Here is a 56551-nt window from a genome sequence, read left to right as displayed (position 1 = left end):
GCCTGCGGCGAATGTCAGAGCGTTGTCGGCGGCATACGACAGGACGCCGCCGTGCACGAAGCCGTTCTGTTGCCGGAGTTCGTCCCGGACGGGGATCTCGAGGGTGGCGCCGCCCTCCCCGAACTGCGTCATGCGGGCGCCGACCAGCATGCTGAACCGCTGGGCCGCCAGCACGGCCTGCGCGGTGTCGGCGGTGAGGGCGACGTCCACTGTCATGCCTCTACTCCTGGATCCGTAGCGAGTTCCACGCGGCGCGCGCCAGTTCGGGCGCCACCGCGGTGGGGTCGGTGGTCATGGCGCCCGCGAGCCACTGGCGGGAGTACTCCTGAGCCGGGCCCAGCCACAACGCGTAGAGCACGTCGAAGTCGAACCGGCGGACCGTTCCGTAGTGTTCGTGGACCCGCCACCAGTGGGTGACGTCGCGGAAGAACGCCGCGTTGGTGGAATCGGCCCGCTCGTCGATGCCCGGGGGCCGGGGCGCGGCGAGGATGGTGGCCCGCTGCGGGTTGCCGGACACCCACTGCAGGTGGCGGACCACGACGCCTTCCACCCCGGACCGGGCGTCGGCGCATTCCGAGAGTGCGCCCCGGAATCCGTCCTGATAGTCGGCGAGCGCGCGTAACCAGACCTGGAGATACAGCACTTCCTTGTTCGGGAAGTGGTGGTAGACGGCTCCCACACTGACACCGGCCTCGTGCCGGATGTCGGCGAGCCGAGTCGCGAGGACGCCGCGGCGGGCGAAATGTCCCTCCGCCGCGTCCAGCAACAGACTTTGAATCGGCACATACCGAATATAGTTCGGTCATGGCAACGGGGGAAGGCGAGTTCGCAGGATTACGGCGATGGGCGACGTCGTTCCTGGGACGATGAGGACGTGCGCATCCCGCGACAGCCCCGACGGATCACGCCCCGAACGGGTCGCCTGGTGTCCCCGCCGCCTCGCCCGCTCCGCCGCCCGGGTCCGGCACCCACGCAACTCCACGAGTTCGAGGCCGCCGGCCTCCTCGACGGACTCAGCGGATCGGATCGCTCTGCGCGCATGGGGGTGCTGAACACCCTGATCGAGGACGGGGTGTCGATCGACGAACTCCGCGTCGCGTCGCGGGACAATCGCCTCGCGCACCTGCTGCTCGAGCACGCGCTGGCGCCGAAGGGCCGGTACGGCATCGACGAGATCTCCCGGAAGACCGGCGTCACCGTGGAGGACACCCGGCGGTGGTTCCGGGCGATCGGCCGGGGTGCGTCGGAGGACGGGACGTTCTACGACGACGGCGACCTCGACCTCGCGCGCGGACTCAAGCAGTACCGGGACCTGGGGCTCGACGAGAGCGGAATCTTCGCGGCCGCGCGGGTCCTCGGCCGCAACCTCTGGACGGTCGCCGACGCCGCGGACGCGCTCCTGCAGGAGCGACTCGAGGCGACGCGCGATCACCCCGAGGTGGCCCTGCGGTACGCGGTGGAGGTGCGTCGCATCGCGGATTTCGAGGCGCAGATCCTGGCTCACCTCATCGCCACCACTCTGCGCCACCAGTTGCGGTCCGATGCGGTGGGCATCGCCAGGGACTCGAACATGCAGGTTCGCGGTGCGCAGGAGATCGGCGTCTGTTTCGCCGACCTCGTCGGATTCACGCTGCTCGGTGAGCAGGTGGCGCCCGCCGATCTGGGGCGGGTGGCCGAGCGGCTCGACGGGCTGGCCACCGATCTGGCGCTCGCGCCGGTGCGTCTGGTGAAGACGATCGGGGACGCCGTCATGTTGGTCTCGCCCGATCCCAACGCGCTGGCGTACTCCGCGCTCGACCTCGTGCAGGCCGCGCGCACCGAGGGGCTTCCGCCGTTGCGGGCCGGGATCGCCTGGGGCACGGCGGTGCCCAGTGCGGGCGACTGGTTCGGCAGGCCCGTCAACATGGCCAGTCGCGTCGTCGCGGTCGCACCGTCCCACGAGGTGGTCGTAACCGGTGAGTTCTACGACGAACTCGACACCGACGAGTTCTGGGGCGAACCGGCGGGCAGTCACCGGCTCAAGGGAATCGATGCGCCCCAGGAGCTCTTCGGGATCGGCCGCCGGTACGTCGCCTGAGCGGCGCGGCTTCGAAAACGTGTCGTACCCTCGCGATACCGTGATGGCACAGCTCACAGAAGTAGATCGAGTGAGGCGCATCATGACCGGCGATTCGGGTGCAGACTGGCATTTCTACGCGGTGGTCGAAACCGCGGTGGACGGTGGTCACACGCTCGCCGCGTTCGGGCCGCGACCGACGGCGCTCGACGCCCTCCGGCTGGCCGTGCATTCGGTCAACCACACCGCGTATTCGGTTCTGGAACAGGGGATCGCGGGCGATCCGCGTGCCGAGGCGAGTGTCGTCGAGCGGTTGCCGATCACGTCGTTCACCATCAGGCGGCACCGCCGCAGCACGAGCGAGCTCGATGCCCGCTGGATGCTGAACGGCGGCAGGCATCACCGGTAGGGCTACCGCGGTTCTGTCGTGAGGTAGTACTCGAGCACGGGCCCGACCCAGCGCATCAGCTGTTCGTGTGTCATGTCCGCCACGGGCGGGACCCGGAGTATGTAGCGGGAGAAGGCGAGTCCGAGGACCTGCGACCCGACGAGGGCCGCACGTTCGTCCGCGCGATCCGCCGCGACCACGGCGAGCGCGGGCGCCACCTGGCGGGCGAAGACCTGCAACATCGCCTCGGCGGCCCGCGGGCTGGTCGCCGCCGCGCGGAGGAGGGGGAGGAACGCACCGTCGTTCTCCCACACCGCGAAGAAGCGCGGCATCAGCACGGTCGCGAGGTCCTCGACGGGAATGTTGTGGAGGTCGGGCAGGTGCAGATCGAATTCGGCGGCCTCGGCGAACAGCGATTCCTTGGTGCTGAAGTACCGGACCACCAGTGCGGGGTCGACGCCCACATCCGACGCGACGGCGCGCATCGTCGTGCGTTCGTAGCCGTCGGTGCCGAACCGGGCGCGGGCGGCGTCGAGTATCGCGGCGCGGGTGGCGACGGCGGAGCGGGCGCGACGTTCGGGCATTCCACAAGTGTAAGTCAACAGCTGTTGACCTGGCGTGGGGATGCGCCTACCGTGGAAGTCAACAGATGTTGACTTGATGGACCATCTTTCGATCGGAGGCAGCGTCATGAAGCACATCGACGTGGTGGTGATCGGCGCGGGACCCACGGGATGCATGCTCGCGGGCGAGTTGGCGACGGCGGGCCGATCGGTGACGGTGCTGGACAAGCGCGCCGCGCCGTCCACCCTCAGTCGCGCATTCGGCGTCCACGCCCGCACCCTCGAACTGCTCGACGCCCGCGGCCTCGCCGACCGCCTCGTGGCCACCGGCGCCGCCTCACCCGGTCTGAAGTTGTGGCGCGGTGCGGCGCTGAATCTCGGGCGTCTGCGGTCCCGGTTCCCGTTCGTCCTCGTCACCCCGCAACGGAACGTCGATGCCCTTCTGGAGGAGCACGCTCGGGACTGCGGCGCCGACATCATCCGTGGGTTCACCGTGACCGGGGTGGAGCAGGACGGAAACGGCGTCCGCGTTCACGGCCGCGACGTTTCAGGACGCGAGAGTACGTTCCACGCGACATATGCGGTCGGTGCGGACGGCGCGCACAGCGCGGTCCGGACGATGATCGGGCAACCGTTCCCCGGCAAGGCCGTGCTGCGGTCGATCATGCTCGCCGACGTCGAACTCGAGAACCCACCGGACAATCTCGTGACCGTCAATGCCGTCCGAGACGGATTCGCGTTCATCGCGCCGTACGGCGACAACCTGTTTCGGGTGATCGCCTGGAACCGGCGCCATCAGGTGGACGACACCGCGCCCGTGGACCGGGAGGAACTGCGCAGCACCATCGAAGTCGCGATGGGCACGGACTACGGTCTCGGCGACGTGCGCTGGCAGTCGCGATTCCACAGCGACGAACGGCAGGTCCCGCAGTATCGGACGGGCCGGGTGTTTCTCGCCGGCGATGCAGCCCACGTGCATTCGCCCGCAGGTGGGCAGGGCATGAACACCGGAATCCAGGACGCCGTCAATCTCGGCTGGAAACTCGCGGCCGTCCTGGACGGCGCGGACGACGCGGTGCTCGCCACCTACCACGCCGAGCGGCACCCGGTCGGCCGGCTGGTTCTGCGGTCGAGCGGTGCCACGATGCGCATGATGATCATCCGGCCGTGGATCCTGCGGAAGCTCCGGAACGGGGCAGTGGCGGCGCTTCTCTCCTTCCCGCCGATCGGCGACGCGGTCGCCCGGATGTTCTCGGGCATCGGAATCGGGTACGGCCACGACGCCGGCGAGAGCACCCTGGTCGGCCGACGCGCCGAAGACCTGCCCACCGACGCCGGGCGGCTGTACGAGGTGATGCGCTCGGGCGGTTTCGTCCTGGTCACCGAGCCCGGGGCTCCTGTCCCCGGCGATGTCCACGCGGTGCCCCGGACCGACGGCGGACCCGCACTGCTCGTACGCCCCGACGGCTACATCGCCTGGGCGGGCGACAGTAGGTCCGGCCTGTGGCGGGGCGTCCTGGAACGGTGGACGGCCCGCACGTCGACCGGTGCCCGGCCGGTCAGCCGGTGACGTCCGAACGGCTGTTGAACGCCTGCGCTCGCAGATCCCGGGCGAGATGATCCCGTTGCTCGAGCACCAGCCGTCGTAGCGCGGCGGGCGCGTCGGCGTTGGTGGCGAGCCATCCGTCCGCCGCGTCGAGTGTCGTCTCGGACGGGAACAGCCCGACCACGATCCGCCGCGCGATTTCGATACTGCGCTCCTCCCACACCGGGCGGATCGAGGCGAAGTAGCCGGCGGCGTACCCCTCGACGAGGTCGTGCCGGGCGCCTGCGCGGAACCCGGCGATGACCGCGCCGAGATGTTCGTTGGACAGGGTGCGGTCGTGGAAGATCGATTCCCAGGCCTTCGCCTTCACGTCCGGGTCCGGTCGCGAGAACTTCGCTCGCAGGTACGCGGTGCGGCCGGAACCGGTGTCGTCGCGGCGCAGCTCACCGTCGAGGTCGGCGTCGTCGGCGTGTCCGGTGGCGGCGAGCGCGCCCCAGAACCCCCAGCGCAGATCCGGGTCGAGCGCCAGCCCGGTCGGCACCGGCCCGCCGGCCTCGAGGATCGACCGGATGTCGGCCGCGCGACTGCCGTCCATCGCAGCGGCGCCGGCAACCGCACGTGCCCAGGCGAGTTGGCTTCCCGAAGCCGGCGGGGCGTTCCACAACGCACGCCAGGTGTGCTCGAGCCAGTCGAGGCGAGCGGTGTCGCGCGAGGGCTCGGGGAGGAAGTGCTCGATCGCGTACGGGGCGTTGGCCAGCACGGAGGTGAGGAGGGTCAGGTGTGACTCCGCCGGTGAGAACCTCCGGGCCATCGACAGATAGCGCATGGCGCCCAGATCGCTGTCGCGGGTCGCATTCCACAGCGACGACCAGATCAGGCCCCGCGCCAGCGGGTCCCGCAGCCGGTCGAGCGAGGTCTCGACGGTGGTCAGCGATCGGTCGTCCAGCCGCACCTTCGCGTACGTCAGGTCGGCGTCGTTGAGCAACACGAGCGGCGCGTCGGCGAGATCGATCGGGGTGCGGGCGTCGGCGAGGTCGACCTCGACCCGCTGCACGCACACGAGGTCGCCGGTCCCGTCGAAGTCGTAGCGCCCGACGCCGAGCCGGTGCGGACGCGGATCGGTCTGCACGATCGCGGCACGCCCGTCGGCGTCCCGCTGCAGGCTCAGTGCGGACACGCCGGTGGTCTGCAACCAGGCGCGCGCCCAGCTCGTCAGGTCCCGGCCCGACGTGGCCGACAGTTCCGTCAGCAGATCCTTCAGGGTGGTGTTTCCGAAGGCGTGGGCGCGGAAGTAGCGGCGCGCCCCCTCGAAGAACGCGTCACGCCCGGCGTACGCGACGAGTTGCTTGAGGACGCTGGCGCCCTTCGCGTACGTGATGCCGTCGAAGTTCAGTTTCGCGGCCTCGAGGTCGACGATGTCCGCGACGATCGGATGCGTCGTCGGCAACTGGTCCTGCAGGTACGCCCACGCCTTGCGGCGGTTGGCGAACGCCACCCAGGCGTCGGTCCACCGGGTGGCCTCCGCGTTGGCCAGTGCGCCCATGTAGTCGGCGAACGATTCCTTGAGCCACAGGTCGTCCCACCACACCATCGTGACGAGGTCGCCGAACCACATGTGGGCCATCTCGTGCAGGATCGTGTTCGCCCGGCCCTCGTACTGGGAGTCGGTGGCGGCGCCGCGGAACACGTACGCCTCGGTGAACGTCACGCAGCCGGGGTTCTCCATGGCGCCGAGGTTGTACTCGGGGACGAACACCTGGTCGTACTTGCCGAACGGGTAGGGGTAGTCGAAACCGTCCGTGAAGAATCCCAGCCCCTGCCGGGTGATCTCGAAGATCGTGTCGGCGTCGAGGTATTGCGCGAGCGAGGCCCGGCAGAGGACGCCCAGCGGGATCGTGAGGTCGCCGCCGCACCACTCCGAGTCGGCCCGGTGGTAGGGCCCGGCCACGACCGCGGTGATGTAGGTGGAGATCGGCAGTGTCGGCGCGAACGTGACCACCTGGCCGCCGGTGGTGTCTTCCCGTTCGGCGATCTGCTGGTTGGAGACCACCTCCCACTGCCGCGGCGCGGTGACGACGAACGTGAACGGCGCCTTCAGGTCCGGCTGTTCGAAGCACGCGAACACCCGCCGCGCGTCCGCCGGTTCGTACTGCGTGTAGAGGTACGTCTGCCCGTCCGCCGGGTCGAGGAACCGGTGCAGACCCTCGCCGGAACGGCTGTACTCGCCCCGGGCGGCGACGATCACGACGTTGGATTCACGCAGCCCGGTCAACGCGATGCGGGCGCCGTCGTAGTCGACGGGGACGTCGTCGCCGTTGACCGTCACCGACTCCACATCGGCGCCGAGGAAGTCGAGCCAGGTCGTGGACGTGCGGGCGGTGAACTCGACGGTCGTGGTGGTCGCGAACGTCGCGACCTCCGGGTCGACGGCGCCGAGTACGTCCAGTTCCACCCGATAGCCGAGAACGTCGATCACACGGGAACGTTCGGCGGTTTCGGCTCGGGTCAGGTTGGCGGTGCTCACGCGTCGATCCTGCCAGCCCGGCCCACCGGCCGTGCCGCTACCGGTTGCTCAGGACGGAGCCGACTCCGGCCGCGACGACGAGCGCGATCGCGGCCAGCGACTGCAGTCCGAGGACCTGCCCGAGCACGATCACCCCGGCAAGGGTCGCGGCCGCCGGTTCCAGCGCGATGAGCACGGCGAACACCTTCTTGCTCATCACCTGCAGCGCCCGTAGCTCGAGCGAGTACGGAATCACCGAGGACAGCAGGGCCACCGCCGCACCGACGGCAAGGATTCGGGGGTCGAACAGTGCGGTGCCGCCGGACACCGCGCCGAGCGGAAGCGTCAGGGCCGCCGCGACGATGCTCGCCCCGGCGAGGCCGTCCGCGCTGGGAACCGTGGCCGCGAGGTTCGAGCCGGCGACGATGTAACCGGCCCATGCCGCACCTGCGGTGAGCGCGAAACAGACCCCCACGAGGTCGAGGGACGCGGTGCCCGAGTTCTCGCGCAGGCCGAGCATGACCACGCCGGTCAGCGCCGCCAGTACCCACACACCGTCCCGCAGTCTTCGCGACAGCACGGCGGCGAGGGTGAGCGGACCCAGGAATTCGATGGTGACGGCGGTGCCGAGGGGCAGCCGCGCGAGGGCCTCGTAGAACGCCGAATTCATCACGGCGAGCGCCACTCCGAGTGCGAGGATGCCCTCGCGCTGCGTTCGTGTCCACCGTCGCCACCGCGGCCGCACGATCACCCCGAGGATGATCGCCGCGATCGTCAGTCGCAGCGACACCGCGCCACTGGCGCCCACCTCCTCGAACAGGGTGCTCGCGAAGGCGGCGCCGAACTGGACGGACAGCACCGATCCGAGGACCGAGACGACGGGAAGAAGCTGACTGCGCGGCTCCGCTGTCACCGGTGTGCGATGCCCGGGTTCACTGGCCGGTGAAGTTCGGGCTGCGGCGATCGAGCATCGCACCGACCGCCTCGTGATGGTCCGCGGTGTGATGGGCGAGCGACTGCATGGCGGCCGACAGTTCGAGGAGGCTCTCGAGGCTCTGGTGACGGCCTTCGCGGAGCAGCTTCTTGGTCATCCGCAGCACCTGCGGCGGGTTGACCGCCACCCGGTCGGCGAGCGCCCGTGCCGCGCCGAGGAGTTCCTCGGGTTCGGTGATCTGCGAGACGAGTCCCCACTCCAGGGCTTTCGCGGCGTCGATCGCGTCGCCGGTGAACGCCATCTCGCTGGCCCGCGCCATCCCGACGGCCTGCGGCAGGAACCAGGCGCCGCCGTCGCCGGGGACGAGTCCGACCTTGACGAAGCTCTCCGCGAACACGGCGGCCGTGGACGCGATCCGCATGTCGCACATCAGCGACAGGTCGCATCCGGCGCCGATCGCGGGTCCGTTGACGGCGGCGATGGTCGGCACCTCGCAGTGGTAGAGGGCGAGCGGGATGCGCTGGATGCCGTGCCGGTAACCCTGCCGCAGGTCGGCGGGGGAGCCGCCGAACATTCCGGCGCGGTCGCGCATGTGCTTGACGTTGCCGCCGGAGGAGAACGCCGAACCCGCACCCGTGACGATCGCGACGCGCACACTGGGATCACCGTTGACCTGGGCCACCGCATTCTCGAGCGCCTCGATCACGTCCGGCTCGGAGATCGGGTTGCGCGCCTCCGGACGGTTGAGCGTCCAGGTGACGATGTCGCCTTCGCGGGTGGTGAGCACGGCGTCGGTCATGGACGACTCCCTTGGGTGTGAGCGCGGATTCGAGACCGTCCCAGTCTGTCATTGCGCTCAGATGCCGGTGCGCCGTACCAGTGCGTCGGTGGCGGACGGCGCGAACGTGCCGAGCACCCGGAACAGTTCGGCGTAACTGGGGAGCAGTTCGATCGGGCGGGTACGCACGGCGGTCACGAACCATTCCGCCGCCTGCTCGGGCGTCAGGGCCGCCATCGCGTCGTAGTCCGTGGTGGGCGCGATCATCGGCGTCCGGACCAAGGGAAAGTCCAGGGTGGTCACGGAGATTCCGCGGTCGCGCACTTCGGCGCCGAGGCTTCGGCCGAACGCGCCGACGGCCGCCTTGGACGCGTGGTAGGCGGAGAACTTGGGCATGACGCCGGCGGGCACGCCCCACGTCGCGACGTTGATGATGTGGCCCTTGCGACGCTCGATCATCGACGGGAGCAACGCGAGGGTCAGTCGCGTCGAGCCGAAGTAGTTGACGGCCATGGTGCGTTCGAAGTCGTGGAAGCGGTCCAGCGAGTCCTCGACCGTCCGCCGGATCGACCGTCCGGCGTTGTTGACGAGAACGTCGACGGGGCCGATCTCCCCGAGCACCTGCGCGACGAGGGCGTCGACGGACTCCGGGTCCGTGAGGTCGCAGGGTACGGCGTGCGCGTCGCAACCGGACCGCAGGATGTCGTCGCGCACGGACTCGAGGGCGTCGGAGCCGCGGGCCACGAGGACGACCTCCGCGCCGAGGTCGGCGAGCCGGCGTGCGGCCGCTTCACCGACCCCCGAGGAACCGCCGGTGACGAGGATCCGCTTCCCGGCGATGCGGTGGCCGGTTCCCGGTACGACTCGGGCGGCCACTGCGCGCGGGGAGGGCAGTGGGTTGAGCGCGGCACGGGTGAGCAACTGTCGTATCACCTGACCAGCGTGGCAGCTCGCCGGACGATCCGCAGGCAAATAACAATCAATCGTGCTTGCTTTTTTATTGGGTCGGTGTGATGCTGGTCGCATGGCTGAACTGCAGAGGTTCATCGATGACTTGTGCGCCGAGAGCGATTCGCTGGATGCCCTGGTCGCCGACCTCCCCGACTCCCGCTGGGCCGATCCGACACCGGCCGAGGGCTGGACCATCGCCCACCAGATCGGACATCTGCTGTGGACCGACGAGGCCGCCCTCCTGGCGATCACCGACCCCGACGGCTTCACCGAGCAACTGACGGTGGCCGCCTCGAACCCCGCCGGCTTCGTCGACGCCGGCGCCGAGGAGCACGCCCGCAGGGAACCGACGGAACTGCTCGCCGCCTGGCGCTCGGCCCGGGCTCGACTCGCGGAGGCCCTCCTGGCGGTGCCGCCGGGACAGAAGATCCTCTGGTACGGCCCGCCGATGAAGGCGGCCTCGATGGCCACCGCCCGATTGATGGAGACGTGGGCGCACGGCCAGGACGTCGCCGACGCGCTCTCGGTGCCGCGCACACCCACCGAGCGGTTGAAGAGCATCGCCCACCTCGGTGTCCGCACCCGCGACTTCGCCTACGCCGTCAACGAACTCGCCCCACCCGCGGAGGAGTTCCGCGTCGAACTGAGCGCCCCCGACGGAGTGTCCCTCTGGACGTGGGGCCCCGAGGACGCCGCGCAGAAGGTCACCGGACCCGCCGAGGACTTCTGCCTCCTCGTCACCCAGCGCGCGAACCGAGCCGATCTCGCCCTCGAGGCTACCGGCGCGGATGCGGACGCGTGGCTGAACATCGCTCAGGCCTTCGCCGGCCCCGCGGGCGGCGGCCGTGAGGCGGGAACCCGATGACCGTGCGGATCGGCAACTGCTCCGGCTTCTACGGCGACCGGCTGTCGGCGATGCGCGAGATGCTCGAGGGCGGCGAACTCGACTATCTGACCGGCGACTACCTCGCCGAACTCACCATGCTGATCCTCGGCCGCGACCGCATGAAGGACCCGAACCGCGGCTACGCGAAGACGTTCCTCCGTCAGGCGGAGGACTGCCTCGGGCTGGCCCTGGACAAGGGTGTCCGCATCGTCGCCAACGCCGGCGGGCTCAACCCGGCCGGTCTCGCGGACGCGTTGCGGGAGGTGAACGACAAGCTGGGGCTGCAGGCGACGGTCGCCCACGTCGAAGGCGACGACCTGATCGGCCGGGCCGCAGAACTGGGGCTGGGCAGCCCGCTGACCGCCAACGCCTACCTCGGCGCGTGGGGCATCGTCGACTGCCTGAACGCCGGCGCCGACGTCGTCGTCACCGGGCGTGTCACCGACGCGTCCGTGATCGTGGGCCCGGCGGCCGCACACTTCGGCTGGCGGCGAGACGCTTTCGACCAGCTCGCCGGCGCCGTGGTGGCCGGGCACGTCATCGAGTGCGGCACCCAGGCGACGGGCGGCAACTACGCGTTCTTCACCGAGATCGGCGACCTCGACCGTCCCGGATTCCCGATCGCCGAGATCGACTCGGACGGATCGTCCGTCATCACCAAGCACCCCGGGACCGGTGGCGCCGTGAACGTCGGCACCGTCACCGCGCAGTTGCTGTACGAGATCACCGGTGGCCGCTACGCCGGTCCCGACGTGACCGCGCGAATCGATTCCGCCGCACTGTCGCAGGACGGCCCCGACCGGGTGCGCATCAGTGGCGTCGTCGGCGAGGCGCCGCCGCCGCAGCTCAAGGTGTCGCTGAACACGCTCGCGGGTTTCCGCAACGAGGCCGTGTTCGTCCTCACCGGCCTCGACATCGAGGCCAAGGCGGCCCTGGTGAAGCGGCAGCTCGAGGGGTGGCTTCCCACCCGGCCGGCCGAACTCGACTGGTCACTCGCCCGCACCGATCACCCGGACGCCGACACCGAGGAGGCCGCGAGCGCGCTGCTGCGCTGCGTGGTCCGGGATTCGGACGCCAACGCAGTCGGGCGCGCATTCTCCTCCGTCGCAGTCGAAATGGCACTGGCGAGCTACCCCGGCTTCACGCTGACGGCGCCACCCGGGCAGGGTCAGCCCTACGGCGTGTTCACCCCGGGATACGTGTACGCCAAGGAGGTGCCGCACGTCGCGGTGCTGCCGGACGGAACGCGCGTCGACATCGAACCCGCCACCGACGTCCGGGAACTCGAGGACGTCGCCGAGCCCGCGCTCCCGGAGCCGCGGGGCACCGAACCCACGGTGCGGGTGGCGCTCGGGACCATCGCCGGAGCGCGCAGCGGTGACAAGGGCGGCAACGCGAACGTCGGTGTGTGGGTGCGCACCGACGAGCAGTGGCGGTGGCTGGCCCACGCGCTGACCGTCGACGAAGTGAAGCGCCTTCTCCCGGAGGCCGCCGACCTCACCGTCACGAGATATGTGCTGCCGAAACTGCGCGCCGTCAACTTCGTGATCGAGGGAATCCTCGGGCAGGGCGTCGCGTCCCAGGCCCGGTTCGACCCGCAGGCCAAGGGTCTCGGCGAATGGCTGAGATCCCGGCACGTCGACATACCGGAAGCACTCCTTCCCGAAGGGACAACGTTGTGAGCGTGTGGGATTCACCCGAGCGGCAGGAACTGCGCAAGACGGTGCGCAGCTTCGTCGAACGACAGATACTGCCGCACCTGGACGAGTGGGAACGCGACGGCGAACTGCCCCGCGCGCTGCACCGGGAGGCCGCCGAGCTGGGTCTGCTCGGCGCCGGCTTCCCCGAATCCGTCGGGGGCGAGGGCGGAGACCTCGTCGACGCGGTGCTGATCTGCGAGGAATTCCACCAGGCAGGTGCATCGGGTGGCGCGTTCGCTTCCCTGTTCACGTCGGGAATCGCGCTGCCGCACCTCGCGGCGGCCGGTGACCCGGAGCAGATCGAGAAGTGGGTCCGCCCCACCCTGCGCGGCGAGCTCATCGGCTCGCTCGCCATCACCGAACCCGGCGGCGGTTCCGACGTCGGGCATCTGCGGACCACGGCGGTCCGCGACGGCGACCACTTCGTCGTCAACGGGTCCAAGACGTTCATCACGTCCGCTGTCCGGGCCGACTTCGTGGTCACCGCAGTCCGCACCGGCGGTCCCGGCGCGTCCGGGGTCTCCCTGCTCGTGATCGAGAAGGGCACATCGGGATTCGAGGTGGCCCGCAAACTCGACAAGATGGGCTGGCGTGCGTCGGACACGGCCGAGTTGTCGTTCGTCGACGCCCGGGTGCCCGCCGCCAATCTTGTCGGCGAGGAGAACAGCGGGTTCGCGCAGATCGCCCAGGCGTTTCTCACCGAGCGCATCGCCCTCGCCGCGCAGGCCTATTCGAGCGCGCAACGGTGCCTCGACCTCACGCTGCAGTGGGTGCGCGACCGCGAGACGTTCGGCCGTCCGCTGATCAGCAGGCAGTCGGTGCAGAACACGGTCACGGAGATGGCGCGCAAGACCGACGTGGCCCGCGTCTACACCAGAGCGCTGGTGGAGCGTTCGCTCGTGTCGAACGAGGACTTCATCGCGGAGGTCTGCTTCGCGAAGAACACCGCCGTCGAGTCGGGCGAATGGGTGGCCAACCAGGCCGTCCAGCTGTTCGGCGGCCTCGGCTACATGCGGGAGAGCGAAGTGGAACGGCAGTACCGCGACATGCGCATCCTCGGGATCGGTGGCGGTACCACCGAGATCCTGACGGGGCTCGCGGCCAAGCGATTGGGGTATCAGTCATGACCACGTTGAAGTCCACGCTGGACACTGGTTCCGAAGAGTATGCCGCGGCGGCGAAGGCCATGACGGACAAGCTCGCCGAGATCGACACCGAGCACGCCAAGGCGCTCGCGGGCGGCGGCGAGAAGTACACCGAGCGGCACAAGAAGCGCGGCAAGCTGCTCGCCCGGGAGCGAATCGAACTGCTCCTCGACCCCGACTCGCCGTTCCTCGAACTGTGCCCGCTCGCGGCGTGGGGCAGCGACTTCCCGGTCGGCGCCAGCACCGTCGTCGGCATCGGTGTGGTGGAAGGCGTCGAGTGCCTGATCGTCGCCAACGACCCGACTGTCCGCGGCGGCACCAGCAATCCGTGGACGTTGCGGAAGGGATTCCGCGCCAACGACATCGCCCGGCAGAACCGGCTCCCCGTCATCTCCCTCGTGGAATCCGGCGGCGCGGACCTTCCCACTCAGAAGGAAGTGTTCATACCCGGTGGCCGCATGTTCCGCGACCTCACCCAGCTCTCCGCCGCGGGTATCCCGACCATCGCCCTCGTCTTCGGCAATTCGACGGCGGGCGGCGCGTACATCCCCGGCATGTCCGATCACGTCGTCATGATCAAGGAACGATCCAAGGTGTTCCTCGCCGGACCGCCCCTCGTGAAGATGGCCACCGGTGAGGAATCCGACGACGAAACCCTCGGCGGCGCCGAGATGCATGCCCGCAAGTCCGGCCTCGCCGACTACTTCGCGGTCGACGAGCAGGACGCCATCCGGATCGGCCGCAGCATCGTCAAGCGCCTGAACTGGAAGAAGCAGGGTCCCGCGCCCCGGGCCGAGGTCATCGAACCGCTCGCGGACCCCGAGGAACTGCTCGGCATCGTCCCCGCCGACCTCAAGATCCCGTTCGATCCCCGCGAGGTGATCGCCCGCATCGTCGACGGCTCCGATTTCGACGAGTTCAAGCCGATGTACGGATCGTCACTCGTCACGGGCTGGGCCGAGCTGCACGGATACCCGGTGGGCATCCTCGCCAACGCGCGCGGCGTGCTCTTCAGCGAGGAATCGCAGAAGGCGACCCAGTTCATCCAGCTGGCCAACCGCTCGCACACCCCACTGTTGTTCCTGCACAACACGACCGGATACATGGTGGGCAGGGAGTACGAGGAGGGCGGGATGATCAAGCACGGTTCGATGATGATCAACGCCGTATCCAACTCCACCGTCCCGCACATCTCGATCCTGCTCGGCGCGTCCTACGGCGCCGGTCACTACGGCATGTGCGGACGCGCGTTCGACCCGCGATTCCTGTTCGCCTGGCCCAGTTCCAAATCCGCGGTCATGGGCGGGGCGCAGCTGGCCGGTGTCATCTCCATCGTCAGCCGCGCCTCCGCCGAGGCCCGCGGGCAGGCGTTCGACGAAGAGGCCGACGCAGGCATGCGCGCCATGATCGAGAACCAGATCGAGGCGGAATCCGTGCCGATGTTCCTGTCCGGTCGCCTCTACGACGACGGCGTGATCGACCCGCGCGACACCCGAACCGTGGTGGGAATGTGCCTGTCGGCCATTGCCAACGCCCCGATCGAAGGCGCCGAGAACTTCGGCGTCTTCCGGATGTGAGGCCCGACATGATCCAGTCCGTACTGGTTGCCAATCGTGGTGAGATCGCCCGCCGCATCTTCGCCACCTGCCGCCGCGCAGGCATCGGGACCGTCGCCGTGTTCTCGGATGCCGACGCCCTCAGCCCGCACGTCGCCGAGGCCGACACCGCGGTCCGGTTGCCGGGCAACAGTCCTGCCGACACGTACCTGCGCGGTGACCTCGTCATCGAGGCGGCACTGCTCGCCGGCGCCGATGCCATCCACCCCGGCTACGGGTTCCTCTCCGAGAATGCGGACTTCGCGCGCGCCGTCCACGACGCGGGGCTGACGTGGATCGGGCCGCCCGCGCCCGCCATCGAGATGATGGGTTCGAAGGTGGAGTCCAAGAAGATGATGGCCGCCGCCGGAGTCCCGGTGCTGGCCGAACTCGACCCGGGTGCCGTCACCGAAGCGGACCTGCCGGTACTCGTCAAGGCGTCCGCAGGCGGCGGCGGACGCGGCATGCGCGTCGTGCGTGAGCTCGCGGACCTTCCGGAACAGCTGGAAGGCGCCCGCCGCGAAGCGCAGTCGGCGTTCGGCGACCCGACCGTGTTCTGCGAGCGCTACCTGGAAACGGGCAGGCACATCGAGGTCCAGGTGATGGCCGACCGGCAGGGAACCGTCTGGGCGGTGGGGGAGCGTGAATGCTCCATCCAGCGGCGGCACCAGAAGGTGGTGGAAGAGGCGCCGTCACCGTTGGTCGAAGCCGTCCCCGGGATGCGCGAGCGACTGTTCGAGGCCGCCCGGCTCGCGGCGAAGGCCATCGACTACGAGGGTGCGGGAACGGTCGAGTTCCTGGCTTCCGGTCGAGCGGAGCGAGGGGGAGACGACCCGGACCAGGGTGACTTCTATTTCCTCGAGATGAACACCCGGCTGCAGGTGGAACACCCGGTCACCGAATGCACCACTGGCCTCGACCTCGTGGAACTGCAGCTGCAGGTGGCGTCCGGGCAGGCGCTCGGCGCCGAATCGCCCGCCGTGTCCGGCCATTCCATCGAGGTCCGGCTGTACGCCGAGGATCCGGCGCAGAACTGGCAGCCACAGAGTGGACCGGTCCACCGCCTGGACCTGCCCGGGAACGCGGTCGAATTCGACGTTCTCCGCACCCCGGGCATCCGCCTCGACTCCGGTGTGGTCGACGGATCCACCGTCGGCGTGCACTACGACCCGATGCTCGCGAAAGTCATCTCGTTCGCGCCCACCCGCACGCAGGCGGCCACGCGGCTGGCAGCGGCCCTGAGCCGCGCGCAGATCCACGGACTGCGCACCAACCGCGACCTCCTCGTCAACGTGCTCCGCCACCCGGCATTCCTTGCCGGCGACACGGACACCGCCTTCTTCGACACACACGGGCTGGACGTGCTGGCGCGCCCGCTGGCCTCGGCCGACACCGAGCGACTGTCGGCGCTGGCCGCCGCACTCGCGGACGCCGCGCACAACCGCGACGTCGCGACCGTGAACACCTCGCTGCCCAGCGGATGGCGGAACCTGGCGTCCGCGCCGCAGAGCAAGACGTTCACGGGAACCGACGGTGACATCGAGATCCGGTACCTGCTCACCCGGTACGGGCTGAAGGCCGAGGGCTTCGACGACGTCGCGCTCGTGTCGGCCACGGCGCGGCACGTCGCACTGGACGTCGCGGGGCTGCGCCGCTCGTTCGAGGTGTCCCGGTACGGGGACGACGTGTTCGTCGACTCCGCCCTGGGCCCGGTGAGCCTGCACGCCGCACCTCGATTCACCGATCCGAGCGCCGTCGTCGCCGAGGGGTCGCTACTCGCGCCGATGCCGGGTTCCGTCATCCGCCTCGGCGCCGCGGCCGGCGACACCGTGACCGCCGGTCAGCCGATCGTGTGGCTCGAGGCGATGAAGATGGAACACACGATCAAGGCGCCGGCTTCCGGTGTCCTCACCGAACTTTCCGTGACCGCCGGTCAGCAGGTCGACGTGGGAACGGTCCTGGCAGTAGTCGAAGCAGCGCAGCCTGAAGGAGTGTCATGAGCTTCATCGAGACCGAAGAACAGAAGGAACTCCGCGCCTCCGTGTCGAGGCTCGGGGAGCGATTCAACTACGTCGACTACGTGCTGCCCCGGGCGCGGCGCAGTGAACCGCTGACCGAATTGTGGAACGAGGCGGGCAAACTCGGTTTCCTCGGCGTCAATCTCCCCGAGGAATACGGGGGCGGCGGCGCAGGCATCTACGAACTCGCCCTCGTCCAGGAAGAACTCGCGGCCCACGGCGCCGGCCTCCTGCTGGTGGTCGTGTCGCCGGCCATCTGCGGCACGATCATCGGCAAGTACGGCACCGAGGAGCAGAAACAGACCTGGCTCCCCGGCCTCGCCGACGGTTCGAAGATCATGGCGTTCGGCATCACCGAGGCCGACGCGGGTTCGAACTCGCACCAGATCACGACCACCGCGCGTCGGGTCCGGTCGAGCGAAGCGAGGGGTGATGGTCAAGCCGAGGACTGGCTGCTGTCGGGGAACAAGATCTACATCTCCGGGGTCGACCAGGCCGACGCCGTGCTGATCGTCGCGCGGACCGAGGACTCGAAGACCGGCAAGCTGAAACCTGCCCTGTTCATCGTCCCCACCGACGCCGCGAACTTCGTGAAGACGCCGATGGAGATGGATATCGTCGAGCCCGACCACCAGTTCATGCTGTTCCTCGACGACGTCCGGCTACCCGCCGACGCCCTCGTCGGCGAGGCCGATGCGGCGTTGATGCAGCTGTTCGCGGGTCTCAACCCCGAACGCATCCTCGGCGCCGCCATGGCGATCGGCATGGGCCGCTACGCGCTGGGCGCCGCGGTGCGGTTCGCGAAGGAACGCACGGTGTGGAAGGAGCCGATCGGCGCGCACCAGGGCATCGCGCATCCGCTGGCGCAGATCAAGATCGAACTCGAACTCGCCAAGCTGATGATGCAGAAGGCGGCCGTCCTCTACGACAGCGGCGACGACTTCGGCGCCGCCGAGGCCGCCAACATGGCCAAGTACGCCGCCGCCGAGGCCAGCATCAAGGCACTCGACCAGGCCGTCCAGACACACGGCGGCGCAGGCCTGACCAAGGAATACGGTCTCGCGGCGATGCTCGGCGCGGCACGCATCGCACGAGTGGCCCCGGTGAGCCGGGAAATGATCCTCAACTTCGTCTCCCAACACTCGCTCGGGTTGCCGAAGTCGTACTGATGTCGAACGGACAGCACATGACCGACGTGGAAGCCGACCGGTACGTCCGGTACGAGGTGAACCGGGGGTTCGCCACCCTCACCCTCGATTCGCCCCACAACAGGAACGCGATCTCCGGCAGGCTCGTGGACGAACTGCTGCAGGGATTGCGGGACGCCGCCGCGGACAACGACGTCCGAGGCATCGTCCTCACCCACACCGGCGGCACGTTCTGCGCCGGCGCGGATCTGAGTGAGACGTCCGGCGACGTCGGCTCGCGCACCCGGCAGATGGCCGACCTGCTGCGGGCCATCGTCGAGTTGCCCAAGCCGGTGATCGCCCGGATCGACGGTCACGTCAGGGCCGGGGGCATGGGCTTGGTCGGGGCCTGCGACATCGCCGTCGCCGGTCCGCGCAGCACGTTCGCGCTCACCGAGGTCCGGCTCGGACTCGCCGCGTCGATCATCTCGTTGACCGTGCTGCCCCGGATCGATTCGCGCGCCGCGAGCCGCTACCTCCTCACGGGCGAGAAGTTCGGTGCCCACGAGGCGGAGGCCATCGGGCTGATCAGCGAGTCCGCCGAGGATCCCGAGGACACCGTCGAGGAAGTGCTCGACCAGTTGCGGCAGGCGTCGCCGCAGGGCCTGGCCGAGTCGAAGACCCTGACGACGCGCAGTGTGCTCGCCGATTTCGACCGCTACACCGACGAGCTGACCGCCCAGTCGGCGAGGCTGTTCGAATCCGAGGAGGCGCGGGAAGGCATGATGGCGTTCCTGCAGAAGCGGCCGCCGAGATGGGCCTCCGGCCCCGTGCGTGGTTGACGAGTCTCAGGACTCGTCGAGCACTCACGGGCGCGCAGCGCGACGAGAGGAAGTGACACATGACCCGCGAACCGAAGCAGGACCGTAGCCGGGTCACGCGCGGGCATCTCCTCGAGGTCACCATCGACTGCCTCGCCGAGCTGGGCTGGGGTGCCACCACGGTGAGCCTCGTCGCCCAGCGCGCCGGGGTGTCCCGCGGCGCGACCCAGCACCACTTCCCGACCCGCGAGGACCTCATCACCGCAGCGCTCGAGGTCATGTTCGATGCCCGGATGGAGCAGGCCCGGCGCGAGGCCACCGACCTGCCGACCGGGGAGGGGCGCACCGAGGCCGTGGTGTCGCGGCTCGTCGACTACTACACGGGCACCCTGTTCAAGGCGGCGCTGCAGGTCTGGACGGCCGCGGCCGCCGACCCCGAACTCCGGGCCCGGATCGTGCCGCTCGAGGAACGGTTCGGGCGGATCGCGCACCGCACCGCCGTCGAACACTTCGGATTCGACGACGCCGATCCGGTGGCGCACCGGCTCGTCCAGGCCACCCTGGATCTCGCCCGCGGACTAGGCCTCGCCGACGTGCTCACGGACGACTCCAAACGACGAGCGGAGATCGTGCGGCAGTGGGCGGCGCAGCTGGATGCGGCGTTACCGTCCGGACAGCCGCGGAGCGGCCAGTCGGCACACCCGCGGAGCGGTCAGTCGGTACAGCCGCCGATGCTGGACGCGGCCGTTCTCGACTGACCGGGCAAAGAGCGCGGGGATCGGTAGAGTCACCGACCATGGGCCGGAAATGGAGAGCGCTCGTCCTGATCACCGTCGCCGCCGGTCTGGCCGGCTGTGGGGGAGACGGAGACGATTCCGGTACCGAGCCTGCCGCGCAGCAACTCCCGCAGGTGACCGATCCGGGCCCGTTCTTCGGTCAGTGCGGTTCGGTCACCGACGACGAGGTCGCGAAGGCGTTCGGGATGCCGCCCTTCACCGGCGTGACGCGAAATTCCGTCGGCTGCGAGTGGGAAACCGCAGGAATAGGCGGTCCCAGCGTGACGTTCTCCTGGTACCGCGGCAGTCCCATCGGCCGCGAGCGGGCAGGTTCCGAGCTGATCGGCAGGCCGGCCACCGACATCGACATCCAGGGGCACCCCGGATTCATCGCATCGTCCGAAGGAATTCTGTGTGAACTCGGCGTGGAGTTCGGGGGCGACTTCGTCCACTGGTCGGTGATGTACGCGGACGCGCAACCCGCGGCGGACCCGTGCACGGTGGCGCGCGATCTCGCCGAACTCAGCGTGTCGAGGGCCAAATGAGCGGGGGAGTGATGAACGGCGGGACGTGGCGTGCGGTTCGGGTGCTGGCCGCGGCCACCGCGGTCGGGCTGATCGCGGGGTGCGGGTCGACGATCGAGGGCTCACCCAGGGCTGAAGGGGCGTCCTCGTCCGGTGACACCGAACAGTTCACGGCCCTGCTGGAGGAGTGCAACGCCGTCGCCGACGAACAGATCGCCCAGACCGTCGGCGCCGACGCCATCGAACGGGGCTTCTTCGGCGCGATCTGCCGCTGGGACGCGGTCGGCGCCAACGGTCCCGTGAAGGTGACGTTCAACTGGTTCGAGACGGGTTCTCTCGACACGGAGAAGTCGACCGGCGAGAAGCTCGGCTACACGGTGGAGTCCTCCACCATCCAGGGGCGCAAGGCCGTCGTGATGCGTCCCCCCGGCGATCCGGGGGCGTGCGGAGTGACGGTCGGATCACCCTCCGCGGGCGTCGTCGGCTGGTGGGTACAGTTCCAGACGGGGGCGGCAGACCCGTGTGAAGCGGCATCGACGCTTGCGGATCTGACGCTCAATCTGAGTAGTTGATGTGCCCGTGTCCGTACCGACAGCTCCGAGCAGCACCCCACATCGCAGGTCAGCCCTTACCACTGCCAGCCCACTTTGACCTTCCGGCGCGCCGCCGGGTATCGTTGTGGGTCGTGTCCGGCATGCCCGGGCCGATCTGTGTGCCTAGCGAGGTATTGCCGTGCGCGCGTTCGTGCAGATTTCTGCATGGAACGAGCATCCGGCTGCCTGTGTGGGGGTATGCGACACACCCGACCTCGGGTGCAGCTCGAGGTGCGGGTGAGGGGCAGCAGCTCTCTTGCCCCAACTGCTAGATCCCTAATTTCAGAACAGCCAAGGTTGCTTGTCCAGAGCAGTCTGTTCAACACGAAGAAAGCCGGTAAATGCCAACCATCAACCAGCTGGTCCGCAAGGGCCGCCGCGACAAGACCGCGAAGGTCAAGACGGCAGCCCTCAAGGGCAGCCCGCAGCGTCGTGGCGTGTGCACCCGCGTGTACACCACCACCCCGAAGAAGCCGAACTCGGCGCTCCGTAAGGTCGCGCGTGTGCGCTTGACCAGCTCCGTCGAGGTCACCGCTTACATCCCGGGCGAGGGTCACAACCTGCAGGAGCACTCGATGGTGCTCGTCCGCGGTGGTCGTGTGAAGGACCTCCCCGGTGTGCGCTACAAGATCATCCGTGGCTCGCTCGACACCCAGGGTGTCAAGGGCCGCAAGCAGGCCCGCAGCCGCTACGGCGCCAAGAAGGAGAAGAGCTAATGCCACGTAAGGGCCCCGCTCCGAAGCGTCCGCTCATCAACGACCCGGTCTACGGTTCGCCCCTGGTGACGCAGCTCGTCAACAAGATTCTCCTGGACGGCAAGAAGTCCACCGCCGAGCGCATCGTCTACGAAGCACTCGAGCAGGCGCGCGAGAAGACCGGCACCGATCCGGTCGTCACTCTCAAGCGCGCACTGGACAACGTCAAGCCTGCCCTCGAGGTCCGCAGCCGCCGTGTCGGTGGCGCCACCTACCAGGTGCCGGTCGAGGTCCGTCCGGGCCGCTCCACCACCCTCGCGCTCCGCTGGCTCGTGACCTTCTCCCGGCAGCGCCGCGAGAAGACCATGGTCGAGCGTCTCGCCAACGAGCTCCTCGATGCCAGCAACGGCTTGGGTGCCGCTGTGAAGCGCCGTGAGGACACTCACAAGATGGCCGAAGCCAACAAGGCATTCGCCCACTACCGCTGGTGACGTCACGTCGGAGCAGTCACCTACCGTGACTGCTCCGGCGTCGTCGCACGTCGGGCCCCTACCGGGGACCGGCTGATCTACAACTCGAGACAATGGCCCCGCTGGTGGAACACCGGGGAGGCCGACACCCGATACACGAGCTACGAGCGGGGAAGAATCCTGTGGCACAGGAAGTGCTGACCGACCTGAACAAGGTCCGCAACATCGGCATCATGGCGCACATCGATGCCGGCAAGACCACGACCACCGAGCGCATCCTGTTCTACACCGGTGTCAACTACAAGATCGGTGAGACGCACGACGGTGCCTCGACCACGGACTGGATGGAACAGGAGAAGGAACGCGGCATCACGATCACCTCTGCCGCGGTGACCTGCTTCTGGAACAACAACCAGATCAACATCATCGACACGCCGGGCCACGTCGACTTCACCGTCGAGGTGGAGCGTTCGCTCCGCGTGCTCGACGGCGCCGTCGCAGTGTTCGACGGCAAAGAGGGCGTCGAGCCCCAGTCGGAGCAGGTGTGGCGTCAGGCCGCCAAGTACGACGTTCCGCGCATCTGTTTCGTCAACAAGATGGACAAGATGGGCGCGGACTTCTACTTCACGGTCCAGACCATCATCGACCGCCTCGGCGCGAAGCCGCTCGTTCTCCAGCTGCCGATCGGCGCCGAGGACGACTTCGACGGTGTCGTCGACCTGGTCGAGATGAAGGCTGTCACCTGGCGTGGCACGGTCGCCATCGGCGCCGAGCCCACCATCGAGGAGATCCCGGCCGATCTCGCCGACAAGGCTGCCGAGTACCGCGAGAAGCTGCTCGAGACGGTCGCCGAGTCCGACGAGAAGCTCATGGAGAAGTACTTCGCCGGCGAGGAGCTCTCCGTCGAGGAGATCAAGGGCGCCATCCGCAAGATGACGGTCAACTCCGAGCTGTACCCGGTGCTGTGTGGTTCCGCGTTCAAGAACAAGGGCGTTCAGCCCATGCTCGACGCGGTCATCGACTACCTGCCGAACCCGCTGGACATCGGCGAGGTTCAGGGTCACGCCCTGGGCAACGAAGAAGAGATCCTCACGCGTAAGCCGAGCAAGGAAGAGCCGTTCTCGGCTCTGGCCTTCAAGATCGCTTCGCACCCGTTCTTCGGCAAGCTGACGTTCGTCCGCGTGTACTCCGGCCGGATCGATCCGGGCGCCCAGGTCATGAACGCGACCAAGGGCAAGAAGGAGCGCATCGGAAAGCTCTTCCAGATGCACGCCAACAAGGAGAACCCGGTCGACGAGGCCGTGGCCGGCCACATCTACGCGATGATCGGTCTGAAGGACACGACGACCGGTGACACCCTGTGTGCACAGGACGCGCCGATCGTGCTCGAGTCCATGAGCTTCCCGGACCCGGTCATCCAGGTCTCGATCGAGCCCAAGACCAAGTCCGACCAGGAGAAGCTGGGCACCGCGATCCAGAAGCTCGCCGAAGAGGACCCGACGTTCTCCGTCGAGCTCGACGAGGAGACCGGCCAGACCGTCATCGGCGGCATGGGCGAGCTCCACCTCGACATCCTCGTCGACCGTATGCGTCGCGAGTTCAAGGTCGAGGCCAACGTCGGCAAGCCGCAGGTCGCCTACCGCGAGACCATCACCAAGAAGGTCGAGAAGCACGACTACACCCACAAGAAGCAGACGGGTGGATCGGGCCAGTTCGCCAAGGTGATCATCGCGCTGGAGCCGTTCGTCGGCGAAGACGGTGCCACCTACGAGTTCGAGAACAAGGTCTCCGGCGGCCGCATCCCTCGCGAGTACATCCCTTCCGTGGATGCAGGCGCGCAGGACGCGATGCAGTACGGCGTTCTTGCCGGCTACCCGCTGGTGAACCTGAAGCTGTCGCTGCTCGACGGTGCATACCACGACGTCGACTCGTCGGAAATGGCCTTCAAGGTTGCCGGTTCGCAGGCGCTGAAGGAAGCCGCCCGCAAGGCCGGCCCGGTCATTCTCGAGCCGCTCATGGCTGTCGAGGTCACCACACCCGAGGAGTACATGGGTGATGTGATCGGCGACCTGAACTCCCGCCGTGGCCAGATCCAGGCCATGGAGGAACGCAGTGGTGCCCGTGTCGTGAAGGCGCTGGTTCCGCTCTCGGAGATGTTTGGTTACATCGGTGATCTGCGGTCGAAGACCCAGGGCCGGGCGAACTTCTCCATGGTGTTCGATTCCTACGCAGAGGTTCCCGCGAACGTCTCGAAGGAAATCATCGCCAAGGCGACCGGCGAGTAACCTCGGTTCCAGCCGGCCGAAGCACGACCCAGTAATAACAACCGCACTGCTGCATACCGCAAGCATCAATCAGTCCAGGAGGACACACAGTGGCGAAGGCGAAGTTCGAGCGGACGAAGCCGCACGTGAACATCGGCACCATCGGTCACGTCGACCACGGCAAGACCACGCTGACCGCGGCCATCACCAAGGTTCTGCACGACGCGTACCCGGATCTCAACGAGGCTTCGGCCTTCGACGAGATCGACAAGGCTCCTGAGGAGAAGGCTCGCGGTATCACGATCAACATCTCGCATGTTGAGTACCAGACCGAGAAGCGCCACTACGCGCACGTCGATGCTCCCGGTCACGCCGACTACATCAAGAACATGATCACCGGTGCGGCGCAGATGGACGGCGCCATCCTCGTGGTCGCGGCCACCGACGGCCCGATGCCCCAGACGCGTGAGCACGTGCTGCTCGCCCGCCAGGTCGGCGTGCCGTACATCCTCGTCGCCCTGAACAAGGCCGACATGGTGGACGACGACGAGATCATCGAGCTCGTCGAGATGGAGGTCCGTGAGCTCCTCGCTGCGCAGGAGTTCGACGAGGACGCTCCGGTTGTCAAGGTCTCCGCACTCAAGGCGCTCGAGGGCGACCCCGAGTGGACCAAGAACATCCTCGAGCTCATGGCTGCGGTTGACGAGTCCATCCCGGACCCGGTCCGCGAGACCGAGAAGCCCTTCCTCATGCCCGTCGAGGACGTCTTCACGATCACCGGTCGTGGCACCGTCGTCACCGGTCGTATCGAGCGTGGCGTGATCAACGTCAACGAGGACGTCGAGATCGTCGGCATCAAGGAAACCAAGACCAAGACCACGGTCACGGGTATCGAGATGTTCCGCAAGCTCCTCGACTCGGGCCAGGCCGGTGACAACGTCGGTCTGCTGGTTCGTGGTATCAAGCGCGAAGATGTCGAGCGTGGACAGGTTGTCGTCAAGCCCGGCACCACCACCCCGCACACCGAGTTCGAGGGCCAGGCGTACATCCTGTCCAAGGACGAGGGCGGCCGCCACACGCCGTTCTTCAACAACTACCGTCCGCAGTTCTACTTCCGTACCACGGACGTGACGGGCGTTGTGACGCTGCCCGAGGGCACCGAGATGGTCATGCCCGGTGACAACACCGAGATGTCCGTCAAGCTGATCCAGCCCGTCGCCATGGACGAGGGCCTGCGCTTCGCGATCCGCGAAGGCGGCCGTACCGTCGGCGCCGGCAAGGTCACGAAGATCAACAAGTGATCTAGCTCCACCAACGCCAATGGCGCTCACCCTCCGGGGTGGGCGCCATTGGCGTTTTCGGGGTACGGACTTCAGCGGTAGTTCAACGCATCCCATTCTCGGATGTCGCCGGGATGCGCGATGCCTTCGAGGACGAACGGGTCGCGGGCGATGAACTGTTCTGCGCGCTCGCGGCTGCTGAAGATCGCCATGGACCCGTTGCTCGCCGGGTCGTCGAACGGTCCGAGACCGAGCAGCCCACCTTCCGCGGCGAACGCGTCGAGGTACTCCCACGCCCCGCGTCAGCTTTCGACGTGCACCGGGTGGTCGGCGCGGTCGAGGTGGAGCAGGACCTGGGTGGCGACCTCTTCACCACCGAGGGTCGATGCGACCCACGACGCGACGTCCTCGGATTTGCGCGTGAAGTCGTAGATGTCGAGGGTGGGGTCGGCGGTCACGACGATCGACAGGGTGGGGAGGCCGCGTTCGATGACGGCGCGAGCGCGTGTCTGCCGGACTCCGGGGTACTGGGCGAGTTCACTGGCGACCCCGTTGGCGAGGGAGCCGAGGTCGACAGTCACGTAGGTGCCCGATTCGCGATCAGGTACGGCGACGGGGGACGTGCGTCGGCGGGTGAGGTCCAGGGCGAGGAGCACGATCCCGAAGACCAGTCCCACGACGACCGTGGCGGCGAGCGCCCAGCCCCACCAGTCCTGGTCGGGGAGTGCGGTGACGCGCGCGCGGTCGTACCGCGACACCCATTCGCGGACGATCGGAACCTGGAGGTCCCAGGCCATGGCGTAGGCGCCGAACCCGAGAAGCGCGAGCCCGACGATCAGGACGATGAGCCGGTTGACGGCGGCGGTCCGATGTCTCACGGCTTCACCTGCACTCGGAGTTCGGGGGACGTGCCGAGCAGCGACAGCGTCGGTTCCACCGCCTCGCGGACGGAGATGGCCACGTCGCCGGCGGGTGTCGATTCGGTGCGCACCACGCGGACGGTGACGTGCTTGCGGTCGACCGTCGTGTGCGCCGACAGCACCCCGGGGACGGTCTTGGCGTGGCTACTGGAATTGCGAGCGAGGTCCGTGGGGCGCAGCCAGACGATCGGGGTGTCACCTACGGCGAGCGGCAGGTGGGTGCGCGGCCGCGGTTTGAGGGCCGCGACGATGAACACGACCCCCAGGACGATCGCGCCTGCCGCAGCGGGGACGATCCACTCGGACCAGTGCAGCCGGCCCAGCCATTGCACGGTGTTGCGGATCCAGGGCGCGTTGGCGAAGGTGCCGCGCATGATGAGCAGCTCACGCGCCGCGACGACCGCGAGACCGAGGGCCCCGACGGCGACGATGATTGCGGCGGGCACGGCGGCCGGAGTCGCACGCGGCGTGCGTGGCCGGATGGGTGCCACCGGGGCGGGCGGCACGGCAGGGTCGCCTTGTTCGGAGTAGCGGCTTTCGGTCGAACTGTCTTCGGGGGCTGCGGATTCCGTTCCGACGACCACGATGTTGAGTTCGATGACCGGCATGCCCGTCATCTGTTCGACCTGACGGTGCACCTGCGCGCGGAGCCGGCGGTTGACGAGGTCGAGGTGACACGGCCACTGCACCGCGATGTACAGGTTGATCGCGACGGCGCCCGCTCCCGTCGAGACGTCGGCTCGGGGCAGTTCCCGGCCCGTCAGGCGAGACAGCCCACCGGACTGCTTGACGACGCCGGGTACCTGAAGCGCCGCGGCGACGGCGATCTTCACGACGGCGCGCTCCTTGATGACCAGTTCGCCGCGCAGGGCGGTGTCGTCGAGCGCCGTGTCGGCGTGGGGACCGGCGGAGGGTGCGGTGAAGGGTTCAGCCACGGCCGCGGCTTCGGAGGATGGCGCCGAGATCGAGGTGGCCGTCGCGGTGCGCGCCGACGGCCATGCCCAGCGCGCCGAGGAGGACGGCGAAGACGAATCCGCTGAAACCACCGAGGATGCCGGCGATGGCGAGAAGTAACCCGACGATCAGGCCTGTGATTGTGCTGTTCATTGAGCTTGTCCTGTCTCTGTCAGGAGATCTTCGATGGTCACGTCGACGGGGACGTCCACCAGCGATTCCACTGCGGCCCGCACTCTTTCGGCGGTGTCGACGACGTTGGCGGGGTAGCGCGCCGCGAGGTGGACGGCACAGGACGTGGGGCCGACGGTCACCCCGGTCACCCGGCGTCCGGGCAGGTAGGTCGCGACTTCACCGAACGCGCCGCCGTGCATCGCTGCCACCCCGGGGGTTGCGAGGACGGCAGCGACGATGCGTTCGGAGATGTCCTCGGCGTGGGTGTCCGGTGGAAGTGGTCCGGTCACTGCACCCTCGGTTTGCCGTCGAGCTCGGACGCGGCCTCGGATTCGTCGAACAGCATGACGTCGAAGACGGTGATGTTCACTTCGGTCACTTCGAGCCCGGTCATGCGCTCGACGGCCGCGATGACGTTTCGCCGGATGCCGACCGCGAGTTCGTGCAGTGCGACGCCGTATTCCGCGACGATGCCGATGTCGATGGCGGCCTGCTTCTCGCCGACTTCGACGGCGACGCCCTGGGCGTGGTTGACGCGGGCGCCGGGGATCCGATCGCGGAGAGCGCCGACAGCGCGTGCGGTGCCGCCGCCGACGTCGTAGACGCCGTTGATCTCACGGGTGGCGATACCGGCGATCTTGGCAACCACTGCGTCCGCGATGATGGTCCGTCCCTCGGAACTGACGAGTTCCGGCGTCGCCCCGGCACCGAACTGCACGCGGCTGCGTGCGCCTGAATCGCTGGTCATCGTGGATCCCCTTCGAGTCGCCTGCCTTCTCCTCAACAGTAATGATCACCGACCGTACGCGGGGTCTCCCACGCGCCTTTGCACCCGCGGATCTGCCGACGAATGACACCGAAAAATATTTGATATGACCACCCGGTAGCATCTGACGTGATGCAGGTAACAGAGGCGGGGCACGACGAAAGGAACTCCATGGCGGAAGAGCCCACCGGTGAGGACGCCGCTCCCCAGGCCCGGACGCCGGCCGTCACCGCGAGTGTCGTGGTTCTGGCCGTCCTCACGCTCGCGTTCGTCGCGGTCAGCGGCTATTTCGGCTACACGCACCGGCAGGCGGAGCAGGAGGCGCAGCAGAGATCCGAGATCCTCGATGCAGCGCGCCAGGGCGTCGTCGATCTGACGACGATGGACTTCGAGCGGGCCGACGAGGACGTGCAGAAGGTGCTCGACGGCTCGGCCGGAGAATTCCGCGACGAATTCGAAGCCCGGTCCGCAGACCTGATCGCGGTCATGCAGGAGGCCAAGGTCAAGTCCCAGGGGGAGGTGCGCCAGGCTGCGATCGAGACGCAGAACGGCGACTCCGCGGACGTGCTCGTGGCGGTCGCGCAGAAGGTGTCCAACGCGGGCGGCGCTGCCGAGGAGCCACGCGGTCAGAGAATGCGCGTGACGATGCAACTCGAGGACGGCACATACAAGATCGTGAAGGCAGGGTTCGTGCAGTGAGTACCGACGCATCGCCGAAGTCGCGCAGACTCCTCCTGATCCTGGGCGCGCTCACCGCGGTCGCGGCCGTGCTGGCGGGGGTTCTGTACTTCACGCTCTACCGGCCCGACAAGCGTGTCGACGACACCGTCCGCGCCGCCGTCACCGACACCGCTTCGCAGGGCGCGATCGCCCTGCTGTCGTACGAGCCGGACACGGTGGAGAACGACGTCGGCGCCGCAAAGGAACGCCTGACGGGGGAGTTCCTCGACTACTACACCCAGTTCACGACGGACGTCGTCGTCCCGGCGGCCAAGGAGAGTCAGGTGGCCACCCGGGCGACGGTGGCCGCGTCCGGTCCGGTCGAGGTGGCGGCCGACACCGCGACCGTGCTGTTGTTCGTCAACCAGACCACCACCAGTGCGGCCAAACCGGAACCGGCGGTGACGGCGACGAGCATCAACGTCGAGCTGACCAAGTCCGGCGAGAACTGGCTGATTTCCGGCTTCGATCCGGTCTAGCCGCACGGGTAGCGTTGGCGCCCATGAGTACTCTTCGAGAGGTCGGCGACCGCGAGTCGTGGCGCTGCTGGCTGTGTGACGAACCGGTGGATCCCGACATGTCGGTCAACGATCCGCGCGGCCCCAGTATCGACAGCGTCGTCACCGCGAAGAAGGCCAAGGCGAAGGGCGGCGTCGAACGCCTCGCTCACCGTGCGTGCAACACCAAGAAGGGTGCCGTCAAACCGGTCGTGCCGTGGCCCGACCGGTTGTTCGTCGTCGATCCCGCTCCGATCATCGGTGTGGTCGAACAGCTCGGCCGCAAGGGTGGCCGGGTGGCGGTGGCGCGGTGCCCGGGCAAATCGGACGCCGAGGACGCGGCGGCGTGGTTGCTCGACAGGTTGTCCCGTCTCGCACCGGAACTGAACGTCGAGACGCAGATCGATGCCGCCGGTGGTGCGTACCTGCTCGTCCTCCGCACCGCCTGACCTGTGAGCCGCACGAGGGAGTAACGTCGGGACCAGAACATGAATCCGACCTCGAGTGCGAAGGAATTCCGATGAATCTGGCCTTGACCGACGAGGAGCTGGCGTTCCGCGACGAGATGCGAACGTTCTTCACCACGCAGATTCCGGCGGAGATCCGCGAGCGGTATGCGCGTGGAGAAGAAGTGGGGAAGGAAGGGTTCATCGAGTCCCAGCGGATTCTGAACGCCAACGGTCTCGCGACGCCGCACTGGCCGGTCGAGTGGGGCGGCCGCGACTGGACGCCGGTGCAGAAGCACATCTGGCTCGACGAACTGCAGCTCGCGTCGGTGCCCGAGCCGCTCGCGTTCAACACCAGCATGGTCGGCCCGGTCATCGCGGCCTTCGGTTCGCAGGAGCAGAAGGAGAAGTTCCTTCCCCCGACCGCCAACCTCGACATCTGGTGGTGCCAGGGATTCTCCGAACCCGAGGCCGGCTCCGACCTCGCGTCGCTGAAGACCCGCGCCGTCCGCGACGGCGACGACTACGTGCTCAACGGCCAGAAGACGTGGACCACGCTGGCGCAGCACGCCGACTGGATCTTCGTCCTCGCTCGCACCAACCCGGACGCCCCCAAGAAGCAGGCCGGTATCTCGTTCATCCTCGTCGACATGAAGACGCCCGGCGTCACGGTGCGCCCGATCAAGCTGATCGACGGCGGCTACGAGGTCAACGAGATCTTCTTCGAGGACGTGCGCGTGCCTGCCGAGAACCTCGTGGGCGAGGAGAACCAGGGCTGGAGCTACGCCAAGTTCCTGCTCGGCAACGAGCGCACCGGTGTGACCCGGCTGGGATTCTCCAAAGTCCGTCTCGCGCAGGCGAAGGAACGCGCAGCCGAGATCTCGGTCGGCGAGGGGACGCTGCTCGACGATCCGCTGTTCGCCGCCCGGATCGCCGAGTTGGAGAACGAGATCATCGCGCTCGAACTCACCCAGCTGCGGGTGGTGGCCAGTTCGGCGGACGGCAAGCCGAACCCGGCGTCGTCGCTGCTGAAGCTGCGCGGGTCCGAACTGCAGCAGGCCACCCTCGAACTGCTCACCGACGTCGCGGGACCCGACTCCCTGCCCTTCGCCGCAGGTGACGGCATCTCCTCGCCGCTCTGGGCGCAGCGGACGACTCCGACGTATCTGAACTACCGCAAGGTTTCCATCTACAGCGGATCGAGCGAAGTGCAGCGCAGCATCATCGCCTCCTCGATCCTCGGATTGTGAGGGCGTGACATGGACTTCGAACTGACCGACGAACAGAAACTGCTGCGCGACACCACCCGTGAACTGCTGGGCCGCAGCTACGACGCGGAGAAGCGCAACGCCGTCACCGACACCGAGCAGGGGTGGAGCCCGCAGGTGTGGAAGCAACTCGCCGAGGTGGGACTGCTGGGCCTGAGCTTCGACGAGGAAGACGGCGGAATGGGCGCCGGACCGGTCGAGGTCGCATCGGTGATGACCGAGATCGGCCGCCGCCTCGCGCCCGAACCCGTCCTCGACGCGGTGCTCGTCCCCGGCGGCCTGATCGCCGCGGCAGGCAGCACGGAGCAGCGCCGCCGGATTCTGCCCGACGTGTCCGAGGGCAACCTCCTGCTGGCATTCGCGGAGCGGGAACCGGGTGTGCGCTGGCCGTCGACCCAGGTGTCCACGACCGCGAAGAAGGACGGCGACGCGTGGACCCTCACCGGTACCAAGAACCCCGTTCCGCACGGAGGTAGCGCGAACACACTGGTCGTCACGGCGGCACTCCCGGACGGTGGGGTCGGACTGTTCCTCGTCGACGCCGACGCCAGCGGCCTGACCCGCACCGCCTACGCGACCCACGATGGACTGCGGGCCGCGCAGGTGGAACTGTCGGACACCCCGGCGGAGCCCCTCGGTGAGGGCGGCGACGCGTCGTCGGCGATCGAGAGCGCGCAGATCCGGGCACAGGCGGCACTGGGCGCGGAGGCCGTCGGCGCGATGGAGGAGGCGCTGCGGCTGACCACTGAGTACCTGAAGACCCGCAAGCAGTTCGGTGTCCCGATCGCGAAGTTCCAGACGCTCACGCACCGTGCGGCCGACATGTACGTGCTGCTGGAACTGGCTCGCAGCATGAGTCTCTACGCGACGATGTCGCTGGCCGACGGAACCGTCGATCCGGTGGTCGCCTCGCGCGCCAAACTGCAGATCGGCCGCTCCGCCCGCACGATCGGGCAGGAAGCGATCCAGATGCACGGCGGCATCGGCATGACGGCCGAGTATCCGGTCGGACACTACGTGAGCCGGCTGACCGCCATCGAGCACACCCTCGGCGGGTCCGACGACCACCTGCGGGTGCTCGCGTCGGCGACCACCCAGGGGGCCATCAGCATCATCTAGCCGCCCCCGTGAGTACTTATTAACCGCCCGCGGTTAATAAGTACTCACGGGTCCAGGTCTCGGATTGGTATCGGAAAGAGCGTTTTCGACGTGTCGCACAGGGACCCCAGTGTGACGCGGCTAACGTTCTGCGCGCACACCAGAACTCACGGGGGATGTACGTAATCTCGGTGAAGGAGCATTGCCATGGGGTCCGGTCCAGTCAAAGCGATCATGTGGAGCCTGCTTTTCGTGGGACTCGTCGGTGCGGGAGTCGGGATCTCCGAACTGCACGTTCCCTGGACGGTCGCATCGCTGATCGTCGCCTCGGTCTCCGGACTGGTCCTGCTCAGGATCCGCGCCGACGCGCACCCCGAACTGCACAGCGACCGCCGGATGGCTGCCGGCTGACCCCCGGTCATTCCGTCCGGAGACTGTCGGCCCACCTGCCGATATCGCCGCGTTCCAGTGCGAGCGCCAGCAGTTCCGGGAACTTGTCCGGTGTGCAGGCGAACGCGGGAATGCCGAGCCGACCCAGGGCCGCCGCATTGTCGTGATCGAACGACGGGGCGCCGTCGTCGGACAGTGCCAGCAGAACAACCACCTGGACGCCTGCGTTCTTCATCGCCGCCATCCGCCGCAGCATCTCCGCGCGGATCCCGCCCTCGTACAGGTCCGAGATCAGCACGAACAGCGATTCCGTCGGCCTGTCGATCAGTGACTGGCTGTAGGCGATGGCCCGGTTGATGTCGGTGCCGCCGCCGAGTTGCGTGCCGAACAGCACGTCGACCGGATCGGACAGCTTGTCGGTGAGGTCGACGACCGCCGTGTCGAACACGACCAGCGACGTCTTCAGCGCCCGCATCGAGGCGAGCACCGCGCCGAACACGGACGCATACACGACGCTCGACGCCATCGACCCGGACTGGTCGATGGCGAGGACGACGTCGCGGTGCACGGCCTGCGATCGGCGGCCGTATCCGAGCAGTCGCTCCGGCACCACCGTCTTGTATTCGGGCAGGTAGTGCGCGAGGTTGGCGCGGATGGTGCGATTCCAGTCGATGTCGCGGTACTTGGGGTTGGTGATGCGGGCCGACCGGTTCAGGGCACCGGTGACGGCGGTCCTGGTCTTCTGCGCGATCCGTTCCTCCACCTCCCGGACCACCTTCTCGACGACCATCCGGGCGGTGGCCTTGCTGGTCTCGGGCATCACCCGGTTCAGGCTCAGTAGCGTGCCGACGAGGTGGACGTCCGGTTCGACGGCGTCGAGCAGCTCGGGTTCGAGGAGCAGCTGGGTGAGGCCGAGTCGGTCGATGGCGTCCTTCTGCATCACCTGCACGACGCTGCTCGGGAAGTAGGTGCGGATGTCGCCGAGCCAGCGGGCGACCTTCGGCGCCGATCCGCCGAGACCCGCGCCGCGACGGCGGCTCTTCGACCCTTCACTGGTGGTGTCGTACAGGGCGGCCAGAGCGCCGTCCATCGCGGTGTCCGTCTTGGACGCGAGACCGCCGGTGGACTCCTCGGCGGCGTTGCCGAGCAGCAGCCGCCACCGTCGGAGCCGCTCCGCGTCTTCGGTCACGATGTCACCCCCAGAATGTCCGCGACGGTCCGGACCGCGATCGTGCCCCGACGAGCGTCGATCTCGGCGCGGGCATCTTCCGTGGACCCGCCCTCCACGGACTGCCCGATCGCCCGGCGTTCCCCGGTTTCGAAGCCGCCGAACGTGCGCCGCAGCAATGGCAGCACGTCGACGAAGTCCTGCTCGCGCAGTCCCGACACCCAGCCGTCGAGCAGTCGCAGCAGCTGCCGGTCGTGGACCAGCAGCAGACCTCCGCCGCCGAGGAAGCCGTCCACCCACCCCGCCTTGGCGGAGGGATCGGCGCCGACGGACAGCGCCCGCGACAGTCGGGTGGCGGACTCGGTTTCGCTGACGGTGCCTGCGTCGCGGAGCAATCGGACCATGCGTCCGATCACGAGGCCGTTCACGTCGCTGCGGTCGACGAGGCCGGCGAGCGTGCCGAGCCACCGCGCCGACGCACGATCGTCGTCGCGCAGCATCACCGCCGCATGGACGTCGTCGACGGCGCGGCGCAGGTCGAGTGCGCTGTCGTCGTCCAGACCCGACAGCGCCGAGGGCAGTCCCGCGCAGATGCGGACGAGCAGGCTGTCGGTGACGCGGGTGAGGGACGAGACGTCGGTGCCGCGGACGTCGCCGTATCGCAGCGTGCGGGTGAGCGCGGGCAGGGCATCCATCAGGTGCATCACGTCGTGGTCGAGCGTGGCCGCGGTCTCCAGCGCGCGCAGCAACTCGACCAGCGCATCTCCGAGATCCGACAGCAGGGCCTGCTCGAGCAGCCCGGTGAGCCGGGCGAGGGAGACGTCACCGGACGAGGCCTCCTCGCGCACCTTCGCTGTCGCCGCGGCCTCGACGGTGGTGCCCCACAGCGACGCCTCGATGATCGACACCGCCAGTTCGGGTTTCCAGGTGAGGGACCACGTCTCGCGGAACGTGCCGGTACCGCGGACGTCGCTGTCGGCCGGGGTGCCCCAGCCGACACCGAGGATCTGCAGGCGGTGCAGGAGCCGGGACCGCGCGACGTCGTTGTCTCGGCGCAGGTCGAGGTCGATGGTCTTCTCGGTGGCCTGCTGCTTGAGCCGCAGGGTCTTCGCCCGCGCCCGCAGGTCGGCGTCGAGGGGCACCGTCGGGGTGTCGTCCGGGACGGTGCCGAGAGCCTCGCCGACGACGAGTCGCCGCGTGATGAGGTCGAGCAGGACGTCGTCGCCGTCGCACATCACGGCGCGGGTGGCCTCGGTGACCTCGGAGAGACCGGCCAGCGGCCGCGCGCGCATCGCTGCCAACGTGTCTGCGAGACGGACGGATTCGATGACATGCGCACTCGATACCGGAAGGTCCTCGTCCCGCAGCACCCGCGCGACCTTGGTGAGCCATCGGGTGATCGTGCGGTCCGGTGCGGTGAACAGGTGGTGATACCAGCCGGGGGACGTGATCCCGGCGCCGTACCCCGACGCCGCGGACAGTCGTGAGTGCGTCCACGGCACCCACGTCAGCGAGGTCTTGATCTTGGGGATTCCCTTGAGGATTCGCGCGTCCGCGGTGGCCGGTCCGAGAGGTCCGGCGAGTACCGGGGCGTGCCAGGCGCCGCACACCACCGCGATCCGCTGGGCGCCGCCCTTGATCACCTTCCGCAGCGTCTGGCGCATGTACGCCTCGCGCCTGCTGGTGGGTTCGTCGAGTTCGACGGTGTCCCGCAGCGCGGTCATGGCCTCGGTGATCGCGTCGAACGAGTCGGGGCCCGAACCTGATTCGATGACGGCGTCCCACCAGCGTTCGGTGTCGTCGTAGCCCGCCGCGGCGGCCAACTGGGTCAGCGGATCCTCGGAGCGGGGGTCGGAGTCGTCGGCGGCGAGGGTGTTGGCGGCCGGAAGGTCGCAGAAGCGGACGTCGACACCGCGCCCGGCCGCCCACGACAGCGCCTGCCACTCCGGGGAGAACACGGCGAACGGCCAGAACGCCGCCGTCCTGGGCTCCCCGGTGGCATACGCGAGCAGGGCCACCGGAGGTTCCATGGTGTCGGAGGCAGTCAACGCGACCAGCGGATCGGCGTCCGCGGGCCCTTCGATGAGGACGGCGTCGGGGACGAATTCGTCGAGCGCGCGACGCACCGATCGTGCCGAACCGGGCCCGTGGTGGCGGATGCCGAAGACACGGACGTCGGAGTTCACCCGGTGACCTCGCGGCACGCCCGGTAGAAGTCGGCCCAGTCCTCCCGTTCGCGGACCACGGCCTCGAGGTATTCGGTCCACACCACCTTGTCGGCCACAGGGTCCTTCAGCACCGACCCGAGGATGCCAGCGGCGACGTCGGACGGACGGAGCACCCCGTCGCCGAAGTGCGCCGCGAGGGCGAGTCCGTTGGTGACGACCGAGATCGCCTCCGCCGTCGACAGCGTTCCGGACGGCGACTTCAGTGTGGTGCGGCCGTCGCCGGTGACGCCCGACCGGAGTTCGCGGAACACGGTGACCACACGCCGGATCTCGTCGACGGTCGCCGGGATTTCCGGCAGTTCCAGCGAGGACCCGAGTTGCTCGACGCGCCGCGCGACGATGGCGACCTCGTCCTCCTCGTTGGCGGGCAGGGGCAGGACCACCGTGTTGAACCGCCTGCGCAACGCGGAGGACAGTTCGTTGACCCCGCGGTCGCGGTCGTTCGCGGTGGCGATCAGGTTGAAACCCTTGGCGGCCTGCACCTCGGTGCCCAGTTCGGGGATGGGCAGCGTCTTCTCCGACAGCACGGTGATGAGTGCATCCTGCACATCGGCGGGAATGCGGGTGAGCTCTTCGACCCGTGCGATCCGCCCGCCCTGCATGGCCGTCATGACGGGGGACGGAACGAGTGCGCCCTCTGTCGGGCCCTCTGCGAGAAGCCTCGCGTAGTTCCAGCCGTACCGGATGGCCTCCTCCGGTGTCCCCGACGTTCCCTGGACGAGCAGGGTCGACTCGCCGGAGACCGCCGCCGACAGGTGTTCGGACACCCACGTCTTGGCGGTTCCGGGGACACCGAGCAGGAGCAACGCGCGATCGGTCGCGAGCGTCGCGACGGCCACTTCGATGAGCCGGCGGGGACCGACGTACTTGGGGGTGATGACGGTGCCGTCGTCGAGTTCGCCGCCGAGCAGGTACGTCACGACCGCCCACGGAGACAATTTCCACGACGGTGGCCGGGGCCGGGTGTCGTGCGCGGCGAGGGCGGCGAGTTCGTCGGCGTAGGCCTGCTCGGCGTGGGGTCGTAGCAGGTCGGCCTGGGCGGCCGCGATCTCGGTCACTCGAGCTCCTTCAGGACTGTTCTGCGGTGGTCGATGTTGGTGGCGACAGTGGCGAATGCCTGGTGCCAGCCGGGATCGCGGGTGCGTTCGGCGGCTGCTCGGAGAATCGGCGCCGCAGCGAACGGGAAGTGCGTCTCGGCGCTGCGGAGGGTCGAGTAGTGGCTGTGCCGGGAGAACTGCCCGAGGTCCTTGCCGGTCTCGGCGTGCCGCCCGGCGACGTCCTCGAGGCGAGCGATCACCCGCTCGGCCAGGTCGAGCGGCCAGGGATGGGGCAGACCGTCGAACAGTGCGGCGCCGTCGACGCCCAGCAGGTAGGAGTCGGCGCGACCCGACAGGATGTATGCGAGGCGTTCGCGGGCGGGGACGATCGGTACGACGCGACGTTCGGTCTTCCGCCCTTCGCGGTGCAGCAGAGCCGACGCCCAGCGCGGATTGCGTTGCAGCACAGTGGCGGTGGTCCACGCCTCCATCATCACCTCCCGCCACTGGTCTTCGATCCGGATCTCCAACGCGGTGGAGGCGGAGCCGATCATGCCTTCCCACACCGACAAGGGGGCTGCGGTGACCACCATCCGCAACCACCAGGTGCGGATTCCCTTGTTCTTGAAGTGGACGTCCTCGATGCCGTCGCGACGGGCCGAATCGTCCAGGGAACCGGGCATGTTCACCACGAGACGGGTACGCAGCGGCTTCTTCTCCACCCGCACCCATGCCCGGGCGCGAGCGGCCATTCGCCCGGCGTATGCGGAGTTCGGCAGCTGCCGCAGCAACTGGACCGCCTGCTGGCGCACCTCTTTCCGCCGGTCGTCGAGTGCGTGCTCGAGCAAGGCGGAGTCGGCGTCACTCAGCCCCGTTCCCAGAACGGCGATGAACGCCGCCCGGTGCTCGCCCCGTTCGGAATCCCAGGTGCGGCTCAATTCGGCCATCGCGATCGCCGGGTTCACCGCCCGCATGGTCGTGAGCCATTGCAGTCGTTCCTGGTGTGCGCCGTGTGTCCACACGTCGGTGCGATCGGACCGGCGGACCAGCATCGACCAGTCCGGGTTCTGCGCGGCGAGCCACTGGCCGCGGGAACCCACCAGTCGGAGAATGCTCTCGCGGTGGGTGTCGTTGGTGCGGGCCGAGGTCATCAGGTCGGCGACGAGATGATCCGGCGCGCGGTAATCCCGCTCGGCCACGACCGCGAACCACTCGGTGAGCGTCCACGACTTGGCCGCGAGCAACTGCATGAGATGCGACGCGGACCCGGGTGGCAACTGCAGTCTCGGATCGTCCTCGGCGGGTGCGGGCAGCACGCGCGCGGAGGCGGCGACCCCGCCGTCGCGGTACGCGTTCTCGAGGGCGGCGGCGCCCAGCAGAGTCTCCGCCGGATCGCCGCTGACCGAGTGTGCCAGTTCACCGGTGGCCAGATCCTCGAACGACGGGACGGTCCGTGCCGTGCCGAGCAGGGCTGCGGACAGGAGTTCGCTCATCGCCTACTCCCCACGGCCGAGGGTGTACCGGCCCCGAGTGGGTACACGTCGCCGCGATCGAACACGGACACGGGAACCAGCGATTCGCTGTTCCACTCACCGAACACGGTGACGGGACGGCCGCCGGACATTCCGAGGAGCCGCCACAGGACCGGGTCTTCGCCGGACAGCGGCAACGCGCGCCCCTGCGCGTCGACGACGAACCAGTGTCCGTCGTCGAATGCCGGGGTGACGCCGGTGAGCAGAGCCGGCCACGAGCGGACCCACGGGTCGGCTCCGACCGCGGCGGCGAAGTGGTCGAGAGCGGTGTCGATGTCGCTCGGTGCGACCGTGGTGAACGGTTCGGGGGTCTCGTGGACGTCGCCGAACTGGGCGCGCAGCGGTGCGGCGCCGGGGTAGAAGTGCAGGGTGGCGTCGACGAGCGATCCGAGCGGCGGGACCACTGTGGAGAAGTTCGCGGAGCCGTGCGCGAAGTCCAGGAGGATCGCGCGGCGACCGTGGTCGCGGCCGATCAACCACACCTTGCGGGTGAAGAGGCGCTTCTCCTCGGTGGTCTGCATTCCCAGGACCATCCACCGGTCGCGGACTCCCGGCTCGCTGCGCACGCTGCCGGTGGCCACCGGGTATCCCACGTGCGCGCGCACCGACGCCTGCAGGGGTTCCGGTAGTTCGCTCAGGCGGCGATGGGCGACGACGAGAAGGTGCAGCCTGGCGTACTCGCGGAGCAACCGGTCCGGCCAGTCTGCTCGAGTGGCCACGACGATCGGCAGGCGACGCAGGGCGGACGCGACGCCGGGCGCCTGGGCGTCGACCATCCGGGCCGCGATGGCGTCGAACGCGGATGCCGAGATATCGGCTGCGCCGAGCCCGCCGCGGATCTGGTCGGTGAGCCACAGGTCGAGTTCGTCGAGGCCCGCCGTCACCCGCTCGGCCCGGCGTTCGGTGGCCTTCACACCGGCCGTCTTGGTGGCCGGAGCCGCCGGAGCGGCTGCCCGCCCGGCCCTGCGGCTCAGCCATTCCGCCGCGAACGGGGGCGGTTCGGACTGCTCCGGGACCCGGCCCCGCGACCAGATCAGCAGCAGGCCGAGCGTGTGTTTGCAGGGAAATTTCCGGCTCGGGCACGAGCAGTTGTACGCCGGCCCGGACAGGTCGACGACCGATCGATAGGGGCTCTTGCCGCTGCCCTGGCACAGTCCCCAGAGCGCGCCGCCGTTGCTGCCCGTCTCCGACCACGCGGCCGACAGCTTTCCTGCGGCAGCGAGCGAGCCGGCATCGGGCGCGACCGATGCGACCTGTCCCTCCGACCAAGGCGACGTCACTCCGTCACCGTAGGGGAGTTGTCCGACAGGAAGGGAGGAGGGTGGCCGGAATTGTGGCCCAACTTCGGTGTGGACGTCGGTCTCCCGTGTCAAGCTGTCGTCAGGTACGACAGCGAGGGAGTGGGCCGGTGATCCACGGAAGGTATTTCGAGTTCAAGGGTCGTCCCGCCGTGCGGTTCCGGTGCACGTACCCGTTTCCCGTCCAGAGGCTGTGGGAGGCGGTGTCCGAGCCGGACGAGCTTGCACAGTGGTTTCCGTCACGGGTCCGCCTCGACACCTACGCCGGTGGCGACATCGAGTTCTTTCCGGAACCGCACAGCGACCCGGAGACGGGGACGGTCCTCGTCTACGGCGCCCCGTGCACGCTCGCGTTCACGTGGGGCGGGGACGAGATCCACTTCGAGGTCGAGCCGACCGCGGACGGGTGCGCCCTGACGCTCGTCAACGTTCTCGAGGTCCGCAACACTGCGGCCAGGAATGCCGCCGGGTGGAGTGTCTGCCTCGCCGACCTCGACCGGCACCTCGACGGGTCCGACGCGCCCGGTCACCGTGGAGATGCGTCCGCGGACTGGCGGCCGTTCTACCAGACCTATTTGGGAGAGGGGATGCCGTCCGGTGCGCAGATCCCGGGCGAGTCCGCCTGATCGCGGCCGTCGGCAGTCCGGCGGCGAGGGCGTTCGAACAGGCTCTCCACGTCCGACGCCGGCTCGTCCGGTTCCTCGACCGCGATGTTCCCGCCGGTCCTCAGCCACCCGTTCCGCAGTGAAGACGTCAACCAGTTGTCCAGCGCGGCTTGGGTTTCGAACTTCAGCACGATCACGCAGACATCCGAGGTGCTGCTCTCCTTGAGCCATCCTCCGCCGAGGAATCCGGGAAACAGCCGGGCGAGCCCGAGTCCGGTCTGGATCCAATCGGCGAATTCCTCGTCGCAGCCGGGAAGGACCCGGCGGACGATGGTCGTCGTGACGGACGCATCCACAGGCCCGGCTGTTCCGGCGCCCTCGGCCGCGTGCTCCATCGTTTCCTACCTCGGTTCCCGCTCACCCCCATGACACGTGCCACCTCAAACTACCAGCGGATACGAGCTCACAGGTCGTAGAAGGGCGCGGCGTACCTGAACGTGCCGGACATGCTCGGATCCCAGCGAGCGAGCAGGCGAACCTGGAAGTGGGACGACCACGAGGGCTGGTCCGGCTCGATCCCGACCGACGTTCCGGAGACGAAGCCGAACCGCGGGTAGTAGTCGAGGTGACCGAGCAGTGCCACCAGGGGTTCGTCCCTGGCGTCGGCGCCGCCGAGCGCGGCGTGCATCAGTGCCGAACCCACGCCGTGGCGCTGGAGGCCGGGGAGCACGCCGATCGGGCCGAGCGCGAGTACGTCCGTGGAGTCGACTGTCGCGCGGGTCAGGCACACGTGACCGGCGACGGACCCCGCCACTTCGGCGACGAGGGACAGTTGCGGAACCCACGCGTGGCTCGAGCGCAACCGGGTCACGAGGCCGACCTCGAGGGGAGCGTCACCGTCGAACGCCTGCCGGTGCACCGCCGCCACCGCGTCGATGTCGCCCGGATTCTCGCGTCGGATCAGCATGCGGACAGCGTGCATCGACGGGCCCGCGCCCGCAACGGATTTCTGACGGCGCCCGTTGTCCGGCCGGTAGCGGTGGACGGAAAGCGTTCTCCAATTGTGACCGTGTGACGTCTCCGGCCGAATGAATTTCCGGAGCATCGATAGCAGTATGGGCAGAACGTGAGTCGAGCAAACGACAACGGGAATCGAGGTGCGGGTGGTCGAGGCCAGAGTGGTCGGATACAGTTGCGGTGTGCAACACAACGAGGTCGAGCCGGAGGAAACGCCCGCATCGGGCGTGGTGGCCGTCCATGACGAACTCGTCCGCCTCGTCCGTCAACTGGTTGCCGGTGACCGCCCTCCCGTCGGATCCCCGACGTTCGCTCAACATTCGCTGCTCTCCTTCGTCGCCCGCAATCCGGGATGCCGGGCCACCCAGATCTCGGACGCATTCGGCGTGCACCGCTCCACCGTGTCGCGTCAACTCCGGGGCTGCATCGACGAGGGATGGGTGCACGCCGAGCCGGGACCGCTCCGCAGCGGTCACCCGCTGAGCCTCACCGACGGCGGGGTCGCGGTGCTGGCCGGCGCCGACGCACGCCGCGTGGAGGAAGTACGCGACCGGGTCGCCTCGTGGTCGGACGGCGAAATCGCCGCGTTCGCCCGGCACCTCCGGAAATTCCGCCAGGGCGGCGACACAGACCGTGACAGCATCGGAGACGACACCCGTGCGTGAGTACACCAGCGCCCCGACGTTCACCGTCTCCGACCACGAGAACGCCGTGCTGAGGGTGTTCGCGCACGCCGAGAGCCATCCGGATCGGGTGATGTACACCCGCCCGGAGTCCGGCGGATGGGTCGACGTGACGGCCAAGGACTTCGGCGCGCTCGTCGTCGGGGTCGCGAAGGGTTTGATCGCCAACGGTGTCCAGCCCGGCGACCGCGTGGCACTGCTGTCGTCGACGAGATTCGAATGGTCGCTGCTCGACTACGCGATCTGGGCGGCGGGCGCCGCGTCCGTTCCGATCTACGACTCGTCCTCGCACGACCAGATCCGGTGGATCATCGAGGATTCGGGGGCCGTCGCCGCGCTCGTGGAGACGCCGGCCCACGCGTCGAGTTTCGCGGGCGACGGCATCCCCTACACGCTGAAGCGGATCCTCACCATCGACGAGGACGCGGTGGGCACGCTCATCAGGGACGGATTGTCGATCGACGATTCCGAGGTGTTCAAACGCGTGGTGGCGCTGACCGCCAACGATCTCGCCTCGCTCGTGTACACGTCCGGGACTACGGGCCGTCCCAAGGGCTGCATCCTCACCCACCGGAACTTCCTGTCGGAGGTGCGGGCGTTGCTCGCGGCACCGATCGGTGACGTCGCCCGGCCGGGCAACCGGGTCCTGACGTTTCTTCCACTGGCACACGTGCTGGCGCGCGCGGTGTCGCTGGCGATGTTCGAGGCCGGCGCGATTCAGGCGCACTGGTCCGACTTCGGCACGGTCACGGGCGAATTCGAACGGTTCCGGCCCAACGCCATTCTCGGTGTTCCCCGCGTGTTCGAGAAGGTGCGGGACGGTGCGGCGCGCAAGGCGTCGTCGGCGGGCGGCCTGCAGAAACGGATCTTCGACTTCGCCGAGGCCACGGCGGTGGCGTACAGCGAGGCCCAGGACGCGGGTGGTCCGTCGCTGCGGCTCCGGCTCGAGCGTGCGCTCGCCGACAAGCTCGTCTACGCGAAACTCCGTGCCGCCCTGGGCGGCGACTGCTGGTGGGCGATCTCGGGTGGCGGGGCGCTCATGCCGAGGCTCGGTCATTTCTTCCGCGGCATGGGAGTTCCGGTCTACGAGGGCTACGGTCTCACCGAATCGACTGCCGCGCACTGCGTGAACGTCCCCGGTGTCCAGAAGATCGGGACGGTCGGTCAGCCCCTGAGCGGCAACAGTGTGCGCATCGCCGAGGACGGTGAGATCGAACTGCGCGGCGGCGTCGTGTTCGGCGGCTACTGGCGCAACGAACACGCCACCCGGGAAGTACTGGACGACGGCTGGTTCCGCACCGGCGACCTCGGCGACCTGGACGACGAGGGCTACCTCACCATCACCGGCCGCAAGAAGGATCTGCTGATCACCGCAGGCGGCAAGAATGTGTCGCCGGGACCCCTCGAAGACCGGCTGCGCTCGCACACCCTCGTCTCGCAGGCCGTGGTGGTGGGGGACGGCCGCCCGTTCGTCGGTGCCCTGCTGACCGTCGATCCGCAGGAATTCGACAAGTGGAAGTCCGCGCACGGCAAGCCGTCCGACGCCACGGTCGCGGACCTCCGCGACGACGAGGAGCTGCGCGGGGATCTGCAGGACGCGGTGGACGACGCAAACACCACCGTGTCGCACACGGAGTCGATCAAGCGGTTCGTCGTCCTCGGCCGCGACCTCACGGAGGCCGACGGGGAATTGACCGCCACCCTGAAGATCAAGCGTCGCGTGGTGACCGAGCGCTTCGCCGACGACATCGCGAGCCTGTACCGGCGGGGCTGACCCGCTACGGTGGCGGCATGACAACAGCTTTCGTTCTGTCGGGCGGGGCGAGCCTCGGGGCCATCGAGGTCGGCATGTTGCAGACCCTCGTCGGGAGAGGAATTCGGCCGGACCTCATCGTCGGCACGTCCGTCGGCGCGCTCAACGGCGCCTGGCTCGCCGGCGGCTCCTCCGACGCAGACCTGCGTGAACTCGCCGACCTGTGGCGCGGTCTCACCCGCAGTGCGGTGTTCCCCACCGGATTGCTCACCGGATTCACCGGTTTCGTCGGCCTCCGTAACCACCTGGTGTCCAACCGCTCCATCCGGAGGCTGCTCGAGCGGAATCTCCGGTTCGAGCGGATGGAGGACGCACCCACCCCGCTGCACGTCATCGCCGCCGACGTGCTGACCGGCAAGGACGTCCGGTTGTCGACGGGACCGGCCGTCGACGCCGTCACCGCCAGCGCGGCGCTGCCCGGCATCCTCCCACCCGTGGTGATCGACGGCCGCGCGCTGATGGACGGTGGGGTCGTCAACAACACGCCCATCTCCCACGCGATCGAACTGGGGGCCACGACCGTGTGGGTGCTCCCCACCGGATATGCGTGCACACTGTCGAAGGTCCCCGGAAGTGCCCTGGGTATGGGACTGGTCGGTGTGACCCTCGCGATCAATCAGCGGCTCGCCCTCGACATCGAGCGGTACGAGAGCGCCGCCGACATCCGGGTGGTGCCCCCGCTGTGCCCGCTGGACACGAGTCCCGCCGACTTCGGCGACGCCGACGAGCTGATCACACGGGCACGGGAGCAGACCGCGAAGTGGCTCGACGAGGCGCGGGTCGTCGAGGTCGGTCAGGCCGATCTGCTGCTGCCGCACGTGCACGGATGACCGTCAACGGCACCCCGCAGGTGCCGGCACCCCGGCCAGTCGCTCGTCGATCCAGCGCACCACCTCGGGCAACGCGAACACGGCCGCGGTGAGGTGCTCGCCGAACTGCGGGGCGTAGGCGACGTCGCCGCCACCGCCGCACCATTCCTGCTGCAGAGCGATCACCCCTTCCTCCGGAATCCACTCGTCGCCGAGGAACACCCGCGACGACCCGTGATAGAGCAGCACCGGCGTGGCCGGGGTGAGCGCGCCCATCCTGTTCTCGGCGACCAATTTTCGGGCGGTGGGATTGCCGAACGGGTCGGGTACGGCGAACAGTTCGGCGGGAAGCAATGCGATCCCGGCCGGCGCGAGCGCCAGGATGCACTGGTCCTTCAGCGGGGACGTCGCCAGCAGCACACCGAGTGGATTCGCCAATGTCAGCATTTCCGGATACTCGCGGGCGAGCCCGAGGACGGCGGACAGGTACAGACCCGAACCGAGCTGGCCGTTCATGGTCCTGCGCAGCAAACCGAAATCGGCGGGTATCCCGCCCGCGGCGGCGCCGGCGAGTTCGACGTCCGGCGCGTACGACGGTTGCAGTTGCGCTGCCCAGCCGGTGGCGATCGCACCGCCGCTGTAACCCGTCGCGACGACCGGACTGTCCGAGAGCCCGAGGCCGGGCAGCCGCTTCATGCCGCGAATGCTGTCGAGCACGGCATGACCCGCCATTCGTCCCGCGCTGTACGCCATCCGCGGTCCCTGGTGGTCGGGCACGAGCACCGCGTAGTTCTTCGCGAGGAACAGCGACAGCACCGGTGGGATGTCCAGGTCCAGGGTCTGCCAGTCGTGCACCATCTTGTAGGACGGGGTGCACCGGGCGCCCAGGGAGTCGATGGGCATGTTGTAGTCGACCACCGGTCTCGGTCCCGTCTCCGTCCACGCCGCGGTCGGCACCAGGACCGTCGCGGTCACCGGCACGGGGCGGTCCTTGGAATCGTTGGAACGCACCATGATCTGGTGGGCGCGGTGCGGCACCAGCGTGTTCGGGAACGCCCGGAGCGTCACTTCCCGTGAGCGAATGATCTCGCCGGCACCGAACTCCGCGACGTTCGGCGGCCACGCGAAGAAGTCGTCGTCCAGAATGGGGGACGGGAGAATGGATTCGGTCCCCAGGGGCTGGGCGGACACCCGTGGGGGATGGGCGCAGACATACGCGGCTGCGCAGGTGGACAGTGTCATCAGGACCACTGCACGAAACAGCTTCACCGCTACCACCGCCTGAGGTAACTGTCCCAGAATGTAACTGTAACTCCAGTCACATCATCGCAGATCGACACGGGTACAGCGGTGGTTTGTTTTTGCCGCTGGGTGGTTACTGTGTGTGCATGGCGGTCACCGTGGAGCGGGCAGTACTCGAGCAGGCTGAAGACATCGTTCAGATGCACTGGGACGCCGAGGATTGGATCCTGGCCAGGGAACTCGACGCACCCGCCCGGGGTGAGGTGTCGCTCGCCGACGTTCGTGAACAGATCGAGTCCGGGGAATGGCGTGTCGCACTGTTCGCGGGCATCGTGGTGGGGGCGCTGCGGGTGCTCCGGTCCGACCCGGACGTGTGGATCGAGGACGACATTCCGGCCGCCTACGTGGCCCGCGTCATGACCGACCGCCGGCACGCCAGCGCCGGACTCGGCGCCCAGTTGCTCCGTTGGGTCGACGAGCACGCCCGCTCCGAAGAGGCGTCCGTCGTCCGGCTCGAATGCGTCGAAACCAACGCCCGGCTCCGGGACTACTACGAGGAGCAGGGTTTCTTCCTGGTGGGTCGCAGGGACTTCGAGGTGGAGTGGCCGAGCGTGGTGCTGATGGAGAAATCCCTGCGCTGACCGTTCACAGCGGGTCGAGGATGCGGTGCAGGAACTGACGCAGTCTCGGCCCGGTCGGATTGGCGAGTACGTCTTTCGGTGTGCCGCGTTCGAGTACGACCCCGTTGTCGACGAACAACACCTGGTCGGCCACCTGCTGCGCGAACCGGATCTCGTGGGTGACGATCACCATCGTCCAGCCCTCGGTCGCGAGATCCCGGATCACGCGCAACACCTCGCCGACCAGTTCGGGGTCGAGTGCGGAGGTGGGCTCGTCGAACAACATCAGTTTCGGCTTCAGGGCGAGCGCCCGGGCGATACCGACCCTTTGCTGCTGACCGCCCGACAGCTGGTACGGGTACTGGTCCGCCTTCTCCGCCAAGCCGACCTGGGTGAGCAACCGCATCGCGTCCGCGCGCGCCACGTCCTTGGGGCGTTTCTGCACCACGATCGGGCCCTCGGTCACGTTCTGGATCACCGTCTTGTGCGGAAACAGGTTGTGGGCCTGGAACACCATGCCGCTCTGCCCGCGGAACCTGGCCAGCGTCGACCGGTCCACATCGGCGCCGAAGTCCACGGACACGTCGCCGATGGAGATCGTCCCGCGGTCCGCAAGGTCGAGGGCGTTGAGGGTGCGCAACACCGTGGTCTTGCCGGAGCCCGACGGCCCGATGATGACGGTCACCGTTCCTGCCCCGACGTCGAAGCTGATGTCGCGCAGGACGTGATGGTCGCCGAACGACTTCTCGACGCCGGATACCTGAAGCAGGGGAGAGGTGTCGGTCATGTGGCTACATACCTGTCGAGTCGGGCTTCGAGCCGGCCCTGGATGGCCGACAGGAAGATGCAGATCACCCAGTAGTACAGGGCAGCGACGCTGTACAGGGCGAAGAAGTCGAAGGTGGGCGCGGCCGCGAGCTGGGCGACGCGCAGCAGTTCGGTCACCAGGATCGTCGACGCCAGCGAGGTGTCCTTCACCAGTGAGATCAGCGTGTTCGACAGCGGCGGCACCGCGACCCGTGCGGCCTGTGGCAGGACGATCCGCTGCAATGTGGTGGTGTACCCCATCCCGATGGTCTGCGCGGCTTCCCACTGCCCCTTGGGGATCGACAGGATCGCCGACCGGATCACCTCGGCGGCGTACCCGCCGACGTTGAGGCTGAACGCGATCACGGCCGCCGGGAAGGGGTCGAGAACCACGCCGAACTGGGGCAGCGCGTAGAACACGATGAACAACTGCACCAGAAGCGGCGTGCCGCGGATGATGGAGACGTAGAACCGGGCGATCACCGACAACGGTCTGATCGACGAGATCCGGGCGAGCGCCACCAGCAAAGCGATGACGAGTCCGATGCTGAAGCTGATGATCGTCAACGGAATCGTCATGGTGACGGTGGCCTTCAGCATCGGCCACAGGTTGTCCAGAATCAGCTGGACTGTTGCGTCGTCCACAGGCAGGCTCTCAGTTGGTCGGTGCCGAGACGTCGGTGCCGAAGTACTTCTGCGAGATCTGGGCGAGCGTTCCGTCGGCGCGCAGTTCGTCCAGGGCCTTGTCGATGTCGGGCATCAGACCGCTGTCCTTGCGGGCCGCGAACGCCTGCTCGCTCGTGTCACCGGTCTCGGCGGCCACCTTCACACCGGTGTCGTTCGTCTGCTTCTGGTATTCGGCGACGGCCAGATTATCGTTGACGGTGGCATCGACGCGGCCGTCCTTGAGCAGCGTGATGGCCTGCACGAAGCCCTCGACGGATTCGACGTTCGCGCCCGCATCCCTGGCGACCTGCGCCCAGTTGCTCGTCGCGGACTGCGCCGTCGTCTTGCCGTTCAGGTCGGCGAGTGAGGTGATCGAGTTGTCGTCGGCGCGGGTGACGATCACACCCTCGGAGTAGGTGTACGGCGTCGACAGGTCGTACTTCTGGGTGCGTTCGTCGTTGACGGTCACCTGGTTGGCGACGAGGTCGTAGCGTTTCGCTTCTAGGCCCGCGAAGATCGAGTCCCACGGTGTCTGCGTGAACTCGACGGAGACGCCGAGTTTGTCACCGACCGCGCGGATGACATCCACGTCGTACCCGGTGAGCTGACCGTCGGGGCCCTGGTAGCTGAACGGTGTGTACGTGCCCTCGGTGCCGACCTTCAGGACCCCGGCCTCGCGAACCTGGTCGATGACCGGCCCCGAGTCGGAGTTCCCACACCCGGCCAGCGACAGCGCGGTCAGGACGGTGATCAGGACGGCCGGAAGTGTGCGTCGCACGGGGTTCCTCCTCTGTCGGCGGATCAGCTAACCGTACTGGTCGAACGCTACCCGGATAGGATCTTCGGGTCTCCTCAGGAAGTAGGTTTGTCGCGTCGTGCCTTCTCTCGCTCTCCGACGGCCGGTGTGGCTGCATCCGACGGTTTTTCGTATCGAGTCGTTGTCCGCGCTCGTCGTGGCGATGGCCCTCATCCCGGAGGCGCTGTCGTTCTCCATCATCGTGGGGGTCGATCCCCGGGTCGGCTTGTTCACCGCCGCGATCATGGCGATGACCATCGCGTTCACCGGCGGACGTCCCGCGATGATCTCCGCGGCCACCGGTTCGGTGTCGCTGGTGCTGGCCCCGCTCATGGCATCACACGGATTGCAGTACCTCATTGCCGCCGTCTTCCTCGGCGGTGCGATGCAGATCCTCCTCGCCGTCCTCGGGGTCGCGCGTCTCATGCGGTTCCTGCCTCGCAGCGTGATGGTCGGGTTCTGCAACGCGCTGGGGGTCCTCATCTTCGTTCACCAGTTTCCGTATCTGACGAACGTGCCATGGGCGGTGTACGCGCTCCTCGCCGCCGGTCTGGCGCTGCTCGTGTGGATCCCGAAGCTGACCACCGCGGTGCCCGCCCCGCTGCTGGTGATCGTCGGTCTCACCGCGTTCACCGTCCTCACCGGTGTCGCGGTGCCCACCGTCGGGGACCAGGGGGAACTGCCCGACGGACTGCCGACCCTGATCGGGCTGCCGGACGTTCCGCTCACGGTCGACACCCTGAAGATCGTCGCCCCGTTCGCGCTGGCGATGGCCGTCGTCGGACTGCTCGAATCATTGATGAGCGCCAAACTCGTGGACTCCGTCACCGACACACATTCGGACAAGACGCGGGAGTCGTGGGGCCAGGGCGTCGCGAACATCGTGACCGGGCTCTTCGGCGGCATGGGCGGGTGCGCACTGATCGGGCAGACCATCATCAACGTCAAGACCGGCGGCGCGCGAACCCGGTTGTCGACGTTCCTGTCCGGTGCGTTTCTGCTGATTCTCGTGGTCGGGCTCGGCGACGTGGTGGGGACCATTCCGATGGCGGCGCTCGTCGCCGTGATGGTTCTGGTGGCCGCCACGACCTTCGACTGGCACAGCGTCCGCACGCTCCGGCGGATGCCGCTGAGCGAGACGATGGTGATGCTCAGCACCGTGGCGGGCACCCTGGCCACGGACAATCTTGCGATCGGTGTCGGTGTCGGCGTGCTGGTGGCGATGGTTCTGTTCGCGCGCCGGGTGGCCCACATGGTGGACGTGCGCGGCGAACTCGACGGCGACGTGAAGACGTACCGGGTGAGCGGTCAGCTCTTCTTCGCCTCGTCCAACGACCTCGTGTTCTCGTTCGACTACGCCGACGACCCCGGCCGCGTCGTGATCGATCTGTCGGGCGCCACCATCTGGGACGCGTCCACCGTGGCCGCGCTCGACGGCATCACCACCAAGTACGCGAGTCGCGGCACCGACGTCACGGTGGAGGGGCTGAATCCCGTCAGCGAGGAGCGGTACCGCAGGCTGACCGGCCGGCTGGGCGACTAACCTACGGTTTCCCGCAGGTACGCGAGGTCCTCGGCCAGCCCCTCCGCCGGTGTCTCGAGGACGACGGGCGCGTCGGCGGTGCGCACGACCTCGGCGAGCAGTTCGGCGTCGATGGTTCCGTCGGCGAGATTGGCGTGCCGGTCGCGGGCCGAGTTGAACTCGTCGCGGGAGTTGTTGAGGTGCACCAGGTCGATGCGTCCGGTGATGGCCTTGATGCGTTCGACGACACCCACCAGTTCCTCACCGCCCGCCCACGCGTGACAGGTGTCGAGGCAGAATCCGGCGCCGAAATCGCCGACCTCCTGCCACAGCCGGTCGATGGCGTCGAAGTGCCGTGCCATCGCGAAGTCGCCGCCTGCGGTGTTCTCGATCAGGATGGGGACGGGGAATCCGCCCTTGTCTGCCTGGCGTTCGAAGAGTTTGCGCCAGTTGACGATCCCCGCGTTCACGTCCTCGCCGTCGCGGACGTGGCCGCCGTGGACCACCAGCCCGAATGCGCCGATGTCGGCGGCGGCCTGGGCCTGCTGCGCGACGGCGTTGCGGGACGGCATCCGGAGCCGGTTGTTGAGGCTGGCCACGTTGATCACGTACGACGAGTGCACGACGACGTCGATGGGGCTGTTCCGGATCTCGTCGGTCCGCGGATGCGTCGGCGGCTTCTCCCATTTCTGTGGGTCCGTGAGGAACATCTGGATGACGTCGGCGCCGAGCGTTTCGCCGTATCCGATCGGATCTTCGTCCTGGCGGACGTGTGCTCCTATGCGCATGAATCCAGGGTAGGGGGTGGGTGTGTCCACGTCCTTTGTGCTTGTGATCGCAGGCTTAACGTGGGAGATGACCCGGTTCATGTTCTTCTCGCGCTTTAAGCTTGCTATCGCAGTCATAGGGGTGGACTTCGGGGCAGAATCGGCGCACACTGTCGTTAAGCGTCCGTCGACAAGCATTGCACCGATCAGGGAGGCTTCATGGCAACCCCACGCCGCCGCGAGCGAACCGAGACCGGCGGAGTCGCCGACGGGTTCGTCGCGCGGCGGCACCAGCTCGGGCTGACGCAGGCGGAGCTGGCCGACCTGGCCGGGGTGTCGAGGTCGAGTGTGCAGTCGATCGAATCTGGTCGGGGGACCGTGCAACTGGACCTCGTCGTCGCCGTCGCGGACGCGATGGGGTGCCGTCTGGCGCTCGTCACCCGCTCGGGTGTGGAGGTGGCGTCCTGATGGTCGAGAACCTCAGCAGTGTCGACCGCGCCGACGTCTACAAGGGCGAACGCCTCGCGGGCAGTCTCGTGCGGGAGGGCGGTGACGTCGTCTTCCGCTACGACACCGCCTACCTGCAGGACCCCGGCGCCCCGCAGGTCGCATGGACGATCCCCACGTCGTCGACCGAGGTGCGCGCGAGTGGGGGCAGCGTCCCGCCGTTCTTCGCGGGGCTCCTCCCGGAAGGAATCCGGCTGCGGGGCGCGGTGGCAGCCACCAAGACGTCCGAGGACGATCACCTCACAATCCTGATGGCGGTCGGGGCCGACACGATCGGCGACGTGCGCGTCCTGCCCGCGGGGGTGCCGCCGCCCGAGACCGCACCGATGTTCGACCCCGACGCGGTCGAGCGCCAGGACCTGCGGGCGCTGTTCGAGCACATGTCGGGGCACGAGGCGGTGAAGCTGGACCCCACCTCGCTGCCCGGTGTTCAGGCGAAGGTGTCGGCGCAGATGTACTCGACGCCGATCGCGACAGAGAAGGGTCCCGCCATCCTCAAACTCTCACCACCGCAGGGGTATCCGCAGTTGGTCGAGAACGAGCACTTCTTCATGGGACTCGCCGCGCAGTGCGGGTTGCCCGTCGCCGATCATCAGCTGGTGCGTGACGGGAAGGGCAATGCCGGTCTGCTCGTCGCCCGTTTCGACCGGCGCGTCGATCCGTCCGGCCGCGTCATCCGCACACCCCAGGAGGATGCGTGCCAGGTGATGGGGATGTTCCCCGCCGCCAAGTACCGGCTGAAGACCGAGAGCGTGATCACCGCGCTCGCCGGCGTCTGTGAGCGCGGCGGCGGTTCGGCGCGGGTGGCCACCCTGGAACTGCTTCGGCTGGTGGCCTATTCGTACGCGATCGGCAACGGCGACCTGCACGGAAAGAACTTCTCGGTGCAGCTCGCCGAATCGGGGTTGTGGAGTGTCACACCCGCCTACGACCTGCTGTGCACCCAGCCGTACCTCGGATGGCGCGACCCGATGGCTCTCGACTTCTACGGCAAGGCGAACAAACTGAACCGCAGGCACTTCGTCGAATCAGGTGGGCGCCTCGGTGTTCCCGAGCGCGCGGTCACCAGAATGCTCGACGGCGTCCGCAAGGGCATCGGACGGGGCATCGAGGAGATCGAGACGATCGGCTTCACCGCGAAGGAGAACGCCCTACTGCGTACGCTGATGGAACGGCGCTCGGACGAACTGGGCTGAACCGGTTCACCACACTCGAAACGCGCTGTCCGAGAGCGTGAATCCGTGGCCCACATCGCTGCGGCACGTGACCCCGGACGTCTCGTCGACGAGGCACATCAGGTCGTTCACCTGCAACGCGGTGCCGTACGACAGTGCGGGCGCGGCGGATCCGTCGAGGGGGTAGTACCGGGGATCGCCGGCGCTGGCGAACTGACCGGCGCGGCCACCGGTGACCTCGATCGCGTTGGGCGTCACCGGGGTGCCGGACGCGCCGGCACCCGGAACCTTCGGCGCCGACGCCGGCATCGGGCCGTGACAGCCGGCGGTCGGGAGGTCGCCGCCGGTGAGGATCGCGCAGTGGAACTTGGTGCTCGGCGTCGTGAAGTAGTAGCTCCCCGCCGCGGTACCGGCAAACGTCTGCGGGTTTGCCTCGGCCGGGGTGTTCGTGGTGGTGGTAGTCGTCGTGGTGATGGGGCTCGTCGACGTGGTTCTGGTCGTGCTCGTCGTACTTGTCGTCGTCTTCGGTGCGGTCGTCACCGCCGGGGTGGTCGCGGGCCCCGCGACGGCGCCGGTCTCGGGGGATCCGTCGACCGAGCGACCGCAACCGGCCACCACCAATGCCGTCGCGAACAGAAGCACCGCACGCACCGTGTAGGTCATGGTGGAGAGCCTAGAACCGCACCCCGCCTCGGCGGTCGCGGCACGTCGGACGAAATTCTGGGACAGTGGTGACCAGCGAACTGCCAGGAGGTCCGATGTCGGAAAGCACCCAGTACGAGGAGCGGCGTGCACGCATCTCGCTGCAGGTCCGCCAGTGGTGCGAACGATCCGCGATCACGGGCACCCACGCCCCGTTGTCGGACGCCGCTGCGGTGCTGATCGCCGCCGGACACCTCGATTCGCCCACCCGGCAGGTACTCGCCCACCGGCGTCGCGCGGGCCGCACCGTCCCGTCGATCGGCGGCTTCGGGGCACTGCGTCTGCTGACGGACGAGTACCACCAGGTGGCGCGCCGCGCCGACAGCCTGCGTCCCGGACCGGCGCAACTACTGTTCAAATACCGTGCCACCGAACTGGGCCGCAAGCTGCAGTCGTCTCGGTCTGCGGTCGTGATGTCCCCGGCGCACTACGGCAACGGTGTCCGGGCGATGCGGCGGGATCGGCGTGAGGGCGTCCATCTCGATCTCGAACAGCGTGAGGCTCTGTTCCGGGCTCTGCAACGCACACCGGCGCCGATCGCGGGTACCGCGCTCGAACGTGCAGGCAACTATGCCCGCGGCACGGCGGCGGAACGACTCGGCCAGGCGGCCGAAAACACGCCGATGGCCGCGGTCGGACGACGCGTCGCCGACGCCATCGGCAAGGGCGTCGATCTCGACAACGACAGATTCGCCGACTCGTACGACACCCTCCTCTACCTGGCGGGGATGCTCTTCGACAGGATCGACGGTTCTGCAGTCTGGCATTCGGAGCACTTCGCGATCCAGCGGTACCAACTCGACCTCGCCGAAGAACTGACACAGATCGCCGTCGACACCGTGGCGCTGCGCGGAATCCGGACCGAGCTCGACGAAGCGCTGCGCGCCACCCATTCCGACACGGCGCGCGAACAGATCGAGGCCCGGCAGAACGCGCTGAAGCCGGTGTGGGATCAACTGGTCGACCGCGTCGCCGCACTCGCACGGATCGGCGACCTACTGTCCCGAGCCGAGGTGCAACTGCGGTCCGTGCTGGCGGTCAACCGGGCGATGAGTCTCGACAGCCGCATCGACGAACTCATCGCACGCTCCGGCGACCGCGAGCTGTCGGCGGAGAACACCCATCACGTGGGCGATCAGTTCGGCGGGGTGGAGGAGCTGATGCTCACCTACCAGTCGGCGCTGTACGGAGACATCGCCGAACTCACCTCCTGGTCGGGTGGGAACAGGTGACCCCGGCGACCGCGAAGGTAGCCGCCGCCACCTCATGACGCGCGCAGGTGTGCCGCGGACGGGAGCGGTGGGGCCGCCGACCGGTAGTGGTGTCCGGTCGGGGTGCCGAGGTCGATGAGGTGGGTGCGGCCGGGCCGCTGTATCGGGCGGGCTGTCCAGCCTGGTGCTTCCTTCGCGTAGTTGCAGGCCTCGCACAGTCCGGACCCGTTTCGCGCGGTGGTCGCCCCGTGCTGTCGGCGGGAGCGGATGTGGTCGTGGTGCCGGATCGGTGCATCGCACCACGGCGTACGACACGTGCGGTCGCGGAGGTCGATCATCTTTCGCAGGCTTTTCGGGAACGTGCGGGACTGGGATTCCATCGCGGTCAGCGCCCCCGAGTGCGGGCAGGAGTACACCCGCTGTAGCGATGTCTCGGTGTCACTGTCGACGGCGTCGGCCACCAGCCGCCGGGCGATTCCGGCCGGCATCGGCCCGAAGCCGTGCAGCTGCGCGGCCTCGTGCCCGCCGGCCAGCAACGTCTCGTCCGAGAGGACCAGGTTCACCGCCACCGGGACACCCGACGCCACTGACGCTCCGGTGCCGCGCTCGAACAACAGATCCACCATCAGCTGATTGCGAGTGCGACCACCACTGTCCCCGGTCGCGATCAGACTGTCCGCATCCCGCCCCAGGGTCGCCTGCAGACACACGGCCTGCTCCACGGGCATCAGCACGCTCAGATAGGCCATCGAATCCGGCGCCGGGCGTGTCGTGACCCGCCGCTCCGACACCGCCTTGCGATGCCGGGCCACGACCGCCGCGGCGTCGAGTTCGACCGCCAACGCTTTCGCTCGTGCGATCAGCCCGCGGTCGCCAACCCCGTCGAGAATGGCTGGATCCGAGCACAACCGGCGGTCCACGATGCCCCGATCGGCAGCCGACAGGCATGCTGTTTCCCGCACCAACAACGTCGCCCGCCATTCGTTCAACCGCCCGGTCTGCAACATGGCCAGGGTGTGCGGCATCTCGTGCACCAGAGCCTGCGCGAAACCCAGATGCCGCCCGCCGCGGTTCGGGGACTCTCTGCGCGCCAACGCAATCTGCGACGCGACACCCCGGTCCCACTCCACCCGCGGCAACCCCGCGGCCTTCCGGTCCGCACGGATACTCGTGGCGACGCCGTCGGTGATCACCGCCTGCGCCGCACACCCGACCGACTTCAACGCCTCGATCGCGTCGAGCAGGTCGATCCCCAAGCCCGCATCCCCGTCAGCGGAAACCACCCGCAGCCGTGCCGCGAACGCCCGCAACTCGTCCAGATCCGGTGCCATCAATTCCCCCACAACCAACCTCCCCCAAGGTTCGAATGTATGTGGCGCTCCTCACCTTTGTGTGGGTAGTTTGGGGTCGATTCCTCCGAGGTTCAGGTAGATCATCGAGGTCAGCGATTCGGCGGAGTGGTGCCCGTAGCCGCGAGCGTTGATCAGTCGGATTTTTGAG

The 56551-nt window shown here is 68.2% G+C and carries 58 protein-coding genes and 1 pseudogene (1 of these 59 cut by a window edge); 32 read left to right on the top strand and 27 right to left on the bottom strand.

The window, feature by feature from the left end; genetic code table 11:
* Positions 1-216: the 5' portion of a PaaI family thioesterase gene (locus HGB39_RS12675; RefSeq protein ID WP_005574395.1), read on the bottom strand. Its footprint begins 213 nt before the window's first position; only the first 216 of its 429 coding nucleotides appear in the window; it begins with the start codon at positions 214-216; its stop codon lies off the left edge, out of view.
* 4 nt (positions 217-220) lie between these two features.
* The gene (locus HGB39_RS12670) at positions 221-784 is read right to left on the bottom strand and encodes a TetR/AcrR family transcriptional regulator (RefSeq protein WP_043793828.1); all 564 of its coding nucleotides are present in this window, start codon (positions 782-784) and stop codon (positions 221-223) included.
* A 90-nt stretch (positions 785-874) separates the two neighbouring features.
* Here HGB39_RS12670 and HGB39_RS12665 point away from each other — a divergent pair, with 90 nt between their 5' ends.
* On the top strand, positions 875-2077 hold the full coding sequence (locus tag HGB39_RS12665) for an adenylate/guanylate cyclase domain-containing protein (RefSeq protein ID WP_043793831.1): 1203 nt from the start codon (positions 875-877) through the stop codon (positions 2075-2077).
* An 82-nt stretch (positions 2078-2159) separates the two neighbouring features.
* Entirely contained in the window at positions 2160-2465 is a 306-nt protein-coding gene (locus HGB39_RS12660; RefSeq protein ID WP_005258203.1) for a hypothetical protein, read from the top strand.
* Between the two features lie 2 nt (positions 2466-2467).
* Here HGB39_RS12660 and HGB39_RS12655 read toward each other — a convergent pair whose 3' ends face one another.
* Positions 2468-3028, bottom strand: a complete 561-nt coding sequence (locus HGB39_RS12655; protein WP_005574401.1) for a TetR/AcrR family transcriptional regulator — start codon at positions 3026-3028, stop codon at positions 2468-2470.
* Between the two features lie 76 nt (positions 3029-3104).
* On the opposite strand from HGB39_RS12655, the gene HGB39_RS12650 reads away from it, so the two are divergent.
* A complete protein-coding gene (locus HGB39_RS12650) occupies positions 3105-4577 on the top strand; it encodes an FAD-dependent oxidoreductase (RefSeq protein WP_005574404.1) in 1473 nt (490 codons plus the stop codon).
* On the opposite strand, the gene pepN is transcribed toward HGB39_RS12650, so the two are convergent.
* The 4 genes from pepN to HGB39_RS12630 are packed head-to-tail and all read right to left on the bottom strand — an operon-like array spanning position 4567 to position 9815.
* Complete coding sequence (gene pepN, locus HGB39_RS12645) at positions 4567-7077, bottom strand: aminopeptidase N (RefSeq protein WP_005574406.1); 2511 nt, start codon at positions 7075-7077, stop codon at positions 4567-4569. The two genes, HGB39_RS12650 and pepN, sit on opposite strands and share 11 nt — an antisense overlap.
* 37 nt (positions 7078-7114) lie before the next feature.
* On the bottom strand, positions 7115-7969 hold the full coding sequence (locus HGB39_RS12640; protein WP_005574408.1) for an EamA family transporter: 855 nt from the start codon (positions 7967-7969) through the stop codon (positions 7115-7117).
* Positions 7970-7988: 19 nt separating this feature from the next.
* Positions 7989-8789 (bottom strand): crotonase/enoyl-CoA hydratase family protein, encoded by an 801-nt coding sequence (locus tag HGB39_RS12635; protein WP_005258164.1) that lies wholly within the window; start codon positions 8787-8789, stop codon positions 7989-7991.
* A gap of 57 nt (positions 8790-8846) precedes the next feature.
* Positions 8847-9815: an SDR family oxidoreductase gene (locus HGB39_RS12630; protein WP_257237437.1), complete on the bottom strand. Its 969-nt coding sequence runs from the start codon at positions 9813-9815 to the stop codon at positions 8847-8849.
* Between HGB39_RS12630 and HGB39_RS12625 the strand changes: the two genes are divergently transcribed.
* From HGB39_RS12625 to tuf, 14 genes are all read left to right on the top strand, one after another.
* Positions 9793-10584 carry a TIGR03084 family metal-binding protein gene (locus tag HGB39_RS12625; RefSeq protein ID WP_005574412.1) on the top strand — a complete coding sequence of 264 codons (792 nt, stop codon included), beginning with the start codon at positions 9793-9795 and terminating at the stop codon, positions 10582-10584. The two genes, HGB39_RS12630 and HGB39_RS12625, sit on opposite strands and share 23 nt — an antisense overlap.
* Complete coding sequence (locus HGB39_RS12620) at positions 10581-12287, top strand: acyclic terpene utilization AtuA family protein (protein ID WP_054245448.1); 1707 nt, start codon at positions 10581-10583, stop codon at positions 12285-12287. The genes HGB39_RS12625 and HGB39_RS12620 overlap by 4 nt, the downstream gene beginning before the upstream one ends.
* On the top strand, positions 12284-13432 hold the full coding sequence (locus HGB39_RS12615; RefSeq protein WP_005572741.1) for an acyl-CoA dehydrogenase family protein: 1149 nt from the start codon (positions 12284-12286) through the stop codon (positions 13430-13432). The genes HGB39_RS12620 and HGB39_RS12615 overlap by 4 nt, the downstream gene beginning before the upstream one ends.
* Positions 13429-15027, top strand: coding sequence for an acyl-CoA carboxylase subunit beta (locus HGB39_RS12610; RefSeq protein ID WP_005572740.1), 1599 nt, complete (start codon positions 13429-13431; stop codon positions 15025-15027). Before HGB39_RS12615 ends, HGB39_RS12610 begins: the two co-directional genes overlap by 4 nt.
* 8 nt (positions 15028-15035) lie before the next feature.
* Positions 15036-17045 (top strand): acetyl/propionyl/methylcrotonyl-CoA carboxylase subunit alpha, encoded by a 2010-nt coding sequence (locus HGB39_RS12605; protein WP_005572739.1) that lies wholly within the window; start codon positions 15036-15038, stop codon positions 17043-17045.
* Positions 17042-18232 (top strand): acyl-CoA dehydrogenase family protein, encoded by a 1191-nt coding sequence (locus HGB39_RS12600; protein WP_005572738.1) that lies wholly within the window; start codon positions 17042-17044, stop codon positions 18230-18232. The genes HGB39_RS12605 and HGB39_RS12600 overlap by 4 nt, the downstream gene beginning before the upstream one ends.
* Positions 18232-19032 (top strand): enoyl-CoA hydratase family protein, encoded by an 801-nt coding sequence (locus tag HGB39_RS12595; protein ID WP_005572737.1) that lies wholly within the window; start codon positions 18232-18234, stop codon positions 19030-19032. The genes HGB39_RS12600 and HGB39_RS12595 overlap by 1 nt, the downstream gene beginning before the upstream one ends.
* Before the next feature lie 59 nt (positions 19033-19091).
* The gene (locus HGB39_RS12590) at positions 19092-19769 is read left to right on the top strand and encodes a TetR/AcrR family transcriptional regulator (RefSeq protein WP_005572736.1); all 678 of its coding nucleotides are present in this window, start codon (positions 19092-19094) and stop codon (positions 19767-19769) included.
* Positions 19770-19807: 38 nt separating this feature from the next.
* Positions 19808-20332, top strand: coding sequence for a DUF3558 domain-containing protein (locus HGB39_RS12585; protein ID WP_005572735.1), 525 nt, complete (start codon positions 19808-19810; stop codon positions 20330-20332).
* 11 nt (positions 20333-20343) lie between these two features.
* Positions 20344-20883, top strand: coding sequence for a DUF3558 domain-containing protein (locus HGB39_RS12580; protein WP_005258138.1), 540 nt, complete (start codon positions 20344-20346; stop codon positions 20881-20883).
* Between the two features lie 362 nt (positions 20884-21245).
* The gene (rpsL, locus tag HGB39_RS12575) at positions 21246-21620 is read left to right on the top strand and encodes a 30S ribosomal protein S12 (RefSeq protein WP_005252198.1); all 375 of its coding nucleotides are present in this window, start codon (positions 21246-21248) and stop codon (positions 21618-21620) included.
* Positions 21620-22090: a 30S ribosomal protein S7 gene (gene rpsG, locus HGB39_RS12570; RefSeq protein ID WP_005252199.1), complete on the top strand. Its 471-nt coding sequence runs from the start codon at positions 21620-21622 to the stop codon at positions 22088-22090. The genes rpsL and rpsG overlap by 1 nt, the downstream gene beginning before the upstream one ends.
* 161 nt (positions 22091-22251) lie before the next feature.
* Positions 22252-24354 carry an elongation factor G gene (gene fusA / locus HGB39_RS12565; protein WP_005258137.1) on the top strand — a complete coding sequence of 701 codons (2103 nt, stop codon included), beginning with the start codon at positions 22252-22254 and terminating at the stop codon, positions 24352-24354.
* Between the two features lie 89 nt (positions 24355-24443).
* Complete coding sequence (tuf, locus tag HGB39_RS12560) at positions 24444-25634, top strand: elongation factor Tu (RefSeq protein WP_005252203.1); 1191 nt, start codon at positions 24444-24446, stop codon at positions 25632-25634.
* 71 nt (positions 25635-25705) lie between these two features.
* On the opposite strand, the pseudogene HGB39_RS40205 reads toward tuf, so the two are convergent.
* The 6 genes and pseudogenes from HGB39_RS40205 to HGB39_RS12530 all read right to left on the bottom strand — a co-directional run.
* Positions 25706-25894, bottom strand: a pseudogene (locus tag HGB39_RS40205) (YciI family protein); the annotation flags it as partial.
* Between the two features lie 21 nt (positions 25895-25915).
* The gene (locus HGB39_RS12550; protein WP_005258134.1) at positions 25916-26491 is read right to left on the bottom strand and encodes an Asp23/Gls24 family envelope stress response protein; all 576 of its coding nucleotides are present in this window, start codon (positions 26489-26491) and stop codon (positions 25916-25918) included.
* On the bottom strand, positions 26488-27468 hold the full coding sequence (locus tag HGB39_RS12545; protein WP_054245452.1) for a DUF6286 domain-containing Asp23/Gls24 family envelope stress response protein: 981 nt from the start codon (positions 27466-27468) through the stop codon (positions 26488-26490). Before HGB39_RS12545 ends, HGB39_RS12550 begins: the two co-directional genes overlap by 4 nt.
* The gene (locus HGB39_RS12540; RefSeq protein WP_005252219.1) at positions 27461-27640 is read right to left on the bottom strand and encodes a hypothetical protein; all 180 of its coding nucleotides are present in this window, start codon (positions 27638-27640) and stop codon (positions 27461-27463) included. Before HGB39_RS12540 ends, HGB39_RS12545 begins: the two co-directional genes overlap by 8 nt.
* Positions 27637-27951, bottom strand: a complete 315-nt coding sequence (locus tag HGB39_RS12535; RefSeq protein ID WP_005252220.1) for an Asp23/Gls24 family envelope stress response protein — start codon at positions 27949-27951, stop codon at positions 27637-27639. Before HGB39_RS12535 ends, HGB39_RS12540 begins: the two co-directional genes overlap by 4 nt.
* Positions 27948-28409: an Asp23/Gls24 family envelope stress response protein gene (locus HGB39_RS12530; RefSeq protein WP_005252221.1), complete on the bottom strand. Its 462-nt coding sequence runs from the start codon at positions 28407-28409 to the stop codon at positions 27948-27950. Before HGB39_RS12530 ends, HGB39_RS12535 begins: the two co-directional genes overlap by 4 nt.
* Before the next feature lie 189 nt (positions 28410-28598).
* Between HGB39_RS12530 and HGB39_RS12525 the strand changes: the two genes are divergently transcribed.
* The 6 genes from HGB39_RS12525 to HGB39_RS12500 all read left to right on the top strand — a co-directional run bounded on the left by HGB39_RS12525 (position 28599) and on the right by HGB39_RS12500 (position 32867).
* The gene (locus HGB39_RS12525; protein WP_005568317.1) at positions 28599-29126 is read left to right on the top strand and encodes an Rv1363c family protein; all 528 of its coding nucleotides are present in this window, start codon (positions 28599-28601) and stop codon (positions 29124-29126) included.
* Positions 29123-29626 (top strand): Rv1363c family protein, encoded by a 504-nt coding sequence (locus HGB39_RS12520; protein ID WP_005568316.1) that lies wholly within the window; start codon positions 29123-29125, stop codon positions 29624-29626. The genes HGB39_RS12525 and HGB39_RS12520 overlap by 4 nt, the downstream gene beginning before the upstream one ends.
* Positions 29627-29649: 23 nt before the next feature.
* Positions 29650-30093, top strand: a complete 444-nt coding sequence (locus HGB39_RS12515) for a hypothetical protein (RefSeq protein ID WP_043790546.1) — start codon at positions 29650-29652, stop codon at positions 30091-30093.
* A 71-nt stretch (positions 30094-30164) separates the two neighbouring features.
* Positions 30165-31340, top strand: a complete 1176-nt coding sequence (locus HGB39_RS12510) for an acyl-CoA dehydrogenase family protein (protein WP_005568314.1) — start codon at positions 30165-30167, stop codon at positions 31338-31340.
* Positions 31341-31349: 9 nt separating this feature from the next.
* Positions 31350-32477 carry an acyl-CoA dehydrogenase family protein gene (locus HGB39_RS12505; RefSeq protein WP_064079810.1) on the top strand — a complete coding sequence of 376 codons (1128 nt, stop codon included), beginning with the start codon at positions 31350-31352 and terminating at the stop codon, positions 32475-32477.
* Between the two features lie 186 nt (positions 32478-32663).
* Positions 32664-32867, top strand: coding sequence for a hypothetical protein (locus tag HGB39_RS12500; RefSeq protein ID WP_005252231.1), 204 nt, complete (start codon positions 32664-32666; stop codon positions 32865-32867).
* 7 nt (positions 32868-32874) lie between these two features.
* Here HGB39_RS12500 and HGB39_RS12495 read toward each other — a convergent pair whose 3' ends face one another.
* The 5 genes from HGB39_RS12495 to HGB39_RS12475 are packed head-to-tail and all read right to left on the bottom strand — an operon-like array spanning position 32875 to position 40091.
* A complete protein-coding gene (locus HGB39_RS12495; protein WP_005564868.1) occupies positions 32875-34035 on the bottom strand; it encodes a VWA domain-containing protein in 1161 nt (386 codons plus the stop codon).
* Positions 34032-36200: a DUF5682 family protein gene (locus HGB39_RS12490; protein WP_182624648.1), complete on the bottom strand. Its 2169-nt coding sequence runs from the start codon at positions 36198-36200 to the stop codon at positions 34032-34034. Before HGB39_RS12490 ends, HGB39_RS12495 begins: the two co-directional genes overlap by 4 nt.
* Positions 36197-37300 (bottom strand): ATP-binding protein, encoded by a 1104-nt coding sequence (locus HGB39_RS12485; protein WP_005564872.1) that lies wholly within the window; start codon positions 37298-37300, stop codon positions 36197-36199. Before HGB39_RS12485 ends, HGB39_RS12490 begins: the two co-directional genes overlap by 4 nt.
* Positions 37297-38772 (bottom strand): DUF5691 domain-containing protein, encoded by a 1476-nt coding sequence (locus HGB39_RS12480; RefSeq protein WP_005564874.1) that lies wholly within the window; start codon positions 38770-38772, stop codon positions 37297-37299. Before HGB39_RS12480 ends, HGB39_RS12485 begins: the two co-directional genes overlap by 4 nt.
* Complete coding sequence (locus HGB39_RS12475; protein ID WP_005564876.1) at positions 38769-40091, bottom strand: SWIM zinc finger family protein; 1323 nt, start codon at positions 40089-40091, stop codon at positions 38769-38771. Before HGB39_RS12475 ends, HGB39_RS12480 begins: the two co-directional genes overlap by 4 nt.
* A gap of 128 nt (positions 40092-40219) precedes the next feature.
* Between HGB39_RS12475 and HGB39_RS12470 the strand changes: the two genes are divergently transcribed.
* Entirely contained in the window at positions 40220-40735 is a 516-nt protein-coding gene (locus HGB39_RS12470) for an SRPBCC family protein (RefSeq protein ID WP_005564877.1), read from the top strand.
* Here HGB39_RS12470 and HGB39_RS12465 read toward each other — a convergent pair.
* The gene (locus HGB39_RS12465) at positions 40681-41109 is read right to left on the bottom strand and encodes an antibiotic biosynthesis monooxygenase (protein WP_005564878.1); all 429 of its coding nucleotides are present in this window, start codon (positions 41107-41109) and stop codon (positions 40681-40683) included. The two genes, HGB39_RS12470 and HGB39_RS12465, sit on opposite strands and share 55 nt — an antisense overlap.
* Before the next feature lie 68 nt (positions 41110-41177).
* The gene (locus HGB39_RS12460) at positions 41178-41681 is read right to left on the bottom strand and encodes a GNAT family N-acetyltransferase (protein WP_005564879.1); all 504 of its coding nucleotides are present in this window, start codon (positions 41679-41681) and stop codon (positions 41178-41180) included.
* A 190-nt stretch (positions 41682-41871) separates the two neighbouring features.
* On the opposite strand from HGB39_RS12460, the gene HGB39_RS12455 reads away from it, so the two are divergent.
* The 3 genes from HGB39_RS12455 to HGB39_RS12445 are packed head-to-tail and all read left to right on the top strand — an operon-like array spanning position 41872 to position 45057.
* Entirely contained in the window at positions 41872-42396 is a 525-nt protein-coding gene (locus tag HGB39_RS12455; RefSeq protein WP_007298026.1) for a MarR family winged helix-turn-helix transcriptional regulator, read from the top strand.
* Positions 42389-44188, top strand: a complete 1800-nt coding sequence (locus tag HGB39_RS12450) for an AMP-dependent synthetase/ligase (RefSeq protein ID WP_005564881.1) — start codon at positions 42389-42391, stop codon at positions 44186-44188. Before HGB39_RS12455 ends, HGB39_RS12450 begins: the two co-directional genes overlap by 8 nt.
* A 17-nt stretch (positions 44189-44205) precedes the next feature.
* Positions 44206-45057: a patatin-like phospholipase family protein gene (locus HGB39_RS12445; protein ID WP_005564882.1), complete on the top strand. Its 852-nt coding sequence runs from the start codon at positions 44206-44208 to the stop codon at positions 45055-45057.
* A gap of 3 nt (positions 45058-45060) precedes the next feature.
* Here the strand turns inward: HGB39_RS12445 and HGB39_RS12440 are convergent, their stop codons facing one another.
* Entirely contained in the window at positions 45061-46305 is a 1245-nt protein-coding gene (locus HGB39_RS12440) for a lipase family protein (RefSeq protein ID WP_005564883.1), read from the bottom strand.
* 119 nt (positions 46306-46424) lie between these two features.
* Between HGB39_RS12440 and HGB39_RS12435 the strand changes: the two genes are divergently transcribed.
* The gene (locus HGB39_RS12435) at positions 46425-46919 is read left to right on the top strand and encodes a GNAT family N-acetyltransferase (protein WP_005258099.1); all 495 of its coding nucleotides are present in this window, start codon (positions 46425-46427) and stop codon (positions 46917-46919) included.
* Positions 46920-46923: 4 nt separating this feature from the next.
* Here the strand turns inward: HGB39_RS12435 and HGB39_RS12430 are convergent, their stop codons facing one another.
* From HGB39_RS12430 to HGB39_RS12420, 3 genes are read right to left on the bottom strand one after another with little or no spacing between them, the layout of a single operon-like run.
* Positions 46924-47685, bottom strand: a complete 762-nt coding sequence (locus HGB39_RS12430) for an amino acid ABC transporter ATP-binding protein (protein ID WP_005564884.1) — start codon at positions 47683-47685, stop codon at positions 46924-46926.
* The gene (locus HGB39_RS12425; protein ID WP_005258090.1) at positions 47682-48350 is read right to left on the bottom strand and encodes an amino acid ABC transporter permease; all 669 of its coding nucleotides are present in this window, start codon (positions 48348-48350) and stop codon (positions 47682-47684) included. Before HGB39_RS12425 ends, HGB39_RS12430 begins: the two co-directional genes overlap by 4 nt.
* A gap of 10 nt (positions 48351-48360) precedes the next feature.
* Positions 48361-49149 carry an amino acid ABC transporter substrate-binding protein gene (locus tag HGB39_RS12420; protein WP_005564885.1) on the bottom strand — a complete coding sequence of 263 codons (789 nt, stop codon included), beginning with the start codon at positions 49147-49149 and terminating at the stop codon, positions 48361-48363.
* A gap of 97 nt (positions 49150-49246) precedes the next feature.
* Here HGB39_RS12420 and HGB39_RS12415 point away from each other — a divergent pair, with 97 nt between their 5' ends.
* Positions 49247-50710: a SulP family inorganic anion transporter gene (locus HGB39_RS12415; protein ID WP_043788853.1), complete on the top strand. Its 1464-nt coding sequence runs from the start codon at positions 49247-49249 to the stop codon at positions 50708-50710.
* Here the strand turns inward: HGB39_RS12415 and HGB39_RS12410 are convergent.
* On the bottom strand, positions 50707-51477 hold the full coding sequence (locus tag HGB39_RS12410) for a deoxyribonuclease IV (protein WP_005564888.1): 771 nt from the start codon (positions 51475-51477) through the stop codon (positions 50707-50709). The genes HGB39_RS12415 and HGB39_RS12410 overlap by 4 nt on opposite strands.
* A 198-nt stretch (positions 51478-51675) precedes the next feature.
* On the opposite strand from HGB39_RS12410, the gene relB reads away from it, so the two are divergent.
* Both relB and HGB39_RS12400 read left to right on the top strand, forming a co-directional pair.
* Entirely contained in the window at positions 51676-51924 is a 249-nt protein-coding gene (relB, locus tag HGB39_RS12405) for a type II toxin-antitoxin system RelB family anti-toxin (protein WP_005258081.1), read from the top strand.
* Positions 51924-53159, top strand: a complete 1236-nt coding sequence (locus HGB39_RS12400; protein WP_005258080.1) for a type II toxin-antitoxin system HipA family toxin — start codon at positions 51924-51926, stop codon at positions 53157-53159. Before relB ends, HGB39_RS12400 begins: the two co-directional genes overlap by 1 nt.
* 6 nt (positions 53160-53165) lie before the next feature.
* Here the strand turns inward: HGB39_RS12400 and HGB39_RS38590 are convergent, their stop codons facing one another.
* Positions 53166-53801 carry a hypothetical protein gene (locus tag HGB39_RS38590; protein ID WP_005564890.1) on the bottom strand — a complete coding sequence of 212 codons (636 nt, stop codon included), beginning with the start codon at positions 53799-53801 and terminating at the stop codon, positions 53166-53168.
* 95 nt (positions 53802-53896) lie between these two features.
* Between HGB39_RS38590 and HGB39_RS12390 the strand changes: the two genes are divergently transcribed.
* Entirely contained in the window at positions 53897-55072 is a 1176-nt protein-coding gene (locus HGB39_RS12390; RefSeq protein WP_043788856.1) for a hypothetical protein, read from the top strand.
* 32 nt (positions 55073-55104) lie between these two features.
* On the opposite strand, the gene HGB39_RS12385 is transcribed toward HGB39_RS12390, so the two are convergent.
* Positions 55105-56394 carry an HNH endonuclease gene (locus HGB39_RS12385; RefSeq protein ID WP_064079812.1) on the bottom strand — a complete coding sequence of 430 codons (1290 nt, stop codon included), beginning with the start codon at positions 56392-56394 and terminating at the stop codon, positions 55105-55107.
* Positions 56395-56551: the final 157 nt, after the last annotated feature.

The sequence above is a fragment of the Rhodococcus opacus genome, from assembly GCF_012396235.1.
In the GTDB taxonomy this organism is placed as follows: domain Bacteria; phylum Actinomycetota; class Actinomycetes; order Mycobacteriales; family Mycobacteriaceae; genus Rhodococcus_F; species Rhodococcus_F opacus.
The sequence above is the reverse complement of the archived record's forward strand: the minus strand, read 5'-3'. Positions and strand labels throughout refer to the sequence as shown.

Coding starts and splice junctions, on each gene's coding strand:
- HGB39_RS12660 (WP_005258203.1), top strand. CDS start 2,160: ATGACCGGCGATTCGGGTGCAGACTGGCATTTCTACGCGGTGGTCGAA.
- HGB39_RS12655 (WP_005574401.1), bottom strand. CDS start 3,028: ATGCCCGAACGTCGCGCCCGCTCCGCCGTCGCCACCCGCGCCGCGATA.
- HGB39_RS12650 (WP_005574404.1), top strand. CDS start 3,105: ATGGACCATCTTTCGATCGGAGGCAGCGTCATGAAGCACATCGACGTG.
- HGB39_RS12635 (WP_005258164.1), bottom strand. CDS start 8,789: ATGACCGACGCCGTGCTCACCACCCGCGAAGGCGACATCGTCACCTGG.
- HGB39_RS12625 (WP_005574412.1), top strand. CDS start 9,793: ATGGCTGAACTGCAGAGGTTCATCGATGACTTGTGCGCCGAGAGCGAT.
- HGB39_RS12630 (WP_257237437.1), bottom strand. CDS start 9,815: ATGAACCTCTGCAGTTCAGCCATGCGACCAGCATCACACCGACCCAAT.
- HGB39_RS12620 (WP_054245448.1), top strand. CDS start 10,581: ATGACCGTGCGGATCGGCAACTGCTCCGGCTTCTACGGCGACCGGCTG.
- HGB39_RS12610 (WP_005572740.1), top strand. CDS start 13,429: ATGACCACGTTGAAGTCCACGCTGGACACTGGTTCCGAAGAGTATGCC.
- HGB39_RS12605 (WP_005572739.1), top strand. CDS start 15,036: ATGATCCAGTCCGTACTGGTTGCCAATCGTGGTGAGATCGCCCGCCGC.
- HGB39_RS12600 (WP_005572738.1), top strand. CDS start 17,042: ATGAGCTTCATCGAGACCGAAGAACAGAAGGAACTCCGCGCCTCCGTG.
- HGB39_RS12595 (WP_005572737.1), top strand. CDS start 18,232: ATGTCGAACGGACAGCACATGACCGACGTGGAAGCCGACCGGTACGTC.
- HGB39_RS12590 (WP_005572736.1), top strand. CDS start 19,092: ATGACCCGCGAACCGAAGCAGGACCGTAGCCGGGTCACGCGCGGGCAT.
- HGB39_RS12585 (WP_005572735.1), top strand. CDS start 19,808: ATGGGCCGGAAATGGAGAGCGCTCGTCCTGATCACCGTCGCCGCCGGT.
- HGB39_RS12580 (WP_005258138.1), top strand. CDS start 20,344: ATGAACGGCGGGACGTGGCGTGCGGTTCGGGTGCTGGCCGCGGCCACC.
- rpsL (WP_005252198.1), top strand. CDS start 21,246: ATGCCAACCATCAACCAGCTGGTCCGCAAGGGCCGCCGCGACAAGACC.
- rpsG (WP_005252199.1), top strand. CDS start 21,620: ATGCCACGTAAGGGCCCCGCTCCGAAGCGTCCGCTCATCAACGACCCG.
- HGB39_RS12540 (WP_005252219.1), bottom strand. CDS start 27,640: ATGAACAGCACAATCACAGGCCTGATCGTCGGGTTACTTCTCGCCATC.
- HGB39_RS12530 (WP_005252221.1), bottom strand. CDS start 28,409: ATGACCAGCGATTCAGGCGCACGCAGCCGCGTGCAGTTCGGTGCCGGG.
- HGB39_RS12525 (WP_005568317.1), top strand. CDS start 28,599: ATGGCGGAAGAGCCCACCGGTGAGGACGCCGCTCCCCAGGCCCGGACG.
- HGB39_RS12515 (WP_043790546.1), top strand. CDS start 29,650: ATGAGTACTCTTCGAGAGGTCGGCGACCGCGAGTCGTGGCGCTGCTGG.
- HGB39_RS12510 (WP_005568314.1), top strand. CDS start 30,165: ATGAATCTGGCCTTGACCGACGAGGAGCTGGCGTTCCGCGACGAGATG.
- HGB39_RS12505 (WP_064079810.1), top strand. CDS start 31,350: ATGGACTTCGAACTGACCGACGAACAGAAACTGCTGCGCGACACCACC.
- HGB39_RS12500 (WP_005252231.1), top strand. CDS start 32,664: ATGGGGTCCGGTCCAGTCAAAGCGATCATGTGGAGCCTGCTTTTCGTG.
- HGB39_RS12480 (WP_005564874.1), bottom strand. CDS start 38,772: ATGAGCGAACTCCTGTCCGCAGCCCTGCTCGGCACGGCACGGACCGTC.
- HGB39_RS12465 (WP_005564878.1), bottom strand. CDS start 41,109: ATGGAGCACGCGGCCGAGGGCGCCGGAACAGCCGGGCCTGTGGATGCG.
- HGB39_RS12460 (WP_005564879.1), bottom strand. CDS start 41,681: ATGCTGATCCGACGCGAGAATCCGGGCGACATCGACGCGGTGGCGGCG.
- HGB39_RS12445 (WP_005564882.1), top strand. CDS start 44,206: ATGACAACAGCTTTCGTTCTGTCGGGCGGGGCGAGCCTCGGGGCCATC.
- HGB39_RS12435 (WP_005258099.1), top strand. CDS start 46,425: ATGGCGGTCACCGTGGAGCGGGCAGTACTCGAGCAGGCTGAAGACATC.
- HGB39_RS12430 (WP_005564884.1), bottom strand. CDS start 47,685: ATGACCGACACCTCTCCCCTGCTTCAGGTATCCGGCGTCGAGAAGTCG.
- HGB39_RS12410 (WP_005564888.1), bottom strand. CDS start 51,477: ATGCGCATAGGAGCACACGTCCGCCAGGACGAAGATCCGATCGGATAC.
- relB (WP_005258081.1), top strand. CDS start 51,676: ATGGCAACCCCACGCCGCCGCGAGCGAACCGAGACCGGCGGAGTCGCC.
- HGB39_RS12400 (WP_005258080.1), top strand. CDS start 51,924: ATGGTCGAGAACCTCAGCAGTGTCGACCGCGCCGACGTCTACAAGGGC.
- HGB39_RS38590 (WP_005564890.1), bottom strand. CDS start 53,801: ATGACCTACACGGTGCGTGCGGTGCTTCTGTTCGCGACGGCATTGGTG.
- HGB39_RS12390 (WP_043788856.1), top strand. CDS start 53,897: ATGTCGGAAAGCACCCAGTACGAGGAGCGGCGTGCACGCATCTCGCTG.